49 protein-coding genes and 2 pseudogenes (2 of these 51 running past the window's edge) are annotated in these 56,927 nt (G+C 70.0%); 23 read left to right on the plus strand and 28 right to left on the minus strand.

Translation table 11 applies throughout. The features are described from left to right. From ACIA47_RS03430 to ACIA47_RS03440, 3 genes are all read right to left on the minus strand, one after another. Positions 1 to 1,926, minus strand: partial view of an alpha/beta hydrolase-fold protein gene (locus ACIA47_RS03430; protein ID WP_396705087.1) — the 5' portion only. The gene continues 258 nt to the left of window position 1, outside the view; the window shows 1,926 of its 2,184 coding nt (coding positions 1–1,926); the start codon lies at positions 1,924 to 1,926; the stop codon falls past the left edge of the window. Positions 1,927 to 2,096: 170 nt separating this feature from the next. Continuing rightward, positions 2,097 to 3,119 (minus strand): LacI family DNA-binding transcriptional regulator, encoded by a 1,023-nt coding sequence (locus ACIA47_RS03435; RefSeq protein ID WP_396705089.1) that lies wholly within the window; start codon positions 3,117 to 3,119, stop codon positions 2,097 to 2,099. Between the two features lie 289 nt (positions 3,120 to 3,408). Beyond that, positions 3,409 to 5,793, minus strand: a complete 2,385-nt coding sequence (locus ACIA47_RS03440; RefSeq protein ID WP_396705091.1) for a glycoside hydrolase family 3 N-terminal domain-containing protein — start codon at positions 5,791 to 5,793, stop codon at positions 3,409 to 3,411. Between the two features lie 382 nt (positions 5,794 to 6,175). Between ACIA47_RS03440 and ACIA47_RS03445 the strand changes: the two genes are divergently transcribed. Next, on the plus strand, positions 6,176 to 7,699 hold the full coding sequence (locus ACIA47_RS03445; RefSeq protein ID WP_396705093.1) for an alpha-N-arabinofuranosidase: 1,524 nt from the start codon (positions 6,176 to 6,178) through the stop codon (positions 7,697 to 7,699). Positions 7,700 to 7,808: 109 nt separating this feature from the next. On the opposite strand, the gene ACIA47_RS03450 is transcribed toward ACIA47_RS03445, so the two are convergent. The 8 genes from ACIA47_RS03450 to ACIA47_RS03485 form a co-directional block, all read right to left on the minus strand. Beyond that, entirely contained in the window at positions 7,809 to 8,606 is a 798-nt protein-coding gene (locus ACIA47_RS03450) for an alpha/beta hydrolase-fold protein (RefSeq protein WP_396705095.1), read from the minus strand. A gap of 395 nt (positions 8,607 to 9,001) precedes the next feature. Continuing rightward, positions 9,002 to 10,204: an RNA-guided endonuclease InsQ/TnpB family protein gene (locus ACIA47_RS03455; protein ID WP_396705097.1), complete on the minus strand. Its 1,203-nt coding sequence runs from the start codon at positions 10,202 to 10,204 to the stop codon at positions 9,002 to 9,004. Positions 10,205 to 10,715: 511 nt separating this feature from the next. Beyond that, the gene (locus tag ACIA47_RS03460) at positions 10,716 to 12,233 is read right to left on the minus strand and encodes an aldehyde dehydrogenase family protein (RefSeq protein WP_396705099.1); all 1,518 of its coding nucleotides are present in this window, start codon (positions 12,231 to 12,233) and stop codon (positions 10,716 to 10,718) included. Continuing rightward, positions 12,230 to 13,438 (minus strand): fumarylacetoacetate hydrolase family protein, encoded by a 1,209-nt coding sequence (locus ACIA47_RS03465; RefSeq protein ID WP_396705101.1) that lies wholly within the window; start codon positions 13,436 to 13,438, stop codon positions 12,230 to 12,232. Before ACIA47_RS03465 ends, ACIA47_RS03460 begins: the two co-directional genes overlap by 4 nt. Then, positions 13,435 to 14,616, minus strand: a complete 1,182-nt coding sequence (locus ACIA47_RS03470; protein ID WP_396705103.1) for a mandelate racemase/muconate lactonizing enzyme family protein — start codon at positions 14,614 to 14,616, stop codon at positions 13,435 to 13,437. The genes ACIA47_RS03465 and ACIA47_RS03470 overlap by 4 nt, the downstream gene beginning before the upstream one ends. 8 nt (positions 14,617 to 14,624) lie before the next feature. Further along, positions 14,625 to 15,455, minus strand: a complete 831-nt coding sequence (locus tag ACIA47_RS03475; protein WP_091399805.1) for a carbohydrate ABC transporter permease — start codon at positions 15,453 to 15,455, stop codon at positions 14,625 to 14,627. Then, a complete protein-coding gene (locus tag ACIA47_RS03480; RefSeq protein ID WP_396705105.1) occupies positions 15,452 to 16,405 on the minus strand; it encodes a carbohydrate ABC transporter permease in 954 nt (317 codons plus the stop codon). Before ACIA47_RS03480 ends, ACIA47_RS03475 begins: the two co-directional genes overlap by 4 nt. Before the next feature lie 76 nt (positions 16,406 to 16,481). After that, positions 16,482 to 17,729 (minus strand): sugar ABC transporter substrate-binding protein, encoded by a 1,248-nt coding sequence (locus ACIA47_RS03485; RefSeq protein ID WP_203123418.1) that lies wholly within the window; start codon positions 17,727 to 17,729, stop codon positions 16,482 to 16,484. 111 nt (positions 17,730 to 17,840) lie between these two features. Here ACIA47_RS03485 and ACIA47_RS03490 point away from each other — a divergent pair, with 111 nt between their 5' ends. Then, a complete protein-coding gene (locus tag ACIA47_RS03490; RefSeq protein WP_396705108.1) occupies positions 17,841 to 18,683 on the plus strand; it encodes an IclR family transcriptional regulator in 843 nt (280 codons plus the stop codon). A gap of 19 nt (positions 18,684 to 18,702) precedes the next feature. Here the strand turns inward: ACIA47_RS03490 and ACIA47_RS03495 are convergent, their stop codons facing one another. The 3 genes from ACIA47_RS03495 to ACIA47_RS03505 form a co-directional block, all read right to left on the minus strand. After that, the gene (locus ACIA47_RS03495; RefSeq protein ID WP_203123422.1) at positions 18,703 to 19,017 is read right to left on the minus strand and encodes a chorismate mutase; all 315 of its coding nucleotides are present in this window, start codon (positions 19,015 to 19,017) and stop codon (positions 18,703 to 18,705) included. Between the two features lie 116 nt (positions 19,018 to 19,133). Further along, positions 19,134 to 19,724 carry a TetR/AcrR family transcriptional regulator gene (locus ACIA47_RS03500; protein ID WP_396705110.1) on the minus strand — a complete coding sequence of 197 codons (591 nt, stop codon included), beginning with the start codon at positions 19,722 to 19,724 and terminating at the stop codon, positions 19,134 to 19,136. Then, entirely contained in the window at positions 19,717 to 20,553 is an 837-nt protein-coding gene (locus ACIA47_RS03505) for an alpha/beta fold hydrolase (protein ID WP_396705112.1), read from the minus strand. The genes ACIA47_RS03500 and ACIA47_RS03505 overlap by 8 nt, the downstream gene beginning before the upstream one ends. 145 nt (positions 20,554 to 20,698) lie before the next feature. Here ACIA47_RS03505 and ACIA47_RS03510 point away from each other — a divergent pair, with 145 nt between their 5' ends. Beyond that, a complete protein-coding gene (locus ACIA47_RS03510; RefSeq protein WP_203123428.1) occupies positions 20,699 to 21,301 on the plus strand; it encodes a class I SAM-dependent methyltransferase in 603 nt (200 codons plus the stop codon). Between the two features lie 94 nt (positions 21,302 to 21,395). Here ACIA47_RS03510 and wrbA read toward each other — a convergent pair whose 3' ends face one another. Continuing rightward, positions 21,396 to 22,004: an NAD(P)H:quinone oxidoreductase gene (wrbA, locus tag ACIA47_RS03515; protein WP_396705115.1), complete on the minus strand. Its 609-nt coding sequence runs from the start codon at positions 22,002 to 22,004 to the stop codon at positions 21,396 to 21,398. A gap of 283 nt (positions 22,005 to 22,287) precedes the next feature. Between wrbA and ACIA47_RS03520 the strand changes: the two are divergent. Further along, a pseudogene (locus ACIA47_RS03520) lies at positions 22,288 to 22,482 on the plus strand (winged helix-turn-helix domain-containing protein); the annotation flags it as partial. Between the two features lie 211 nt (positions 22,483 to 22,693). Further along, positions 22,694 to 22,996 (plus strand): alpha/beta hydrolase, encoded by a 303-nt coding sequence (locus ACIA47_RS03525; RefSeq protein ID WP_396705117.1) that lies wholly within the window; start codon positions 22,694 to 22,696, stop codon positions 22,994 to 22,996. A gap of 116 nt (positions 22,997 to 23,112) precedes the next feature. Here the strand turns inward: ACIA47_RS03525 and ACIA47_RS03530 are convergent, their stop codons facing one another. Then, complete coding sequence (locus tag ACIA47_RS03530) at positions 23,113 to 23,505, minus strand: YybH family protein (RefSeq protein WP_396705119.1); 393 nt, start codon at positions 23,503 to 23,505, stop codon at positions 23,113 to 23,115. A 346-nt stretch (positions 23,506 to 23,851) separates the two neighbouring features. Between ACIA47_RS03530 and ACIA47_RS03535 the strand changes: the two genes are divergently transcribed. Next, positions 23,852 to 25,615, plus strand: a complete 1,764-nt coding sequence (locus ACIA47_RS03535) for an alpha/beta hydrolase-fold protein (RefSeq protein ID WP_396705121.1) — start codon at positions 23,852 to 23,854, stop codon at positions 25,613 to 25,615. A 66-nt stretch (positions 25,616 to 25,681) separates the two neighbouring features. On the opposite strand, the gene ACIA47_RS03540 is transcribed toward ACIA47_RS03535, so the two are convergent. Beyond that, positions 25,682 to 26,395 (minus strand): alpha/beta fold hydrolase, encoded by a 714-nt coding sequence (locus ACIA47_RS03540; protein ID WP_396705123.1) that lies wholly within the window; start codon positions 26,393 to 26,395, stop codon positions 25,682 to 25,684. A 111-nt stretch (positions 26,396 to 26,506) separates the two neighbouring features. Between ACIA47_RS03540 and ACIA47_RS03545 the strand changes: the two genes are divergently transcribed. The 4 genes from ACIA47_RS03545 (at position 26,507) to ACIA47_RS03560 (ending at position 29,760) form a co-directional block, all read left to right on the plus strand. Then, on the plus strand, positions 26,507 to 27,172 hold the full coding sequence (locus ACIA47_RS03545; protein ID WP_396705126.1) for a DNA alkylation repair protein: 666 nt from the start codon (positions 26,507 to 26,509) through the stop codon (positions 27,170 to 27,172). 75 nt (positions 27,173 to 27,247) lie between these two features. Next, positions 27,248 to 28,486, plus strand: coding sequence for an MFS transporter (locus ACIA47_RS03550; RefSeq protein ID WP_396705128.1), 1,239 nt, complete (start codon positions 27,248 to 27,250; stop codon positions 28,484 to 28,486). A gap of 226 nt (positions 28,487 to 28,712) precedes the next feature. Further along, positions 28,713 to 29,462: a hypothetical protein gene (locus tag ACIA47_RS03555; RefSeq protein WP_396705130.1), complete on the plus strand. Its 750-nt coding sequence runs from the start codon at positions 28,713 to 28,715 to the stop codon at positions 29,460 to 29,462. 13 nt (positions 29,463 to 29,475) lie between these two features. Continuing rightward, the gene (locus tag ACIA47_RS03560) at positions 29,476 to 29,760 is read left to right on the plus strand and encodes a hypothetical protein (protein ID WP_396705132.1); all 285 of its coding nucleotides are present in this window, start codon (positions 29,476 to 29,478) and stop codon (positions 29,758 to 29,760) included. A 163-nt stretch (positions 29,761 to 29,923) separates the two neighbouring features. Here the strand turns inward: ACIA47_RS03560 and murQ are convergent, their stop codons facing one another. Next, positions 29,924 to 30,817, minus strand: coding sequence for an N-acetylmuramic acid 6-phosphate etherase (gene murQ, locus ACIA47_RS03565; RefSeq protein WP_396705134.1), 894 nt, complete (start codon positions 30,815 to 30,817; stop codon positions 29,924 to 29,926). A gap of 255 nt (positions 30,818 to 31,072) precedes the next feature. Between murQ and ACIA47_RS03570 the strand changes: the two genes are divergently transcribed. From ACIA47_RS03570 to ACIA47_RS03580, 3 genes are read left to right on the plus strand one after another with little or no spacing between them, the layout of a single operon-like run. Beyond that, positions 31,073 to 32,638: a sodium:solute symporter gene (locus ACIA47_RS03570; RefSeq protein ID WP_396705136.1), complete on the plus strand. Its 1,566-nt coding sequence runs from the start codon at positions 31,073 to 31,075 to the stop codon at positions 32,636 to 32,638. Between the two features lie 11 nt (positions 32,639 to 32,649). After that, entirely contained in the window at positions 32,650 to 33,822 is a 1,173-nt protein-coding gene (locus tag ACIA47_RS03575) for an anhydro-N-acetylmuramic acid kinase (RefSeq protein ID WP_396705138.1), read from the plus strand. A 25-nt stretch (positions 33,823 to 33,847) separates the two neighbouring features. Continuing rightward, a complete protein-coding gene (locus tag ACIA47_RS03580) occupies positions 33,848 to 36,715 on the plus strand; it encodes an FAD-binding and (Fe-S)-binding domain-containing protein (RefSeq protein ID WP_396705140.1) in 2,868 nt (955 codons plus the stop codon). 136 nt (positions 36,716 to 36,851) lie between these two features. Here ACIA47_RS03580 and ACIA47_RS03585 read toward each other — a convergent pair whose 3' ends face one another. The 4 genes and pseudogenes from ACIA47_RS03585 to ACIA47_RS03600 all read right to left on the minus strand — a co-directional run. Then, positions 36,852 to 38,078 carry an RNA-guided endonuclease InsQ/TnpB family protein gene (locus tag ACIA47_RS03585; protein WP_396705141.1) on the minus strand — a complete coding sequence of 409 codons (1,227 nt, stop codon included), beginning with the start codon at positions 38,076 to 38,078 and terminating at the stop codon, positions 36,852 to 36,854. A 138-nt stretch (positions 38,079 to 38,216) separates the two neighbouring features. Further along, on the minus strand, positions 38,217 to 40,244 hold the full coding sequence (locus ACIA47_RS03590; protein ID WP_396705143.1) for a hypothetical protein: 2,028 nt from the start codon (positions 40,242 to 40,244) through the stop codon (positions 38,217 to 38,219). A 67-nt stretch (positions 40,245 to 40,311) separates the two neighbouring features. Beyond that, positions 40,312 to 40,896: a hypothetical protein gene (locus ACIA47_RS03595; RefSeq protein ID WP_396705145.1), complete on the minus strand. Its 585-nt coding sequence runs from the start codon at positions 40,894 to 40,896 to the stop codon at positions 40,312 to 40,314. 79 nt (positions 40,897 to 40,975) lie between these two features. Beyond that, a pseudogene (locus tag ACIA47_RS03600) lies at positions 40,976 to 41,485 on the minus strand (MFS transporter); the annotation flags it as partial. Between ACIA47_RS03600 and ACIA47_RS03605 the strand changes: the two are divergent. Beyond that, positions 41,462 to 41,857, plus strand: coding sequence for a CGNR zinc finger domain-containing protein (locus tag ACIA47_RS03605; protein ID WP_396705352.1), 396 nt, complete (start codon positions 41,462 to 41,464; stop codon positions 41,855 to 41,857). The pseudogene ACIA47_RS03600 and the gene ACIA47_RS03605 overlap by 24 nt on opposite strands. Positions 41,858 to 41,944: 87 nt before the next feature. Here the strand turns inward: ACIA47_RS03605 and ACIA47_RS03610 are convergent, their stop codons facing one another. From ACIA47_RS03610 to ACIA47_RS03620, 3 genes are all read right to left on the minus strand, one after another. Next, positions 41,945 to 42,091, minus strand: coding sequence for a hypothetical protein (locus ACIA47_RS03610; RefSeq protein ID WP_167393644.1), 147 nt, complete (start codon positions 42,089 to 42,091; stop codon positions 41,945 to 41,947). Positions 42,092 to 42,223: 132 nt separating this feature from the next. After that, entirely contained in the window at positions 42,224 to 42,865 is a 642-nt protein-coding gene (locus tag ACIA47_RS03615; RefSeq protein ID WP_396705147.1) for a GNAT family N-acetyltransferase, read from the minus strand. Positions 42,866 to 43,007: 142 nt separating this feature from the next. Continuing rightward, positions 43,008 to 44,237: a cellulose-binding domain-containing protein gene (locus ACIA47_RS03620; protein WP_396705149.1), complete on the minus strand. Its 1,230-nt coding sequence runs from the start codon at positions 44,235 to 44,237 to the stop codon at positions 43,008 to 43,010. A 346-nt stretch (positions 44,238 to 44,583) separates the two neighbouring features. Here ACIA47_RS03620 and ACIA47_RS03625 point away from each other — a divergent pair, with 346 nt between their 5' ends. From ACIA47_RS03625 to ACIA47_RS03645, 5 genes are all read left to right on the plus strand, one after another. After that, a complete protein-coding gene (locus ACIA47_RS03625) occupies positions 44,584 to 44,949 on the plus strand; it encodes a YciI family protein (protein WP_396705151.1) in 366 nt (121 codons plus the stop codon). Next, complete coding sequence (locus ACIA47_RS03630) at positions 44,949 to 46,163, plus strand: RNA polymerase sigma factor (protein ID WP_396705152.1); 1,215 nt, start codon at positions 44,949 to 44,951, stop codon at positions 46,161 to 46,163. Before ACIA47_RS03625 ends, ACIA47_RS03630 begins: the two co-directional genes overlap by 1 nt. Before the next feature lie 181 nt (positions 46,164 to 46,344). Continuing rightward, on the plus strand, positions 46,345 to 47,331 hold the full coding sequence (locus ACIA47_RS03635; RefSeq protein ID WP_396705154.1) for a BtrH N-terminal domain-containing protein: 987 nt from the start codon (positions 46,345 to 46,347) through the stop codon (positions 47,329 to 47,331). A 73-nt stretch (positions 47,332 to 47,404) separates the two neighbouring features. Continuing rightward, positions 47,405 to 47,758: a VOC family protein gene (locus ACIA47_RS03640; RefSeq protein WP_203119828.1), complete on the plus strand. Its 354-nt coding sequence runs from the start codon at positions 47,405 to 47,407 to the stop codon at positions 47,756 to 47,758. A 329-nt stretch (positions 47,759 to 48,087) separates the two neighbouring features. Continuing rightward, a complete protein-coding gene (locus ACIA47_RS03645; protein ID WP_396705156.1) occupies positions 48,088 to 50,214 on the plus strand; it encodes a ThuA domain-containing protein in 2,127 nt (708 codons plus the stop codon). Between the two features lie 271 nt (positions 50,215 to 50,485). On the opposite strand, the gene ACIA47_RS03650 is transcribed toward ACIA47_RS03645, so the two are convergent. Continuing rightward, positions 50,486 to 52,786: a M14 family zinc carboxypeptidase gene (locus ACIA47_RS03650; RefSeq protein ID WP_396705158.1), complete on the minus strand. Its 2,301-nt coding sequence runs from the start codon at positions 52,784 to 52,786 to the stop codon at positions 50,486 to 50,488. A 412-nt stretch (positions 52,787 to 53,198) separates the two neighbouring features. Between ACIA47_RS03650 and ACIA47_RS03655 the strand changes: the two genes are divergently transcribed. The 3 genes from ACIA47_RS03655 (at position 53,199) to ACIA47_RS03665 (ending at position 54,799) form a co-directional block, all read left to right on the plus strand. Further along, positions 53,199 to 53,390, plus strand: a complete 192-nt coding sequence (locus ACIA47_RS03655) for a hypothetical protein (protein WP_396705160.1) — start codon at positions 53,199 to 53,201, stop codon at positions 53,388 to 53,390. A gap of 103 nt (positions 53,391 to 53,493) precedes the next feature. Further along, positions 53,494 to 53,805 carry a hypothetical protein gene (locus ACIA47_RS03660; RefSeq protein WP_396705162.1) on the plus strand — a complete coding sequence of 104 codons (312 nt, stop codon included), beginning with the start codon at positions 53,494 to 53,496 and terminating at the stop codon, positions 53,803 to 53,805. Positions 53,806 to 53,851: 46 nt separating this feature from the next. Beyond that, positions 53,852 to 54,799, plus strand: a complete 948-nt coding sequence (locus ACIA47_RS03665; protein WP_396705164.1) for a hypothetical protein — start codon at positions 53,852 to 53,854, stop codon at positions 54,797 to 54,799. 50 nt (positions 54,800 to 54,849) lie between these two features. Here ACIA47_RS03665 and ACIA47_RS03670 read toward each other — a convergent pair whose 3' ends face one another. Further along, positions 54,850 to 56,205 carry a glycoside hydrolase family 6 protein gene (locus tag ACIA47_RS03670; RefSeq protein WP_396705166.1) on the minus strand — a complete coding sequence of 452 codons (1,356 nt, stop codon included), beginning with the start codon at positions 56,203 to 56,205 and terminating at the stop codon, positions 54,850 to 54,852. Positions 56,206 to 56,378: 173 nt separating this feature from the next. Between ACIA47_RS03670 and ACIA47_RS03675 the strand changes: the two genes are divergently transcribed. Then, positions 56,379 to 56,528: a hypothetical protein gene (locus ACIA47_RS03675; RefSeq protein WP_396705168.1), complete on the plus strand. Its 150-nt coding sequence runs from the start codon at positions 56,379 to 56,381 to the stop codon at positions 56,526 to 56,528. Here the strand turns inward: ACIA47_RS03675 and ACIA47_RS03680 are convergent. Further along, positions 56,506 to 56,927, minus strand: the final stretch of a protein-coding gene (locus ACIA47_RS03680; RefSeq protein ID WP_396705170.1) for a cyclase family protein. 514 nt of this gene lie beyond the right edge of the window; only the last 422 of its 936 coding nucleotides appear in the window; the start codon falls outside the window, past its right edge; it ends in the stop codon at positions 56,506 to 56,508. The genes ACIA47_RS03675 and ACIA47_RS03680 overlap by 23 nt on opposite strands.

Below are 56,927 nucleotides of genomic sequence, written 5' to 3' on the forward strand. Positions count from 1 at the left end.
GGCGAACTCGCCCGGGTAGGTCCGCAGCACCCCGAACGCCTGCCCGCCGCCCATCGACAGGCCCGCGAGGGCCTGCTGCGACGGATCGCTGGAGATGTTGTAGCGGGCACGGGCCGTCGGGACGATGTTCTCCCGCAACTCGCTGTTGAAGTTCGACGAGTTGCCGTTGCCCATCACGACAACCATCGGCGTGAGGTCGCCGTCGAGGAACTGATTGTCGAGGATCTGCTTGGCACGGCCCATCTCGACCCAGTCCGTGTAGTTCTGGCCACCGCCGTGCTGGAGGTAGAGGACGGGGTACGGCTGCGCCCGGTTCGGGTCGTACCCGGGTGGGGTCCAGACCAGCGCGGTCCGGTCCTGGCCGGCCACCGTGCTGGTGTAGGTCATGCTCTCGACCTTCCCGCCCCGATCGGCGGGTACGTCCGAGAGCAGTCGGGCACCCGGCCCGGGGATGAAGAAGGTGCTCCACATCGGTTCGGTGGTGACAGTCGTCGGGTTGGAGGTGTCCTTGACCGCGACCCGGTCCACGATCAGCCGGTAGTAGTAGAACCAGGGCTTCAGCGGGCCCACGGTTGCCCGCCACCGGTCGCCGTCGCGGGTCAGTGGCAGTCGCAACCAGCTGCCGCCCGGCGCAACGTTCGCCCAGACCGTGACGTGCTGAGCGTCAGTGAAGTCAGTGGTGGTCTCGAAGGTGACGAACCCGTCCTCGGTGACGAAGGGCGTCGGGGTGGTGCCGGCCGGCGGCGGGGTGAACTCCCGCTTGAGCGGCTGGTGACCGGGGCTCGGCCCGTGGTCGGCCACGTGCCGGAACAACCGCGGCACGAAGTCGACGAGGTTCTCCTGCCAGGTGGTCCAGGTAGCGCCGCCGTCGGGGTTGACCCCGTCGAACTCGAACCGGACGTCGGCGCGGGCCAACGCCTTCGTCAGCCGGTAGGTGGTGTTGTACGCGGGATCGGTGACGTTGCCCGTGTACAGGCGGAGCAGCTTGACGCCGCGGTTGATCGCCTTGGCGTCCTTCCGGTCGAGCTCCGGAGCCGACGTGCCCGAGAACCAACCGACGTAACCAAACTGACCCGGCTTGGTGAGCGCTGCCTGCAACGCCTGCGTGCCGCCGTCGGACACACCCGCGATCGCCTGGTGCGCCGGATCGCGAAGGACCCGGAAGTTGTCGGTGACAGCCTTCCGGAGGTCCTTCAACTCCTTGTCGTCCGAGGCGTTGGCATTGTTGATCACCACCACCATCGGGCTCATGGCTCCCGCGGCCGAGAGGTTGTCGAGGATCTGCTTGGATCGGCCGAGGTCGAGCCAGTCGGTGGCGGCGACACCGTCACCCGACTGCAGGAAGAGCGCCGGGTATCCCTTCGGGCCCTTGGCCGCGTAACCCGGTGGCGTCCAGACCAGGGCGGAGCGCTGTGCGTTCCTGGTCCGATAGGTCAGCGTCTCGATCTTTCCGCCGGTGCCGGCTGGCGCGTCGAGCAGCCACCGTGCCGAATCACCCGCGACGAGGAAGGTGCTCAGGAGCGGGTTGGACGCGACACTGGTGCTGTTCGTCGGGTCCTTGATGGTTTTGGTGTCGTCGGCTGTGACCTGGTAGTTGTACAGCCCGGGCTCCAACGCGCCGAGAACACCCGACCACACGTCACCCCGACGGGTCAGACCGAACTCCGCCCAGCTGGCCGACGGACCGAAGTTTCCCTCGACGACGACCTGCGAGACGGTGCCCAGGTTCTCCTGGACGTACGCCGCCGGGACGGCGAACGTGGCGTAGCGGTCCGCGGAGACGTTCAGCCACGGCGTGTCCGCCGCGGCTGGTTGCGGCGCGATGAGCACCGCCGCGGTGGCGATGACCCCGGCGGTGAACGCCGCCGAGAGCCGCCGACGTACGCCCAGACGGCGTAAGCGCCCGTGATAATGTTCGGTAGTCACACTCCACTCCTTTCATGTGCCGGCAGCGGATGCGACCCGACTGACCGGCTCAACTCAACTGTGGATCTGGCCGTGTGTGCTGCGGGCGCCTCCTTCAGGCTGCTGCCACGGGCACACCAACCTGATCGCTCTGTCGGGAGCGACCAGGCTCGTGCACCAATGGGCTGATGTCATGGTCGTGGCGCGCTCTTCGGTGGTGCGGTGGAGTCGCGCACGACGAGGCTGGTCGGAAGCACTATCTGGCCCGGCTCGTCCCACTCGCCGGTCACCAGTGACTTCAGCATCCGCGCGGCTTCGTACCCGAGCTGATACATCGACTGGTCCACAGTGGTCAGACCTGGCTGGGTCAACGCCGACTCGGGAATGTTGTCGAACCCCACGACGGACAGGTCCCCCGGCACCGAGAACCCCAGCTCCCTGGCGACCTCCAGAACCTTGAAGGCCATCCCGTCGCTCGCCGCGAAGATCGCCGATGGCGGGTCCGGTCGTTGCAGCAGGACGCGCGCCAGCGGAGTCGCCGACTCGGGGTTGAAATCTCCTCGGCCGATCAGTGTCGGGTCGACCGGAACCCCGGCGGTGGTCAGCGCGGCCCGGTATCCCTCCTCCCGCGCCCAGGCCGAGGCCAGGCTGTCGCGGCCGGCGATGAACCCGATGCGCCGATGGCCCAGGCCGAGCAGGTGCTCGACCGCCGTGGTGGCGCCCGCGAGGTTGTCGGAAATCACCGAGGGCCCCGTCGAGCCCCGCACCGGGTCGATGGCCACGACCGGCGTCCGACTCCGGACCTCGCCCCAGGGCGTGACGACGATGCACCCGTCGGTGAGGGTGCCCGACAGGCGGGTCAGGTGCCGCTGCTCCCAACCCTCCGAATACGACCCGTAGAGGTCACTGTTGGCGTAGATGATCAGATCGAAGCCCGAGCGGCTCAGCGCCTTCATCACGCCCTTGAGCACTTCCGCCGTGTACGACTGGAAGCTGTGCGCCACCAGGCCCAGAACGTTGGTGCGGCTGCGCCGAAGGCTGGTGGCCACCAGGCTCGACTCGTAGCCGAGCTGCTCGATGGCGGAGCGCACCTGAGCGACCGTGCGAGCGCTGACGCCGTAATGCCCGTTGACGACGCGCGAGACCGTGGCGGTGGAAACGCCAGCAGCTCGGGCGACATCACTCATTGTTACCGGCGCATTGACTTCAATCATGCCGCTCTCTCTGGACTGCAATCGTTATCGGTTACGTTTCCAGGATGTTGCCAACGTAACTGAGAACGATTACGAACACAAGACCTCTTCGTCCTTACCCGACCATCGCGAAAAACGTCCTAACTGGACGCCACCGAGGGCGGGATTGACGCTCGGATGCCGTTGCGGATAACGCAATCGGCATCCTCCGCCGGGGGTCGAAGTGGGGCCCGGTTTACGCGCCGGTGCCACCCGTTGACAACAGGACGGCACGCTCCGTCAAGAACCATTCCCGGACCCGGGTGAACGATCACAGTTGCCGAACTTCGACGGTCCCGGTAAAGACCTTCGACGTCGGCCGGTCCGGGTCCGTACTGATGACAAAGGTGCCGGCATGGGTATGGTCGACAGCCGAGAAGCCGACGTACACCTCGATCTGCCCTACCTCCACCGCGTACGCCATGCTCCGGTCGTAGAAACCGAGCTGGCCGGTGGGGAGCGCGAACCGTACCGCCACCCGCTGGCCGGCGGCGGCCTCGACGCGGGCGAAGGCCTTCAGCTCCAGCACCGGCCGGGTGATCGTGGCCTGTGGGTCGCGGACGTAGAGCTGCACTACCTGCTCCCCCGCCCGGTGTCCGGCGTTGGTGACAGTGACCTCGACACCGACGCTGTCCCCGGCGCGGACCTCGGCGCGGACCTCGGCGCACTCCACCGTGGCGTCCTCGATCACGAACGAGGTGTACCCGAGGCCGTGGCCGAAGGCGTATCGCGGGGCGACCGGCGAGTCCACGTAGTCGCCGTGCCAGTGTGACCGCCCGCCGGACACCTTGTGGCCGTAGAAGACGGGGATCTGGCCCACGCCGCGGGGGTACGAGATCGGCAACCTTCCGCTCGGGTTCACCGCACCGAGGAGCACCTCGGCGATCGCCTGCGCCCCGGTCTCCCCCGGCAACCAGGCCATCAGCACGGCGGCGCACTCCTCGTGCAGGAAGTCACTACCGACGGGTCGGCCGGCGACGAGCACCGCCACGACGGGCGTGCCGGTGGCGACGACGGCACGCAGCAGCTCTTCCTGCACGCCCGGCAGGTCCAGACTGGACCGATCCCGCGACTCCCCCGTGGTGGCTTCGCGCGTCACTCCCGAACGGTCCCCCAGGACCAGCACCGCGACGTCGGCCGCCGCGGCGACCGCGACCGCCTCGGCGAACCCCTCGGTCGACGGATCGAGCACGTCGCAGCCCGGAGCGAAGCGCAGCCGGTCGCCCAGCCGCGCCGCGAGTTCGTCACGCACCGTCGGCACACCGTCGGTGCTCTCGTCGATCTCCAGATCATCCGGGATCGTCATCATCTCGCCGAGCAGGCCACGCCGCTCACGCGCCGCGGCCAACGCCTCGATGTGGGCCGCGAACGAGTAGTCACCGAGCAGGTGTCGGGCGTCGTCGGCGTTCGGGCCGATAAGCGCGACAGTTCCGGCTTCCCCGAGCAGCGGCAGGACGCCGTCGTTCTTGAGCAGGACGAGGCTGCGGCGGGCGATCTCCAGCGCCACGTCCCGGTGCCGCTCGGCGTTGGCCGTCGCAGCGGCCGCGTCCTCGTCGACGTACGGGTTCTCGAAGAGCCCGAGTTCGACCTTGTGCCGAAGGATCCGTGCGACAGCCTCGTCGAGCTGGGCTTCGCTGACCTCGCCGGCGTCCAGAGCGCGGGTGAGGGCATCCGCGTACGCGTCCGTCGCCGGAAGCTCGACGTCCACGCCCGCGCCGAGGCCCACCGTCGCGGCCTGCTGCTTGTCCTGTGCGAAGTGGTGGTACGAGTGGAGGTCGTTGACGGCGAAGTAGTCGGAGACCACGCTGCCCGTGAAGCCCCACTGCCCACGCAGGACGTCGGCGAGGAGCTCCTGGTTGGCATGGCACGGGACGCCGTCGAGCTCGTGGTAGCCGGCCATCACCGATTGGAGCCCGCCGTCGCGGACCGCCGCCTCGAACGGGTACAGGTACACCTCGCGCAGCAGACGCGGCGGCAGGTGGGCCGGCGCCCAGTTCAGCCCACCCTCGGACGCCCCGTAGCCGACGAAGTGCTTGGCGGTGGCGAGGACGCCGTCGGTCAGGTCGGCGCCCTGCAGGCCCCGGACGAACGCCACCCCCATCCGGGACACCAGGTACGGGTCCTCGCCGTAGGTTTCCTCCGTCCGGCCCCACCGTGGGTCGCGCACCACGTCCAGCACCGGCGAGAGCCCCTGGTGGCTTCCCATGGCGCGCATCTGTGCGCGAACGGTGTCCGCCAGCTGCCGGTTGAGCTCCGGAGCCCAGGTGCTCGCGACGCCGATCGCCTGCGGGAAGATGGTCGCCTCGCGGGCCATGACCCCCGAGCAGACCTCCTCGTGCACTATGGCCGGGATCCCCAGCCGGGTCTCGCTGACCAGGAAGCGCTGGATCGCGTTGGCGGCCCGCGCCACCTGCGCCGCCTTCAGGCTGGTCGCCCCCGCGACGCGGGTCACGTGCCCCAGGCCGTGTCGAAGGATCGGCCGGGCCCGCTCCGCCGCGAACCGTCCGCCCTCCAGCAGGGTGAACGCCCACGTGCTGCCGAGTTGCGCGAGCTTCTCCTCGCGGGTCATCCGGGCCAGCAGATCCGACACCCGTTCGTCGACGGGCGCTGTCGGATCCGCGTAGGTCGCCTCGATCTCCGGCTCAACAGTTGTCACCCGGTCACCCCAATCACCGCGACAAGCTGGTCTTTCGGCCCCGTCGGTCACCACGCCGCCGGCGCCTGGACGCGCGCTGCGGACGACGCCCGGGAAGCGGTGGCGGCGAGGCGGGCGGAAGCGGACACCCGGTCAGCTGGGGCGACACGGCCTTGGGGCCGCGCCAGCCGGACATTGATCCAGGTGCCGTGTTCCCTTACGTAAACGTAATCGGTAACGTTTACATAGATCGAGAACGTAATCGAAGACGATCACGTTGTCCAGAGCTCACACCGCCTCCACCACCCCTCGGTCCCGGCGCTCGGGCAGAGACCTTCGCGTCGGACCTGCACGAAGGGAGCCAGCCCTGAACACCCACCTCGACAGCGCGCCGGAGAACGGCGTGAACACGGCCCGCCTGACCCTGGACCCCCGCCGACGCGTCGCACCGGTGCCACGTCGACTCTTCGGCTCGTTCGTCGAGCACCTGGGTCGCTGCGTCTACACCGGAATCTACGAGCCGGGGCACCCGACGGCCGACGCCGACGGCTTCCGGGGCGACGTCCTCGCGCTGGTGCGCGAGTTGGGCGTCACCACGGTCCGCTATCCCGGCGGCAACTTCGTCTCCTCCTACCGCTGGGAGGACGGCGTCGGCCCGGTCGACAAACGACCGGCGAGGCTCGACCTCGCCTGGCACAGCCTGGAGACCAACGCGTTCGGGCTGGACGAGTTCATGCGGTGGGTCGGCAAGGCCGGTGTGGATCCGATCATGGCGGTCAACCTCGGCACCCGTGGCACCGCCGAGGCCGTCGACCTGCTCGAGTACGCCAATCACCGCGGTGGGAGCCAACTCGCCGACCAGCGCCGCGACAACGGCGCCGTCGATCCCTACGGGATCAGGCTGTGGTGCCTGGGCAACGAGATGGACGGCCCGTGGCAGGTGGGTCAGCGCAGCGCGACCGAGTACGGGCGACTCGCGGCGCAGACCGCGAAGGCCATGCGCCGCTTCGATCCCGATCTCGAACTCGTCGCCTGCGGCTCCTCACACCTCGGTATGCCGACCTTCGGCAGCTGGGAGCGTGACGTGCTGACCGAGGCGTACGACGACGTGGACCTGATCTCGCTGCACGCGTACTACCAGCCGGTCGACGACGACCTGGCCAGCTTCCTCGCCTCGGCCGAGGACATGGACAGGTACATCGACGCCGTCACCGCCATCGCCGACTCGGTCGGAGCGATCCGTCGGTCGACCAAGAAGATCATGATCGCGTTCGACGAGTGGAACGTCTGGTACCAGTCCGCCGCCCCGTCCACGCCCCCGAGCGGCGAGGACTGGCCGGTCGCGCCGCCCCTGCTGGAGGACCACTACAGCGTGGCCGACGCGGTCGTCGTCGGCGGCCTGCTCATCAGCCTGCTGCGGCACAGCGACCGGGTGAGCGCGGCGTGCCAGGCCCAACTGGTCAACGTCATCGCACCGATCATGACCGAGACGGGCGGCTCGGCCTGGCGGCAGACCATCTTCCACCCCTTCGCCCGCACCGCCCGGCACGCTCAGGGCACCGTGCTGGACGTGCTGCGCGAGGGCAGCACGACGACCACCGACCGCTACGGTGAGATCGACGCTGTCGACGCGGTCTCCACCTGGGACGACACCACCGGGGAGATGACCGTCTTCCTCGTCAACCGCGCCCTCGAAACCCCGGCCGAGGTGACCATCGACGTCGCCGGCGCGCAGGTCAGCGACATCATCGAGTGCGTCACCGTCGGCGGCACCGACCTGCACGCCAAGAACACGGCCGACGGACCGGACCACGCCGCGCCGCGCCCCAACGGCACGGCACGCGGCGCCGACGCCAGCGTCCAGCTCACTCTTCCGCCGGCGTCCTGGACCATGCTGCGCCTGCGCGCCACCGACACGACCCCGTGATCGGCTGACGAACGGTCCCGGACGTGCCCCGGCCGCGCCCACCCTGGCTCTACCAGGGGCACGCGGCCGGGGCTTCCCCACCACAGGGAGTACGGGGTTCGGCCTGGGACTACCGGGCGTCGACCGGATCGCTCCGGGAGTCGTTGAAGAGCTTGTCGCCCTGGTAGCGGGCGACCACCGGCGCGTTCAGCTCACCATGGACGGTCTTCTTCAGCCGGGCGACGCCGTGGTGCACCGGAACCGACCCGAGGTGCGTGTCACCCGCGTAGAAGTCGACAGTGCCGGAGGGCGCCGACGTGCTGGTGCTGACCGTGCCGACAGTCGCGGTGGCGGCGACCTTCGTGTGGTGCGACAGGCCCGCCGATGACGTGGTGACGTCGAGATCAGTGGTGGTGGCCCGGAACGTCAGGGTGCGCAGGTAGTGGTTCAGCAGCGGACGCCACACCTGCCAGGTGTGCACGCCCGGCACGTTGTACTCGTCCAGCCCGACGCCGGCGGCCCGCAGGGCGGCGGCGTTGCGCTGCGAGTTCTCGGCGATGTTGCCCAGGCGGTCCTGCAGCCCGGTGCCGATCATGATGCCGCCGGCCACCGCCTTCATGCTGTCGACCTGGGCCTGGGTGGCTGCCGGGCCGCCCGCGCTCCAGGCCGCGTGGTAACCGAACAGGTCGGTGTGGTTGTACATGATGGTGTACGCCCGGCTGCCGCCGGCGGAGAAGCCGGCGAACGCGCGGTCCTGCGCCCGGGTCGAGACGCGGTAGTTCTGCTCGACGAACGGGAAGATGTTGTTCCGCAGTTCGTTGACGTAGCCCTCGTTGCCACCGGGGAGGCCGTTGAAGTCGGTGGACACGATCACCATGGGCTGCGCCGCACGTTCCTTGATCGCGTTCTCCAGGATGAGGTGCGCCACGCCCTGCATCGTCCAGGCGGTCGAGTGGTCGCCGCTGCCGTGGCTCAGGCGTGGCCCGGTCGGGGTCGTAGCCGTGCGGGAGGTAGACGACGATGTCGTGGACTCCCGCCGGGTTGGTCGACAACGGCGAAATGTACCGCCGGGACTCCAGCCGGCCGACCTTGGCGACCGGCGCCTGGTAACCGGTGTCGTACGTCGGGAACTTCCGACTGGCCGGGACGTAGATCGTGCTGCCCACCGCGCCGGGTGCTCCTGGGTACTGCGGCTGGATCTGCCACCTGTTGGCCGGGTCGTCGTGCAGGGCACAGCCGGTGGCGAGCTCGTTGGCGCGGCGGCGCAGTCGTGGGTGAACGCTTGACGCCCTCCCTGCCCTGAAGGGCGGAGATTCCGGTCTGCTACGCCCCCGAAGGGGCAAGCTCCCGGCGGGTTACCGCTTCCCTGCGCGGTGCCGGCACGGGTGCCGGTCTTACCTGCGCTCCACGGTCGTTGAGGTCCGCCCGTCCGGCGGCCCTGATGTTCTTGGCGGCGTTCACGTCTCGGTCGTGCAGGCTGCCGCATGGGCAGCCCCACGTCCGGACGTTGAGCGCCAACTTGTCGTTAATCCGGCCGCAGTCCGAGCACATGCGGGTCGACGGAAAGAACCGATCTACCCGGGCGAAGGTGCGCCCGCGCCGGGCGGCCTTGTACTCCAGCATGGCCGCGAACTGCGACCACCCAGCGTCGTGCACCGACTTCGCCAACCGTGTCCGAGCGAGACCGGTCACGCACAGGTCCTCGACGAACACCGCTTGGTTGTCGCGGATGATCTGCGTCGAAAGCTTGTGCTGCCAGTCCCGCCGGGTGTCGGCCACCTTCGCGTGCGCGCGGGCGACCTTCCGGACGGCCTTCTTGCGGTTGTTGCTACCCCGCTGCTTGCGGGACAAGCCCTGCTGCAACCGGCGCAGCTTGCGGGCTGCACGGCGCGGGAACTTCGGCGCGGTCACCTTCGTCCCGTCGGACATCACGGCGAAGTGCGTCAACCCCAGGTCGATGCCGACCTCCGAGTCCAGCTCGGGCAACGACTGGTCGGCGGTCTGCACCACGAACGAGGCGAAGTGCCGACCGGCGGCGTCTCGGAGCACCGTCACCGACGTCGGCGCAGCCGGCAGCTCCCGCGACCAACGGACTTCCAGGTCGCCGATCTTCGGCAGCCGCAGTCGACCGTTGTCGAGGACCTTGAACCGGGCGTTGGCGGTGAACCGGACGGCCTGCCGGCTGTCCTTACGGGACCGGAACCGGGGAGCGGCGACCTTGCGACCCTTACGCTTACCCGACAACGAGGCGAAAAAGTTGCGGTACGCGGTGTTCAGGTCCGCGAGGGCCTGCTGCAACACCACCGACGACACATCGCCCAGCCACGCCCGCTCCGGCGTCAACTTCGCCACGGTAACCCGCTTGGACAGCTCGGCGTCTGTCGGATACGGCAGGCCAGCCTCGTGTGCTTCCTGTCGCACGCGCAGCCCGTCGTTGAACACCACCCGCGCGCACCCGAACGCCTTCGCCAGCGCCTCACGCTGGGCGCCATCCGGGTAGAGCCGGTAGTTGTACCGAAGCTGCACGGGGTCGAATCTAACACTGGTCTATGGCCGACCTCGGAGACGTCCGCACTGGTAGACGGTCCGGCCCAGGGGCGCGGGGGGTGCGGCCGAGGCGGGCGGGGCGGTGACGGCGGCGAGCAGCGCGAGCATCAGCCGGCGGGCCGATGCCGGCCTCAGGGGACGGGGAAGTGCGACGGGCATGTTCCTGCTCCCTCTTCGGCGTGTGGTTCGACCGCACCGAGCGGCGGACCGACCATTCGATGGCGAGGTGGAGGGGATACCAGTAACGAGCGATGCAGCATGCGAGCGCTAACATCGTTCCCTGTCGAAACAGAACCATGAATTGCATTGACGGTCAAGATGGGGTCTGAAAATCTGGGGCAGAGAAATTGCGTCAAAAACAATTCGGGCACGCTTCAGCGGCGCCAGAGCGACTGGCGCACGAATTCACTGTCGAGTCGATATCGTCAAGGAATTCGCGCGCCAGTCGCAGGTGCCCCGAAACGCGCCCGGGAGAGACCGGCAGACGCGGTTATTCGACCGCTGGCTGCAACCTCCCGTCGACTCGCCGGGAGATGGCGGTGTACTCGTCGCGCAACTCCTCGGGGAGGACCCAGGCCGGGGCGTCCTGCCACGCCAGCGGGCGGAGGAACCGTCGGATCGATGTGGCGCCCACCGACGTGTGCACGGCGTTGGTCGACGGCCACGGTCCACCGTGGTGCTGGGCCCACGACACCCGGACACCGGTGGGGTAGCCGTCGAAGACGATGCGACCCGCGCGGGCGGCGAGCACGTCGACCAGTCGGCGTACGACGTCGGCATCGTCGCCCGGTCCGCGGTGAAGCGAGCCGGTCAGCGACGGCGGGACGGTGGCCAGCGCGGCGTCGAGGTCGGCGGCGTCGTCGTAGCGGACCACGATCAGGAGCGGGCCGAAGCACTCGTCGGCGATCTCGGCGGTCAGGCCGGCGAGGCCGACCTCCAGCAGGGTCGGGGCCACTGTGAAGCCCGGGCCGGGTTCGACAGTGGGCCGCGCCGACACCCGGGCGCCGGCCCGCTCGAACTCGGTGGACCGGTCCTCGTACGCGTCCCGGATGCGCTCGTTGAGCAGGACCGTGCCGCCCGACGCGTCGACTCTCGCCCGCAGCGCATCGACCAGGCCGTCGCCACCCGGATCCGACGGAACGAACGCCAGGCCGGGCTTGGTGCACAACTGACCGCCCGAGTTCGTGAAGGAGCCGAACAGTCCCTCGGCGATCTGGTCTGCTCGGGCGGCGGCCGCGTCGGGCAGGACCACGATCGGGTTCACGCTGCTCAGTTCGGCGTACAGGGGAATGGGGTCGGGTCGTTCGTCGATGGCCGCCTGGATGGCGCGGGCGGCGTTGACCGAGCCGGTCAGGGCGGCCGCCCGGATCGCCGGGTGGCGCACCAGCGCGCGACCGGCCTGCTCCCCGTACACGGTCGCGACGACACCCTCGGGCCCGCCGAGGTCGCGGACGGCCGCCTCGATCGCGGCGGCGGAGGCGTGCGAGGTCAGCGGGTGGGACGGGTGGGCCTTCAGGATCGTCGGACACCCGGCGGCGAGCGCGGCGGCCGTGTCACCGCCGGCGACCGAGAAGGCGAACGGGAAGTTGCTGGCCCCGAAGACCGCGACCGGTCCGAGGGGGACGAGCATCCGCCGCAGGTCCGGGCCGCGGCCGAGCGGTGTGTCGGCGGCGTGGTCGATGGTGGCCTCGACGTACGCTCCGTCGCGCAGCACATCGCCGAACATTCGGAACTGGAGCGCCGCCCGGGTGAGTTCGCCGTCGAGTCGCGCGTGGCTCAGCCCGGTCTCCGCCTCGGCGGCAGCGACCAGATCCACCCGACGGGACTCCAGCGACGCGGCGATCGCGTCCAGCAACTCCGCGCGGCCGAGCCTCCCGCGCGCGGCCAGCCACTGCGCCGCCGGGGACGTCTGGCCGGCGATCACCTCCAGCCGAGACTCGTCGGTCTCGGTGAGCTCCGTCGCGCGACGCTGACCGTCGCGCGGATCGACAGTGATGACCACGTTCACAGCAGTCCTCTCCTTACCAGATTGCCCATGAGATCGCGGACGCCGAAGTGCCAGGGCTCGCACTCCTCCGCGTGCCGCACCCGGTTGACCAGGGTGCCGAGCGCCGGGCAGCTGATCCGTACCACGTCGTCGACCTTGTGGGTGAAGCCCTCGCCGGGGCGGTCCCGGTCCTGGATGGGCGCGAACATGGTGCCGAGCATCAGGGCGGCGCCGTCGGGATAGTGGTGGTGCGGCCCGATCAGCTGCCGGACCAGCTCCTCGGGATCACGCGACATCTGCGTCATCTCCGAGACCGCCTCCAGGTGGAAGCCGTCCTCGCCGCGAACCTCCAGGCGCACCTCGAGTTCACGTACCCGATCCATGCCGAACCGGTCGTCGAAGAGCCGGATCAGGGGGCCGAGGGCGCAGGAGGCGTTGTTGTCCTTCGCCAGGGGAAGCAGGAGCGCCGAGCGGCCCTCGATGTCGCGCAGGTTCACGTCGTTGCCGAGGGTGGCGCCGACAATTCGGCCACTCGACTGGACGATGAGCGTGACCTCGGGTTCCGGGTTGTTCCAGGTCGACGCGGCGAGCACGCCGACCGGAACGGCGGTGCCGACGGCGGAGAGGATCTGCCCCTTGGTGAAGATCTCGGCGTCCGGGCCGATGCCCACCTCCAGGTACTGGCTCCACATGCCCTCGGCGACCAGCAGACTCTTGAGCCGATCCGCCTCCGGCGAGCCCGCCTCCAGGCTGTGCAGGTCGACACCGACGTCGGCGAGCATGCGGTGCCGGATGTCCGCCGCCAGTGCCAGGTCTCCCCGCGCCCGTTCCTCGATCACCCGCTCGATCATGGAGATCGGGAAGGTCACGCCCGCGGCCTTGAGCGCCTGGAGGTCGACCGGGGCGAGCAACCAGGGCCGGCCACGGTCCCGGGTCGCGGCCCCCGTGTTGGCCAGCATCTCCCCGAAGTCGCCCACCCTCGGCCCGTCGAGCCCGGCCACCGTCGCGGCGGGATCGGGCAGCTCGCAGATGTCGCGGACGGTTGGGAACCGGTGGCTGATGTCGATGACCTCGCCGTCGCGGACTGTCACCGGTGAGGGGCCGTCGCCGGACGGGTCCCAGATCCGGCCGATGAGGACGCTGTCGGCATCGTCCGGCAACGTTTCGGCGGCGGTACCGACCCAGTCCTCGGCCGCGGCCGACCCCCGGGGCCGTGGCAGCGTCATGAGTCGCTCTCCAGGTTGAAGAAGGACCGCTCGTCGCGGGGACGGATGTCGAAGACGGCGTCCTGGAACATCCGCAGCGGGTGCGGTGTGAACGGATGCTGCTCGATCGCGGTGAGATCCAGCTCGATGCCCAGGCCGATCCCGGTCGGGATGAGGATGTCGCCGTCGTCGGTCAGCACCAACCGCTCGTTGGTGATCTCGGGACGCCAGGGCACGTCGGTCGCCATGATCTCCAGGTACCGGAAGTTGGGCAACGTCGCCCCGAGTTGCAGCGTCGCGGCGGTGCTGAGTGGACCACTCGGGTTGTGCGGTGCGAAGCCCACGTAGCTGGTCGCGGCGAGCGTGGAGATGAAGGCCAGCTCGGCGATCCCGCCGGCGTGCGTCACGTCGGGCTGGACGAAGTCGACCGCCTGGCGGGCCAGCGCCGGCGCGAAGCCCTGTCTCCCGTACCACCGCTCCCCCGCGGCGATCGGCACCGGCGACGCGCGACGGATGTCGACGAGCGCATCGAGGTTGTCCGGTGGGCAGGGCTCCTCGAACCACACCGGGTCGAACTGGGCGATCTCGTTGGCGACCTTGATGGCGTGGCGGACGTCGAAGCGGCCGTGCCCCTCGACGAACAGCTCCACCTCGCGGCCCACCGCCTGACGGACGGCGTCGATCTGGGCCAGCACCCGGTCCAACTGCGCGGTGGTGATGGTCAGGTCGTAGTTCTCGAACGGGTCCCACTTGAGGCCCCGGAAGCCCGACTCCACAGTCCGGCGCGCGGCGGCCGCGTAGTCCTCAGGCGTGACGGCACCGGAGAACCAACCATTCGCGTACGCGCGGACCCGGTCGCGGGTCGCGCCGCCGAGAAGCCGGGAGACCGGTACGCCGAGCTCGCGCGCCGAGATGTCCCACAGGGCCATCTCCAGCGAGCTCAACGCCGTCATGATCACCGGCCCGCCGCGCCAGTACCAGTCCCGCGCGGTCTCGTAGAGGATCTTCGAGATGCTGGTGGGGTCCAGGCCCACCACCGCCTCGGCCAGTTCGGCGATGGCACCCTGGACGGCACGTTCCTTGCCCTCCAGGGTGGCCTCACCGAGCCCGATGATCCCCTCGTCGGTGTGGACCCGCACGATGACGAGGTTCGTACGGTAGAAGTCGACGACCAGTGTGTCGACAGAGACGATCTTCATTTTTCGGCTCAACCCTTCACCGCACCGGCGGTCATGCCGGACACCACGTACTTCTGCACCAACAGGTAGAAGGCGACGGCGGGCAGCGTGAACAGGAAGGCGACAGCCATCACCGTCTGGATCGGTGTACCCAGTTCGCCGATGAAGTTCGCGATGCCGACGGAGGCGGGCTGCAGATCGGGGTTGAAGATGAACGTCACCGCGAACACGTACTCGTTCCAGGCGTGGAAGAAGGCGATGACCGCGGTGGCCGCGATCGACGGCGCGATGAGCGGCACGTTGATGCGGGTCAGGGTGGTGAAGGGCCGGGCGCCGTCGGCGCGCGCGGCCTCCTCCAGCTCCTTCGGGATGCCGTCGATGGCGCCCTTGAGGATCAGCGCGACGATCGGCAGGACGAAGGCGGAGTTCACCAGGACGAGGCCGGTCAGCGAGTCGAGCAGTTCGAAGCGGCGGAACAGCGCGAACAGCGGGACGACCATGAGCGCCTCGGGAAGCATCTGCGTGAACAGCAGCACGACGGTCAGCACGGCCTTGCCCCAGAACGAGAACCGGGACAGCGCGTAGCCGAGCGGGATGCCCAGGCCGACGGAGAGCACCATCGTGCCGACGGCGATGATCAGGCTGTTCAGCAGCCACCCGGCCGCCTTACCCTCGGCCAGCGCATCCACGAAGACCCCGAACTGGCCGAGGTCGGGCGTGAGGCGGGGCTGATCGGCGAAGAGGTCGCTGTTGCTGGACAGCGCCGTGACGAACATCCAGTACAGCGGGAACACCGCGACGCCCAGCACGACGAGCACGGCGACGATCCGTGCGGTGACACCGAATCGGAAGCGCCTCATCGGACGTCCCCCTTCTCCACGGCACGGGCGACCAGGCGGCTGCCGATGATGACGATGAGCGAGACGACGACGCCGACCATTCCGATGGCCGCCGCCGATCCGAGTTCCTTCGAGTCGAACGCCTGCGAGTAGAGGTCGATGACGAGCGTCTCGGTGGCGCCGACCGGTCCGCCCTTGGTCATCAGCCAGATCAGCTCGAACCGCCGCAGCGACCAGATCGTCATCAGCAGGGCCAGCAGGCCCACTGTCGGCTTGATGACCTGCCAGGTGACCGCGCGAAAGGTGGCCCATCGTCCGGCGCCGTCCACTGTCGCGGCCTCGTTGAGGTCCTGCGGAACGGATTGCAGGGCGGAGAGCAGCACCACGGAGGTGAACGGGAACAGCTGCCAGATGGTCGTGGCGAGCACCGCCGGGAGGGCGTAGCGCGAGCTGTCCAGGATGGCGCCACCCGGGACGCCGAGCCCGACCGCGTCGAGGAACCGGTTCACGATGCCGTACTGCGCGTTGAGCATCCAGGTGGCGATGAGGGCGACCGCGATGCCCGGAGCGGCCCAGGGGACGGTCACCAGCGCCCGTGCCAGGCCCCGGCCGCGGAATTTCTTGTTGAGCAGGAGCGCGACGGCGAGTCCGGCGCCGATCGCGACGACCACACAGGTGATCACGTAGACGAAGGTGATCAGCAGGGTGCGGTGGAATTCGGGGTCGCCGAAGATCCGGTTGAAGTTGTCGAGCCCGACCCACTCGCTGCGGGTGGGGTTGAGCAGCCTCGTCCTGGTGAAGCTGAGGTACACCTCCTGCACGAGGGGTACGGCCTGGAAGACGAGGATGAACAGGGCGGCGGGTGCCAGGAAGAGGTACGGCGTCCACTTGCTACCCAGCGGGCTGGGCCGACGCCGGGGTCGGCCCGGGGTTGTTGTCTTCGGTGCTCCGGTCTGCTCGACCACAGTCATCGGGTTCGATCCTTCTGGGGGAAGGACGCTGCCGACGCACGGATCGTTGCGCCGGCAGCGTCGCCGTGTCGAGCGGTCAGCGGACCAGTTCGCTCGCCTGCTGCTGGGCGCGATCCAGTGCCGACTTGAGGTCGGCCTTGCCCTGCAGTGCCGCGACCACGTTCTGCACGACCACCTTGCGGATGTCCGGCGTCTTGGCCTCGAACCCCAGCACGATCTGCGGCAGGCTGGTCTCGGTGAGTCCGTCGAAGACGGTGAGGAACGGGGTCGCCTTGAGCGCCTCCGCGCTGCGCTGCGTGGTGGTGGCCACGCTGCTCGCACCGAGAATCTCCTGCAGCTTGACCTGGTTCTGCGGCTCCAGCGCCCACTTGATGAAGGTGCCGGCCTCGTCCTTGCCCTCGCTCGCCTCGTTGATCACGATCGGTGCGAGGATCGCGCCCTGCTTGCGGACGGGGAACGGGATGGGCGCGACGTTGAAGTTCAGCTTGGCGTTCTGGCCGCGGGTGGCGGTCACGTAGCCGCCGTTGTTGAGCTCCATCCCGACCTTGCCCTCGGCGAACATCCGCCGGAAGGTGGCCGCGTCCGCTCCGCGCGGGATCACGTTCGCGTCGTACAGGTCCTTGAACGCCTGGAGGCCCTTGAGGTTCTCCGGTGAGTTGATCGTCAGGTTCTTGCCGTCGGACCACGCACCGCCGAAGCCGTAGACGTAGTTGAAGATGTCCTGCCAGACACCGGCCTCCTCGGCCTCCGTCTGACGGAACGCCAGGCCGAAGACGTCGCCCTTGGTCAGCGACTTCGCGGTGGAGCTGAACTGCTCGTAGGTGGTCGGCGGCGTCGGGATCAGATCCGCGTTGTAGAACATCGCGTAGTTCGACGCCTCGAAGATGACGCCGTGCCGGACACCGTCGTGGACCATGAACTGGTCCGGCTGCTTGAGCAGGTCGTACTTGCTGGCGTCGATCACCTTGTCCAGCGGCGCGACGAGGCCGGCGTCAGAGGCCGCCTCGAACTCGGGCATGTCGAAGCGGATCAGGTCGGGGCCCTTGCCGCTGCCCATCTGCGTGAGCACGGTCTGGCCGAAGGTCGGGTACGGCACCGCTGCGGCGGACACCTGGACCTTGGTCTGGCTCTGGTTGAACTCGTCGAGCCACTTCGTCAACAGGGGCCCGCGACCCGGGTCGCCGAAGGTCGAGGCGGCGAAGGTCAGTTTGGTGACGCCGTCGCCAGAATCGCCGTCCGAGCTGCAACCGGTCAGGAGGGTGGCGACCAGGCCGAGGGCACATGCCGCCCTGGCGATGCCGAAATGAGCGCGCTTATTACCCATCGTTACTCCACTGTTACGTGTTGGCATCGAACCGATTAAATTGCAACGATCGTAGCGCCATGTGCAACGGTGTCAAGTGTCGATTGCGCATCGCGTCATCTATATTGCATAATGTGCAACGACAGCGACGGCGCTGCCCGTCGCGCGAGGGGAGACACAGCCTTGGCGCAATCAATCCGCCGCGCGATCGACCTCATCCGTCGATCCGCGGAGCACCCGCTGTCCCTTACGGAGGCTGCGGACGTGCTCGGCGTTCACAAGTCCACAGCCCTGCGCATCCTGCAGACACTGGAGTCCGCGCGCTTCGTCCGCCGCACCGGCGCGGGCACCTACGTGCTCGGCAGCGGCCTGATCGAGCTGTCTGAGCTCGCGCTCGGCTCGATGGACCTCCGCCAGCCCGCGGCCGCGCACCTGCGTGCGCTGCAACGCGCGACCGGCCACACCGTACACCTGGCCCAACTGACCGGCGACGAGATCATCTATATCGACAAGGTGGACAGCCCGGCGTTCGACGCCGTCAAGCTGCCCTCGCGGGTGGGACGCGCGGTGTCCATCTACGCGAGCGCTGTGGGCAAGACGATCCTGGCCTACCTGCCCCGGCAGGAACGCGACCGTCTTCTATCCCACGTCGTCTTCGAGAAATTCACCGACACCACCTTCACCGACCACGACGCCCTGGAAGCCGAACTTGCCCGCATCCACGACTGCGGCTGGGCAGTGGACAACGGCGAGCACGACGCGTACGTGATGTGCGTGGCCGCGCCGATCAGGGATTCGCGGGGGCAGGTCATCGCCGCCGCCTCGATCACGGCGATCGAGGTCATCGCAAGCCTCGACCAGCTCAGGAGCAACCTTCCGCTGCTCCTGGAGACCGCCAACAAGATCTCGTACGAGCTCGGCTACGCGCCGCCCGCCTTGGCGAGCCCGGACGGTGAGAGCCGCTCCGCCACCTGAGCGTGCACGTCCCGGGCGATCACCGCGTTCTCGGCGCCGACCCGCCGGTGATGCGGTGGTGCTCGTCGGTCTCCATGTCGATGAATGCCTGGATCATGCCCCGGTAGATCCGCTCGATCAGATCGGGGTCCGCGCCGGCCTCGCTGGCCAACGTGCGGACCCGGGCCACCACCTGCGCCACCCGGTCCGGCGCACGGACCGCCTGACCGTCGCTCTTGAGCGGGGCGGCCTGCCGGACCAGCGCCTCCCGCCGGGCGAGCAGGCCGACCAGCTCCCGATCCAGTGCGTCGATCCCAGCGCGGATCTCGGTCAACGTCGCCGCAGTCTCTGCCACGCCGAAGATCGTCCCACGAACTCGAAGCATTGCGAGCCCTGCCGGCCCCAACCACTCCCTGCCAGGGGTAGGCACCGCACGGCGAGGCAGCCGGTACGGGTCGAGGCGACCCGGTGTCAGCGGGCGAGGTCGCTGCCGCTGGCGGCGCCGGCGCGAAGGCCCTGATCGATGAAGTTGATCAGCCAGGTGAAGCTGTCGTCGACGGACGCGTCGATCTGGAACCCACCGGCCACCTCCAAGGTGGCGAAGCCGTGCAGGACGCTGCGCAGCGTCCGCATGGCGTGGATCTCCTGGCCGGGGTCCAGCCCGTACCCGCTCAGCATGGCCGCCCAGGAGGCGAGCACCCGATCGCTGGCCGGGATGAACGGGTCGTCGGGGCCGGTCGGGCTGGTGGCGTTGGCGGCCGCGTACCGGCCGGGGTGTTCCCGCACGTACGTCCGCATCGCCTGAGCGCCCGCGGCGAGGGCATCGCTGCCGGACCGGCCCTGGATGGCGTCGCGGATGGCATCGCCGGCCTCGGTCATGGCCAGGACGGCGATCCGGTGCGCCAGCTCGGCCTGGCTGGTGACGTGCTTGTAGAGCGAGGGGGTCTTGACCCCGAGCCGTTCGGCGAGCAGACCCATGCTGAGGTTGTCGAAGCCGACCTCGTCGACCAGCGCGGCCGCGGCTTCGGTGACCGATGCCGGGGTGAGCCGGGCCTTAGGCATTGGTCAGCGTCCGGGCGAGGAAGGGCAGGGCCAGGGCGAGGACCTCGTCGGGCGTCTGAACGTGCGGGTAGTGGCCGGCGCCCTCGATGACAGCCAGCTCACCGAGCCCTCGCGGCAGGTCGGCGAGGATGCGCTCGCCCTCGGCCCGCGGGTCGGCCCAGTCGGGGTCGGCGCTGCCCTGGATCACCAGGACCGGGCAGGTGACGTTGGGCAGTTGCCGACCGGCGTCGCCAGGGCTGGTCTTGGCCATGGCCTGGAGGACCTTCATCCGGCCGGGCTCACTCATCTTGGCCTCGATGCGCGCCAGCTCGCCGTGCCAGTCGGCGGGCTTGGTGGGGATCGCCACGTCCAGGTACTTCTTCCAGTTCGCCAGGCTGCCCCGGATGAGTACCTGCGCCAGTTGGCGGTAGCCGGCCCGGAAGCGCTTCACCCGCACCAACCCGCCGAGGTCGAAGGACTGTGCGCGGGTGAACGGCGCCAGCTCGATGATGCCGGTGATCAGGGCGGGCGCGGTGGCGGCCGCAATGGTCGCGGCACCGCCGCTGATCGAATGGCCGATGAGCACGGCCGGACCGCCGAGGTGGCGCACGACGGCGACGAGATCACCCGCGATGTCGGTGCGGCTGTAGCCGCCCCAGCCGAGGCTGGAGTCGCCGCAGCCACGGATGTCGACGTTGGCGACCCGGTATCCGGCCGCGGCCAGGGCCGGAGCGACGAACCGGTACGAGTGCCGGTTGTCGCCCATGCCGTGCGCCAGGACGACCAGTGGGCCCTGCCCGGTGACCTCGTAGGCGATGGTGTTGCCGGCAATGCCCAGGTATTCGGTCATGACACCCTCCAAGAGGCTAACGTGGTTAGCTAAAGGCTAACCGCATTAGCCGCAGGGGGCAAACGCCGGTCGCCGCTACTTCCCTCCGCCGAGGCCGAGCTGGGGATAGAGGGCGTCGGGGGCGGCGTTTCCGTATAGTGCCGCGATGGAAACGGACACGGTACGGCAGGCTTACGCGTCCGTCGCGGAGCTCTACATCGAGCTGTTCGGCACGAGCCAGCAGGTGGACACCGACGACCTCGCCCTCATCAGACGACACCTGGGCAGCCGGCCCGGCCGGGTGCTCGATCTGGGGTGCGGGCCCGGCCACCTCACCGGCTACCTTCGTGAGCTGGGCGTCGACGCGATGGGGATCGACCTGGTCCCCGAGTTCATAGCGCATGCGCGGGCGTCCCACCCGGACGTCGAGTTTCACCTCGGTTCGATGGAACGCCTCGACGTCGCCGAGGACTCCATCGACGGCATCCTGGCCTGGTACTCGCTGATTCATCTTCCGCCGCCGGAGTTCGACGGCATGCTCAAGGAGTTCCGGCGGGTGCTGGTCCCGGCCGGGCGGTTGGTCCTGGGCGTCTTCGACGCCGAGGAGGTCGGCGCCTTCGACCACAAGGTCCTGACCGCCTACCGCTGGCCGGTCGACGAGGTCTCCGAACGACTCGGCCGGGCCGGTTTCCGGGAGGTGGAACGTCTCCGGCGGCCCGGCACCGACGAGCATCGGCCGCTTGCCGCCATCGCGGCGATCGCGGTGTGAGGACGCCGAGGGCCGGCCTCCCATAGCGGGAGACCGGCCCTCGCCTAACTGAGCACCCGCGCCGACGCGGGCGTCCGTTACGGCGCCAGCGCGATCAGGCGCTGAGCTTTCCGGCGATCTTGACGACCCGCTCGGCCATGTGGTCGAGGGCAGCGAACTGGGCGTCGCCCAGCGGGGCGTCGTTGCTGCCGCCGGTGACGTGCGAGACGCCGTACGGGTTGCCGTCGGCGAACTTCAGCGGGTCGGTGTAGCCCGGGGCGACGACCAGACCGCCGAAGTGGTGAATGGTGTTGTAGAGCGCGAGAAGGGTCGACTCCTGGCCGCCGTGCGCGGTCATGGAGGCGGTGAAGCCGGCGTACACCTTGTCGGCGAGCTGGCCCTGCGCCCACTGCGGGCCGAGGGTGTCGAGGAACTGCTTGAGCTGGCTGGCGACGTTGCCGTAGCGGGTGGGCGTCCCGAACAGCACCGCGTCCGCCCAGACGACGTCGTCGGCGGTCGCCTTCGCCTCGTTCTTGGTGGCGTCGAAGTGCTGGCTCCAGGCGGCGTTGGAGGCGATGGCCTCGGCCGGGGCGAGCTCCGGAACCTGACGCAGCCGCACCTCGGCGCCCGCCTTCTCGCCGGCCTCGGCGAGGCGCTTGGCCATGGCGTGGAGGGTACCGGTGGACGAGTAGTAGATGACGGAGAGCTTGGTCATCGGAGGCATCCTTCCCAAAGTAGTTGCCGCTGATAAATTTGCGGCCGCAACAATCCCGACTGTAGCAGCCACCTCGCGACACCCCAACGTCCTGACCATGCCCACCTCCGTGACGGAGCACACCAGGGGACGTGCACGGGCCGCGGCCGTCCAGCCGATGAGGCGGGACGGTTCGGGCCCCTACGATGAGGCGATGGACCCCGCGGGGGCGCCACCGGCGGCGCGGTACCAACCGCTCGGACCGGTCGAGGTGTGGTCGGCCCACGGGGAACGGCTGGCCCTCGGCACGCCGATGCAGGTGCGCCTCCTGGCCGTGCTGATGTCGCAGCCGGGCACCGGGTGGTCCATCGACCAACTCGTCGACGAGCTGTGGCAGGGACGCCTACCGAAGACGGCAGCCGGCAACGTGAAGACCCATGTCTGGGCGTTACGTCGGGCGTTACGGTCCCCGGGCTCCCCCGACCTCGCCATCCTCGCCGGGCCCACCGGCTACCGCCTCGCCCTGAACGGGTTGACTGTGGACAGCGTGACCTTCGACGACCTGGCCCAGCGCGGGTATTCCGCGCGACAAGGACCTGACCGAGTACGCGCTACCGGCGTTCTGCCAGGACTGGTCGCTGCCGGTCGACGGGTTCGCCGAGTGGAACCGGAATCTCGAACTGTCCCGCGCCGCGGCACCGCACCTGCGGGTCTCACCGTTGACCGTCCGCTTCGGCGCGATCTGCCTGGGCTGGACGGCGACCAACCCACAACATCAGCTACGGGTACGGACGAGCGCGCCGCTGCTGGTGCTCAACGGGCGGTACGACCCGGCCACCCCGTACGACGGGGCGCAGCGGGTGGTGCGCCAGCTCGGCAGCCGGGGCCACCTCGTCACCTACGAGGGGTCGTGCCACGCCAGCTACCCACGGACCGAGTGCACCCGTCGTCAGGTGGAGCGGTACCTCATCACCAGAACCACGCCGCCGGTCGGCGCGAACCGTCCGGCCGCCCCGGTCTGACGGGCGAGGTCGTCACTGTGACGCCCCAGCTCTCGGTAGGTAGCGCAACCGGTCCGACGTCGTGTCGGTCAGGTCTCCTACCCCGGCGGCTGGGGCGTCGCCGCAACCACTCGCGGTCAGGAGCCGTCGGGCGGATCGGCGGGTTGCTGTCCCGGCCAGAACGGCCACTCCTCGAATGAGCGGCACCGTCCGTCCTCGGCGAACCGCATGACCCACAGGTCGCGGTACTCCTGGTCGACCGGGTCGCCGTAGCGGACCTCCTGGCGCGACACGGCGGTGTCGCCCTCGACCGCGACGATCTCGGTGGTCAGCTGGAACACCTCGTCGGGGCCCTTGCGCTGCTTCTCCCACATCCGGGCGATGGCCGGCAGGCCGACGACAGGCGTCCAGTACGGCCCCTGCTGGTAGCTCGCGTCCTCGGTGAAGAGCGTGACCAGCGCATCCGTTCCCGGGGTCCGCCAGAGCCTCTCGTAGGTCGCCAGCCACTCCTCGACGTGCTTCCTGTCCATGGCCATCACCTTGCCATCCGGGTGGCGCCCAGCTGGGAAAACCCGCAGGCCGGGGGTAGTGCACCCATCGGGGCGCTCGCCAGCATCGGCCCCGGACACCCTTGACATCGAAAGGTGTAGCCAGCCACACTCCCGATGCTAATTCGATTTAGCTGCCATCGGAGCCCTCAACTCCCACCACCGGACCGAACCGCGACGAGCGACCACCACAAAGGAGTCTTCGCGCATGAGGGAAACGACCGGAAGACGCAGGCTCCGGCTTGCGGTCTCGATTCTCGCGTTCACGGCACTCGGTGCGGGGGCCGTCGTCCCCGCGCCGGCTGCGGCCGCCGGCAGGCCCTCGCCCGTGCCGGGCGCGACGGTCAAGGCGGACCGCACCTCACCGACCGGCTACACCGTCACGTTCGTCTACCGCAATCCCCACGCCACCCAGGTCCGTCTCGCCGGGGACCTGACCCTGCTCGACGTCGACACCGGCACCACGCGTTACCAGCCGGAAGAGTGGCAGCCGGGGCGCTACCACGCGGGCGGCACCGAGTTCCTCCGGGACATGACCAGGGACCCGAAGGGAAACTGGTCGGTCTCGGTCCCGCTGCACGCCGGAGGTCTCAGCTACTGGTACCGGGTCTGGGACCCGACCCAGGGCTGGGAGAACAAGCGCATCTGGGATCCGGCCTCGACGAACCCTCGGCCGCCGGGCGAGTCCTCGTTCCGGGTCAGGAACAACGACGTTCTCGACGCCGTGTACGTGCCGTACGCCAAGAAGCAGCACGACCCGGTGCTGAAGGAGCGTGCGGACTACGAGTTGCCGGTGGCCGACCGCGCGAAGCGGGGAACCGTCCGGTACGTCCCGTACACCACGATCCTGGGCGACAGTGGCCACTACCTCGGCGTCTACCTGCCGGCCAACTACGACGCCAACCGCGCGGAGCCGTACAAGGTCGCGTATCTCGCCCACGGCATCTTCGGCGACGAGACCGACTTCATGGTCCCCGCGAACGTCCCGAACATCCTGGACAACATGACGGCCAGGGGCGAGATCGAGCCGACGGTGGTCGTCACCATGGGCAACCACTTCACGGGCACCGGCCTCGGCTTCGCGTCCTACAACCAGACCAACGCGGCCAACAACCTGGTCCAGACGATCCTGCCCCTCATCGAGCGCAGCTACAACGTCTCGACCGAGCGCACCGGACGTGCCTACGCCGGGTTCTCGTACGGCGGAATGACCGGCGGCGTCGTCATCAAGAACTACCCGACCACCTTCGCGTTCTACGGACACTTCTCCGGCAACCCGTCGCTCACCATTCAGGACTACGACACCATCGCGAACGCGGTCGGGGACGACGACCTCTCCGTCTTCCTCGGCAACGGCGTCTTCGAGGGCAACCTCAACGCCCAGAACGCCATCGCGGAGAACTTCCGAGCCCGGGGATACGCCGCCGCGACCACCCAGGTCCCCGGTGCGCACGACGGGATGACGGCGGGCCAGCTGTTCACGATCTTCGCCCGGGACCACCTGTGGTCGGGGGTCGACTCCGTGTCGGTGACGCCCGCGACGGTGAACCTGACGACGGGCTGGAACTGGGCCAGGCAGTTCACCGCCCAGGTGACGACCAACGAGGGTGTGAGCCCGGCGGTGACGTGGTCGGTTCAGGGTGCGACCTCCACCGGCACCACCATCTCCGCGGAGGGTCTGCTCTCGGTCGCCGCCGCGGAGACCGCGTCGTCGCTCACCGTCGTGGCGACGTCGGTGGTCGATCCGACCAAGTCACGCTCGGCCCAGGTCACCCTGACGCCTCCGGGCCCGGCGCGAGTCGCGGTGAAGGCGAAGGCCACGCCCGCCTCGGTCGTCCGCGGTGGCACGTTCACGCTGACCGTCGACGTGCGGGCACAGCATCCGCACCGGGAGGCTCCGAAGGTGACAGGCGAGGTCGCCGTCACCTTCGGCGGAACCACCCGGGCGGTTCCGCTCCGCGGTGGCGCGGCCGTCGTCGAGCTGCCGACCGACGGGCTGCACTCCGGGTCGTATCCGTTGCACGTCGCCTACTCCGGTGACCCGGTCCACGCCCCCGCCGCAGCGGTCCACCAGCAGCTGCGGGTTCGCTGACCAGCCAGCAGGGGTGGGCCGGCGGCCTCTCGTCGTCGGCCCACCGTCAGCTGTCCGTCCGGACCGTCAGCTCACGCCCCGAACCGCCTCGATGATCGTCTCGGCCACCTCGCTCGGCCGGGCCACCGCCATCGCGTGCGAACCGCCGACGACCTCGCGCTGCCCCCGGGGGTTGGCCCGCTCGGCCATGAAGCGGTGCACGTCGGCGGGAATGTTCTTGTCAGCGTCCCCGAACACGAACCAGCTGGGCAGCGATCGCCAGGCGGGATCGCCGGTGAGCTTGCCGCCCAGGCCCTCTTCGGTGATCGGCCGTTGGGTCCGGGCCATCAGCGCTGCCACGTCGTCCGACGAGTCCGCGCAGAACTGCGCGTGGTACTGGTCCTGGCCGATGGCCACCTCGTTGCCGCCGGTCGACACGGGGTACTGCACCAGCGTGTCGGCGAGCGTGCTGCCGGGGAACTTCGCGGACAACGTCATCGCGGACTCACCGGTGTCCGGCGCGAAGGCGTTGACGTACACGAGGGCCCGCACGGAGGTGTCGCCGGCGGCGGCCTGCGTGATCACCATGCCGCCGTACGAGTGGCCGACGAGGACGACAGGACCGCCGATCCCGCGGACGACATCCCGCACGTACGCGGCGTCACCCGCCACGCTGCGCAGCGGGTTCGCGACGGCCACCGAGTCGTACCCGGCGCCCAGCCGCTCGAGCACACCGTTCCAGCTCGCCGACTCGGCGAACGCGCCGTGCACGAGCACGATGGTGGGCTGTGGATCAGGCATGATAGGTGCCCCCTCACTCCGTGAAGCTGTTCACCGCCGGTCGCACTGGTACGCCTGGATACCCGTTACGCGAGTGTGAAACGTCCGGTCCCGACGTGGTAGGAGGCTGCGATGGCTACGACGACGCTGGCCGAGGTGATGGCCGAACTGGCCGAGTTGGAGGACCCGAAGGCACGTGCGGTGAACGCCAGACACGGTGACGATCACGGTGTGCACCTCGGCGCGCTTCGGGCGCTGGCGAAGCGGCTGAAGACGCAGCACGATCTCGCGCGCCAGCTCTGGGCGACGGGCGGGGCCTCGGCGCGGCTGCTGGCAATCCTGATCTGCCGTCCCAGGGCGTTCGAGCGGGACGAGTTGGACGTCATGTTGCGCGAGGCGCGCACCCCGAAGGTGCACGACTGGCTCGTGAACTACGTGGTGAAGAAGAGCCCGTACGCCGAAGAGCTGCGGCTGGCCTGGTTCGCCGACCCGGATCCCGTGGTCGCGAGTGCCGGCTGGGCGCTGACCACCGAGCGCGTGACGAAGAAGCCCGAGAGTCTCGACCTCCCGGGGCTGCTCGATGCGATCGAGACCGAGATGAAGGACGCGCCGGATCGCCTGCAGTGGGCGATGAACCACTGCCTGGCGCAGATCGGCATCGAGCGCGCCGAGCACCGCGCCCGGGCGATCGACATCGGCGAACGGCTCGAGGTGCTCAAGGACTACCCCACCTCCCCCGGCTGTACGTCTCCGTTCGCGCCCACCTGGATCAGCGAGATGGTGCGCCGATCGCGATAGGCAGCGAATTACCGGTCGATCCCGCATCGGCGGGGTCGACGTCGTCTCCCGCGCGCCCCTATAGTGAGTTCCATTATGGGACTTACTGCATTCTGGCGGTGGTGGGTCGCCGGCACGACCAGCCAACTCGGCTCGGCGGTCGGCACGCTGGCCCTACCGCTGACCGCGTTGACAGTGCTCCACGCGTCGGCCTTCGAGATGGGTCTGATCACGGCGGCGAGCTATCTGGCGTACCTTCTGATCAGTCTGCCGGCGGGCGTGATCGTGCAGCGCCTGCCGCTGCGCGGCATGCAGGTCGCCCTGGATCTGGTCCGGGCCCTCGCCATCGCGTCGGTCCCGCTGGCCTGGTGGTTCGACATGCTGACGGTGGCCCAGCTGATCGCTGTCGCCCTGGTGGTGAGCTTCGCCAACGTGCTGTTCGACGTGGCGAACCAGACCTTCCTGCCGGAGATCGTGCCGGCCGCGCAGTTGCAGGCCCGCAACAGCCTCACCTCCGGCACGCACGCCGCCACCGCGCTGGGTGGGCCATCCCTGGGCGGTCTCGCGGTGCAGTTGCTGGGCGCGGTGCCGACGCTGTTCGTGGACGCCGTCAGCTACCTGCTCTCCGCCACGTTGCTGCGCACCCTGCCGGCCCGGCGGGTGCAGCGACCGGCCGAGCGGCCGCCGATGACCACGATGATCCGCGAGGGCTGGCACTTCGTGCTCCGGCACCCGATCATCGGCCCGGCCATGTGGGACGCCACCGCGACGAACTTCGTCAACGGCGCCATGCTCGCCCTGTTCCCGTTCTACCTGGTGCGTGAGCTGCACGCATCGCCGCTCATGGTCGGGCTGTTGATCGCCGCCGACGGCCTCGGCGCGCTCATCGGCGCGGCGTTGACTACCCGGTTCACCGATCGGTTCGGCACCGCACGCGGCCTGATCATCGCGGCCTTCGTCGGTGTGGCCGGCGCGCTCATCATCCCGCTGGGCACCGGCACCGCCGCGTTCCTGGCCTTCGCCGTCGGAAACCTCATCTTCGCGAGTTCCACTGTGGTGCTCAGCGTGACCACCCGCACCTACCGGATGCTCGCCAGCCCACCGGAACTGCTGTCCCGGGTGATCGCCACGGTCAAGTTCGTCTCCCGGGGTGCCATCCCGGTCGGCGGCCTGCTCGCCGGCATCCTGGCCGGGCCACTCGGCGCCCGTGCCACCCTGCTGATCTTCGGGGCGCTCACCGTGCTGTCCCCGATCATCTACCTGTCGACGCCGATCCGCGGGCTGCGTGACCTGCCACTCGACCCCACGCCGACACCCACCGAAGCTCGGGTGTGACCCGGCCGGGTGCGCTCCGGTCTGTCCACATCGCTCGGTCAGGATATCGATGGGAGGTGTAGCCCTCGATCTGCCGGGGCAAGAACCCGCATATGGAGGGAACGGCAGGGTGCGAGGGGCGACTGCTCGGCCGGCGGCACCGGGCCGGTGAGTCGGACCGGGCAGGCCTGGCGACCGCGCTGCCGGCGGCCTCCGTCTGATGCGGCTGAGGCACAGCCTCCCCCCGGTGGCGCTCGGCGCGGTGGCGCTCGGCGCGACTCTGGGTGCCAACCCCGCCCACGCCGACACTCCGTCGCCGTCGCGGCTCCCGCTGGGCCAGGTCGCCACCTCGCCGGAGGCCCCCAAGGTTTCGGTGGCCGACGTGGTCGAGGTGCAGCTGACCGTTCCCCTGCCGCTGCCGACCGCTGTCGTCCCCCTGACCCTGCCCGTTCCCCTACCGTCGACGGAGCCGCTGCCCCTGCCGTCGGCCGTTCCGCTGCCGACGCCGTCGGCCAAGCTCTCCACCGCCCGGCCAAGTCGGCTGGGCGGCCCCCCGTCGTCGTCGCACGCAACAGGGGCATCATCCGCCTCGGCGTCTCCGGTAGCACGGGTGGCCTCGCTGCCATCGCCGGCACCGTCGCCGCGCGCACCGGCGACGGTGACCCGGAGCGGCGCTCGCGGCTCGTCCGATGGCCGGGCGTCGGAGCAGGCGCGGGCGACGATGACCGCCGTCACCGGACAGCGGCCCAACCCGCCCGCCCGTCCCGCACCGGGGCCACCGGCGTTCGTGCTGGCGCTCGCGTCCGCACCGACCGGCGTCGGCGCCGGCGGCGCTGATCCACACACGTCAACAGCCGCAGCTTCGCCGCCCACCTCGCCGCTGCGGCCAGGGTTCACCGTCACCGCCGTCGACAGGCGCGCTACCAGCCGTCCCGTCGAGCGGGGTCCTCCCCCGCCCCAACAACTCCTGATCACCCACTCGCGTCCACGACGTTGATCAGGAGAGGTTCATGGAAATCGCCGTAATCTGGATCCCCGCCCACATCGAGCCGTCGGAGCCCGCCGTCGCGAAGTGTCTCAACCACCTTCGCCGACACTCCTACCGATTTGCAGGAATCATGCGGGCCCCGTGGGAGACCGTCGAGCAGACGATGATCGACGGAGAGGTGGATGTCGTCGTCATCGCCGACTTCGCCCACCTCCCGCCCGATCGGTCCCCCCGGATCGAGCTGGCCAGCTCGCCCGACGGCGTCGCGGACGAGGACCGAACGGTTCCAGACACACAGCACGACTGACACCACGAAGCGCCCCGTCCACACCGGACGGGGCGCTTCGTCGATCTGGCTTTCTGATCCGGACACCGTGCGTTCAGAATGTCGGGCGGTGGCATCGTGCCGCCACCACCGCGACGCGCTACCGCACACCCTCGCCCCGACGCGGTCAAGACGCCACCAGGGGTCAGGCCGCGACGGCCGCCCGGACGTCGTCGTCGGCGGCGCGCAGCCGGGCCGCGGCCTCCTCGGCGGTGCAGTTCGCCAGCAGCAGCACGATGGCCGTCTTGGCGTGCCCGTGCGCCGCCGCGAGCGCCCCCGCCGCAGTGTCGAGGTCGGTGTCGGCGGCCTCGGCGACGATCCGCCGCGCCCGGTCGACGAGCTTCTCGTTTGTGGCGTTCATGTCCACCATCAGATTGCCGTAGACCTTGCCGAGCCTGGCCATCGTGGCGGTGGAGAGCATGTTGCAGACCAGCTTCTCGGCGGTGCCGGCCTTGAGCCGGGTGGAGCCGGTGAGCACCTCGGGGCCGGTGGGCACCTCGATGGCGACGTCGGCGTGCCGGCTGGTCACCGCGTCGGTGTTACAGGCCACCGAGACGGTCGCCGCGCCGAGCGCGCGGGCGTGATCCAACCCACCGACCACGTACGGCGTACGGCCGCTGGCGGCGAGACCGACCACAGTGTCGCGGGCGGTCAGGCCGACGGCGTCGAGGTCGGCGACGGCGCGGGTCGGGTCGTCCTCCGCGCCCTCGACGGCGACGCCGAAGGCTCGTGCCCCGCCGGCGAGCAGACCGATGACCCGCTCGGGCGTCGTACCGAAGGTGGGTGGGATCTCGACGGCGTCGAGCATGCCGATCCGGCCGCTGGTGCCCGCGCCGAGGTAGATCAGCCGTCCGCCCTGACGGAGCGACGCCACGATGACGTCGACGGCGGCGGCGATGTCCGGCACGGCCCGGCGGACGGCGTCGGCGACCGTCTGGTCCTCGTCGTTCATCGCGAGAAGCAACTCGGTGGAAGACATCCGGTCGAGGTCGCCGGTCTTGTCGTTGCGGGTCTCGGTGCCGAGGGTGCTGAGGTCCACGGGGTGCTCGTTCCTCTCGCTGGTGTGCAGTCGCCGGCCAGCGGGGAGAGGTGCTCGGGTCGCCCGGTGGCGGCTCGCCGTCGAGCGCGTCCTCGCGACCCGCCGCCGCGGCCAGGCCGAGGGCGCAGCTGCGAACAATCCCCGTATCAGCAGGCTGAAACCACAGCGTAACCAGCCCGGACGGGCGGTGGCAAAAAGTTTCGCGTTAGGGTGGGTCAGCGTCATTTATTGACAACCGCTGGTTGGGAGCGAGCCGTGCGTCAACTCGACCTCGTCGTGATCGTGCTGTACCTCGTGGTGATCGCCTACGTCGGACTACGCCTGTCCGGTAAACAGAAGTCCGCCAAGGACTACTTCGTGGGCGAGGGTCGACTGCCCTGGTGGACGGTCTCGTTCTCGGTGGTCGCCACAGAGACCAGCGTCCTGACCGTGATCAGTGTTCCCGGCGGCGCCTACAGCGGTCAGGGCTTCGGCAACGTCGAGCTGGCCCTGGGCTACGTCATCGGTCGGGTCGTCGTGGCCGCGGTGCTCATCCCGCTCTACAAGCGGGGTGGGTTCGTCAGCGCCTACCAGTACCTCGGTGAGCGGTTCGGCCTGAAGCTCCAGGGCCTGGCGTCGGTGACGTTCGTCTTCACCCGGCTGCTCGCCGAGGGCGTACGGCTGTTCGCCTCGGCCATCCCCATCAAGCTTCTTCTCGACGAGTTCGGGCTGAATGTCGGTTATCAGGCCATCATCATCGTGCTGACGCTCATCACGGTGATCTACACCTACCTCGGTGGCATCAAGGCGGTCATCTGGACCGATGCCATCCAAATGGGGCTGTACCTGGGCGGGGCGATCCTGGCCATCGCGGTGCTCAGCCACGCCGTCGGCTTCAACGGCTACTCGCAGGCGCTGGACGCCGGCAAGTTCCAGCTCTTCGACACCAACTTCACCCTCGCGCACGTGCTCACCAGCCCGTTCGCCCTGCCGACCGCGATCATCGGTGGCGCGATCTTCGCGATGGCCAGCCACGGGTCGGACCAGTTGATCGTCCAGCGCATCCTGTCCACCCGCACGCTGCGCGAGGGGCAGAAGGCGATGATCTCCTCGGGCATCTTCGTGGTGATCCAGTTTGCGGCGTTCTCGCTGGTCGGGGCGCTGCTGTGGTCGTACAACGAGGGTCAGACCTTCAAGGAACTCGGCCTGGCGAGCAGCGACAACCTCTACCCGAGCTTCATCCTGCACGCCCTGCCGGTGGGCATCTCGGGTCTGCTGGTGGCCGGCATCCTCGGCGCCGCGATGGGTTCGCTGTCCTCGGCGTTGAACTCGATGTCGAACTCCACAGTCGCCGACTTCATCCACAGCTTCTTCCGCAAGGTTCCGTCCGACGACGCGATGCTCCGGCTCGCCCGGGTGATGACCCTGGTCTGGGCGGTGCTGATGGCGGTGTTCGCCTGCGCGTTCAGCTCCAGCACCGGAAACGTCTACCTGACCGGTCTGACCATCGCCGGCTACACCTACGGGGCGCTGCTCGGGGCCTTCCTGCTCGGCCGCCTCGTCAAGCGGGCCAACCAGGTCGACGCGGTGATCGCCTTCCTCGTCACCGTGGCGGTGATGACCTACATCGTCCGCTACGTCAAGATCGATGTGACGACGGCGGGGGCCACCACCGCCACCGCTATCGCCGCCCAGTGGCTGGTCCCGATCGGCGTCCTGATCACCCTGGTCGTCGGCGCGGTGTCGAGCCGGTTCCACCCGGCCCCGGAGACTCCGTACGACCATGGACGTAGCGACGAGGTCGACGACGACGCAGCGGCGGCGCCCGCCGGCCGGGCGTGAAGGAGGACGTGATGCGCGTGATCGGCCTGATGTCCGGAACCTCCTACGACGGCATCGAAGCCGCCGCGGCCGAGTTCGAGCTGAGCGGCGACACAGTGCGGATGCGAACGCTGGGCCGGCTCAGCCACCCGTACTCCGACGAGTTGCGCACCCGGATCGCCGCGGCCCTGCCGCCCGCGGCGACCACCACCGAGGCGATCTGCGTGCTGGACACCGGCATCGGCCAGGCCTTCGCCGAGGCCGGCGTGCGGGCCCTCGCCCAGCTGTGCGACGGCCAGGCCGACCTGGTGGTCTCGCACGGGCAGACCATGCACCACTGGGTCGAGGCTGGCACGGTTCGGGGCACTCTCCAGCTGGGTCAGCCAGCCTGGATCGCGGAGGCCACCGGCCTCCCGGTCGTGGCCGACCTGCGCAACCGCGACGTGGCCGCCGGCGGTCAGGGCGCTCCCCTGGTCGCCCTCTTCGACGCGCTGCTGCTGGGTGGCCTGCCCGGCGTCCCGGCCGCCCTGAACCTGGGTGGCATCGCCAACATCACCGTCGTCGCGCCGGACGCGGACCCGCTCGCCTTCGACACCGGGCCGGCCAACGCACTCCTCGACGCCGCCGCGCGCCACTTCAGCGGAGGCACCGAGGAGTACGACCGGGACGGGCGCGGCGCCGCCGCCGGGCAGGTGAACCCGGACCTGCTGCGCCGGCTGCTCGACGAGCCGTACTACCGGCTGCCCAGCCCGAAGAGCACCGGGAAGGAGCTGTTCCACAGGCCCTACCTGCTCGCCGCCCTCGCCGACGCGCCCACGCCGGACCCGCAGGACGTGTTGGCCACGCTCACCCGACTGACGGCGGTCACGGTGGCCAACGCCTGCCGCGACCACGGCGTCACCCGGCTCGTCGTCTCCGGCGGCGGCGCACACAATCCGACGCTGATGCGCATGATCGTCGACGAGCTGCCCGGCGTCGAGCTGTCCTCCAGCGACGACCTGGGCATCGCGTCGGACGCCAAGGAGGCGCTGGCCTTCGCGCTGCTGGGCTACCTGACCGTGCACGGACTGCCGGGCACCCTGCGGTCGGGCACCGGCGCACGGCACGCCTCCGTGCTCGGCAGCATCACCCCCGGCCGGCAGCCGCTGCGGCTGCCGGCGCCGGTCGAGACCGCCCCCGACCGGTTGCTGATCGTCGCCGACTGACCACCATTCCCGGGAGGATCCGCCCATGAGCACCGTCGTTCCCGCGCCGAGCGCCGCTGGCGTCCGCGCCCGCGAGGTCGCCGACCTGCTGCGCTCGCGCCTCGACGATCCGACCCGGGCCAGCGCCGAACTGCCCCGAAGACTGGCGGCGGCACACGACGCCTCGCCGTACCTGTTCGAGCCGCAGGCAGTGGTCCGCGCGGCCTCGGCGGCCGAGGTGGGCGCGTTGATGGCCGGCGCCCGGGAGGCCGGCGTGCCGCTGACCCTGCGCGGCGGCGGCACCAGCCTCGCCGGGCAGGCCGGCGGCGCGGGGGTGCTGGTCGACGTCCGCACCGACTGGCGGCACGCCGAGGTCCTCGACGACGGCCGCCGCATCCGGCTCCAGCCGGGCCTGACGATCCGGCAGGCCAACGCCCGGCTGGCCCGCTACCGACGCCGACTCGGCCCGGACCCGGCCAGCGAGGCCGCCTGCACGGTCGGTGGCATGGTGGCCAACAATTCCAGCGGGATGACCTGCGGCACCACCGACAACGCGTACCGCACCATGGAGTCGCTGCGCTTCGTGCTCCCGTCCGGCACCGTCGTCGACTCCGGCGCCCGCGACGCCGACGACCGGCTGCGGGCCGACGAGCCCGAGCTGCACGCCGGGCTGCTGCGCCTGCGCGACCGGGTGCGATCGACGCCGGGTTCGCGCGCCACCATCGAGCGGCTGTTCGCGATGAAGAACACCATGGGGTACGGGCTGAACTCGCTGCTCGACCACAGCACCCCGGTCGAGATGCTCGCCCACCTGATGATCGGCAGCGAGGGCACGCTCGGCTTCGTGGCCGAGGCGGTCTTCCGTACCGTCGAGATCCACGACCACGCTGCCACCGGCCTGCTGATCCTGCCCGGTCTCACCGACGCCACCGACGCGCTGCCGGCCCTGCTCGCCGCCGGCGCCCGTACCGCCGAGCTGCTCGACGCGGCCGCGCTGCGGGTCAGCCAGCGCGACCCGGGTGCCAGCCCGACCCTGCGCGGGCTGACGGTCACCGGCCACGCCGCGCTGCTGGTGGAGTTCGCCGAGGACAGCGCGGAGCAGTTGGCCGCGACGCTGGCCGACGCCCGACCCGTGCTCGACCGGCTGCCGGCCGTCACCGGCACCGAGCTGACCCGCGACCCGCGCGAACGGGCCAGCCTCTGGCACCTGCGCAAGGGCCTCTACACCGCCGTCGCCGGGGCCCGCCCGCCCGGCACCACGGCCCTGCTGGAGGACGTCGCGGTGCCGATGCCGCGCCTGACCGGCACCTGCGACGGACTGATCCGCCTGTTCGACAGGCACGGCTACCCGGACGCGGTGATCTTCGGACACGCCCGCGACGGCAACCTGCACTTCATGCTGACCCAGTCCTTCGACACCCCGGCCGAGATCGACCGCTACGCCCGGTTCACGGACGACATGGTCGACCTCGTGCTTGCCGAGGGGGGAACGCTCAAGGCGGAGCACGGCACGGGCCGGGCCATGGCGCCCTTCGTCCGCCGGCAGTACGGCGACGAGCTGTACGACGTGATGCGCGAACTCAAGCGGTTGTGCGACCCGAGCGGACTGCTCAACCCCGGTGTGCTGCTCAACGACGACCCGACAGTGCACCTGCGGCAGCTCAAGGCCGTCCCGACTGTCGACCCCGAGCTGGACGCCTGCGTCGAGTGTGGCTACTGCGAGCCGGTCTGCCCCACCGCCGACGTCACCACCACGCCCCGGCAGCGCATCGTGCTGCAACGGCAGATCGCCCTCGCCACCGCCGCCGGCGACGAGGAGCGCCGCCGGGAGCTGACCGCCGACTACGAGTACGCCGCGGTGGACAGCTGCGCCGCGGACAGCCTCTGCGTCACCGCCTGCCCGGTCGGTATCGACACCGGGGCGGCGATGAAACGGCTGCGCGCCGAGCGGCACAGCCCTCGCGCCCAGCGCACCGCCCGCACCGCCGCGCGGCACTGGAAGGCCGCCGTGACAGGCGTCCGGGTGGGGCTGACCGCCGCACACGCCGTGCCGACGCCGGTGACCCGCGCCGCCACCGGGGTGATCCGTGGGCTCGGCGCCACCGAACTCGTGCCGATGTGGAGCGACGACATGCCGCGCGCCGGCGCGCCCCGCCCCACCCCGCACAGCGCGCCGGACGCCCGGGCGGTGTTCTTCGCGGCCTGCGTCGGCAGCCTCTTCGCACCCGAGGACGGCTCGTCCGGCGGAACGGCTGCGGCGTTCCTGCGCCTCTGCGAACTGGCGGGGATGCCGCTCGTCGTACCGACCGGCACGGCGGGCCTGTGCTGCGGAACCCCGTGGCAGTCCAAGGGTTACCCCGCCGGTCACCGTGAGATGGCCGAGCGGACGCTGGCCGCGCTCTGGGCGGCCAGCGACGAGGGTCGCCTGCCCGTCGTGTGCGACGCGTCATCGTGCACGCACGGGCTGACGCAGCTGACCGCCGCGCTGGCCGAGGAGGACCAGGCACGGTACGGCGCACTGCGCTTCGTCGACAGCGTGACCTTCACCGCCGAGCACCTCCTGCCGGCGCTGCCGCAGCCCCGGCGACTGGGCTCGCTGGCGCTGCACCCCACCTGCTCCACAGTGCACCTGGGCGGCATCGACGACCTGCGCGCGGTGGCCGGGGCGGTCGCCGACACCGTCACCGTGCCGGACAGTTGGGGGTGCTGCGCCTTCGCCGGTGACCGGGGGCTGCTGCACCCCGAGGTCACGGCCGGCGCCACCGCGGCGCAGGCCGCCGAGATCAATCAGCGCGACCACGACGCGTACGCCTCCTGCAACCGCACCTGCGAGATGGGCATGAGCCGGGCCACCGGCCAGCCGTACCGGCATGTGCTCGAGGTGCTCGTCGAGGCGATCGAGCCGCCGGCGTAGCCGGTGCCGTAGCCACGAGCGCGCCGCCCGCCGCGATCTGCGGCGGGCGGCGCGGTTGGTGTGTGAGTTCAGGAAAGCGCGATGTCGCGGTAGTATTGACGTCCTCTCCGCCCTGAGAGGCGGAGATTCCGGTCTGCTACATCCTCGAAGGGATTAGCTCCCGGTGGGTTACCGCTTCGCTGCGCGGTGCCGGCACGGATGCCGGTCTTATCTGCGCTCGACGGTCGTTGAGGTCCGCCCGTCCGGCGGCCCTGATGTTCCTGGCGGCGTTCACGTCCCGGTCGTGGTGACTGCCACACGGGCAGACCCACGTACGAACATTGAGCGTCATCTTGTCGGTGACGCGGCCGCAGTCCGAGCACATCCGGGTGGATGGGAAGAACCGGTCCACCCGGGCGAAGGTGCGCCCGTAGCGGGCAGCCTTGTACTCCAGCATGGCCGTGAACTGCGTCCACCCGGCGTCGTGTACCGACTTTGCCAGCCGCGTGCGGCCGAGCCCGGTCACGCACAGGTCCTCGACGTACACCGCTTGGTTGTCGCGGATGATCGCCGTGGACAGCTTGTGCTGCCAGTCTCGCCGGGTGTCGGCCACCCGCGCATGGGCGCGGGCGATCTTCACCACCGTCTTCTTACGCCGGTTGCTGCCCTTGGTCTTGCGGGACAGGTCCTGCTGCAACCGCTTCAGTTTGCGTGCCGCGCGACGCAGGAACTTCGGCGCGGTGACCTTCGTGCCGTCGGACATGACCGCGAAGTGCGTCAGGCCCAGGTCGATACCCACCTCGGAGTCCGTCTCCGGCAGCGGTGCGTCGGTGGTCTGCACGACAAACGACGCGAAGTACCGACCCGCCCCGTCCCGGATCACCGTCACCGACGTCGGCATGGCGGGCAGCGTCCGCGACCAGCGCACCTGCACGTCGCCGATCTTCGGCAGCCGGAGCCGTCCGTTGTCCAGCACCTTGAACCGGGCGTTGGCCGTGAACCGGATGGCCTGCCGGTTGTCCTTGCGGGACCGAAACCGAGGCGCAGCCACCGTACGGCCCTTACGCTTGCCGGAAATTGAGGTGAAGAAGTTGCGGTACGCGGTGTTCAGGTCCGCGAGGGCCTGCTGCAACACCACCGACGACACCTCACCCAGCCACGCACGCTCCGGGATGAGTTTGGCCGCCGTGACCTGTCGGGACAGTTCCGCGTCCGTCACATACGGCAGACCAGCCTCCCGCGCCTGCTGACGTGCGCGCAGGCCATCGTTGAACACCACCCGCGCGCACCCGAACGCCCGCGCCAACGCTTCCTGCTGGCCCGAGGTCGGGTAGACGCGGAAGTTGAACCGAAGCAGCACCACCACAGTCTGCCATCGGTTCATGGCCGATCCGGGAGACATTCCGGGGCACGCTCGGGCCTTGGCGGCCCTCCGCGCGGGCTTTCACCACCGCCTGAAGGGCGGCGCACTAGCCTGCATCTCGGTAGCGCGCGCCGACCCGCCGGGATGGCGGCCCGGGCGTCACGGGCAGGGTGTTCGCGCGCAGACGTCGACGACCTTGCCGGTGAGCAGGAAGACCGCCTTCTGTTTCTGGGCCCCGGCCTGGGCGCGGGGGAACTCGTGCGGATCGTCGCCGAACTCCGGCCCGGCCGGGGCGAGGTTGGTCGGCGGTGGCGCGTGGGCCGCGCCGCTGTTCCAGATCACGATCGCCGAGCCGGTGTACGGGTAGCGGCGGATCGCCGTGATGCCCCAGTACGGCCGCACGTCGAGTGACCAGCCGTCGGCGAGCGCGGGGGTGTGCAGGCGCGCGCCGATGGTGCGTGCCTGCACCTCCGCCGCGGCCGGCGAGACCTGTTGGTCGCCGAAGGCCACGTGCATCAGCACCTGGTGCGCCGGGGTGCGCGGTAGTGGCCGGTCGGTCATGTGCTGGGCGTACCCGTTGGCCTCGGACCGGTCCCACAACATCTGCAGCAGCGCGAGGATCAGCTGTTGGTCGACAGTGTCCGGGTAGTAGCCGTCCAGCACGGTCTGGAACGGTGCGAAGTCCACACTGCGTTGCAGCAGCGTGGAGTAGTTCATCGCCGGTACGCCGAGCACCGACCGGGTCCAGTCCTGGGCGATGGCGGTGAGGGCACCTCCGTTGATGCCGCCCTGGCTGTTGCCGTCGTAGTGCAGCCCACCGACGCGATCGATCAGCGGCCGGGCGGTGGCGTCCCGGAACGCCGGGTGGGCGGCGAACCCAGCCGGGTGGATCATCGCGCGACCCAGGAAGAGGAAGTTCAGGAAGCTCTGCTGCAACCGGTCCGCCACCGCGGGGAAGACGCTGAGGTCGGTGAAGGCGCCAGCCACATAGGGGACGTCGGCGGCGGCCATGCCGATCCAACTGGTCGCGCAGAAGGTGAAGTTGTGGGTGTTCGACATCGTCTTGACGTTGCCGGCGTTGATCTCGGTTGGTCGACCGAGCAGTCCGTGGCCGTAGAGCGAGAGGTGCGCCGGCCTCGCGGCCGACGCACTGCGCGGGATGTTGCAGACAAAGTCCGCCGCCACCGTCGCGCCGGACGGCGTGGGCAGAGCGTTCGGCGTGGGCGGCGTACCGGCGCCGCCGGCCGGGCCGTAGTGCAGTCGGGAGCCGGGCCCGCCGTCGCCGGTCAGATAGGACGGTACGCCGATGGTGCCGGTCACCTGCCGAGCGATCAGCGGATCCTGCGCCGGTGCATAATCGGTCACCTGGGTGACGGTGACCGACGGCGCGGCCCGGCCGAGGTCGGCGAACGCGTCGTCCCGGACCGCCAGCATCCGGCCGGTCAGCCCCTGCCGGCTGGCCACAGTGAAGTCCCAGGCCAGGTAGAGGCTGTGCCGACTGACGCCGGTCCGGGTCAGCTCGCTGAGGATCCGCTTCAGCTGCGGCACCCGAGGGTCCCGCTGCTTGAGGCCGGCACCGGTCACGTACGCGGTGAACGCCTTCGGCGCCGGGATCAACGCCCGGTTGCCGTCCCGCAGGCCGCGCAGCCCGACGACGTAGCGGGTGCCCTCGGTCAGCGCCACCGCCGGCCGGATGATCAGCAACTGCCGGTCGGGCTGACCGGCGGCGTGCGCGTCCAGCTCGGCCCAGTACGGCGTGCGCTCACCGGTCCGGGTGTTCAGCAGCACGATCGGCGCGTCCGGCGCCAGCGAACGACCGATGTCGGTGACCGGCGCGATCCCGGTCGCCGGCGCGTCGAGGCCGGGTACCCGCACCAGGATCGGCGAGCCGGGACTGAACCCGTCCTGCCGGTTCCACTCCGTCGGGTCGATCGGGGTCCCCTGCACGTTGGCGGGCATCGCGGCGGCGGCGAACCGTACCCGCTTGCCGGTGGGGCTGCTCCGGTCCGGCACCGTGAAGTAGTCGTTCGGGAACGGCAGCAAACAGGCGGTCGGGTCGATCGGGTCGCAGGACGGCTGCCCGATCGGCGCGGTTGGCGGTGCCGCAGGGGCCGCCGTGCCGAGCAGGACGGCGCCCGCGGTCACCAGCACGGACACGGCGAGACGGAGCCCTCTGGAGGTGGTCACCCGCATCTCCTTCGACGCTGGACGGCGGATCGATGGGTGGTGTTCTTCCTACGCTTGTGAAAGAAACTCAGCAAGCGTGGATGTGTCCGTCCGCACCCGCTCGTGGGCGGCGCTGCGACAGCAGGCTGCCCACGATCCCCGCGACGATCGGGAAGGTGGCGACCAGCAGCAGTTGGGCGCTCGCCGACAGGGGGGCGGCGAGGCCCAGGAGCCCGGCGCCGATCGCCGAGGCCGCCACCTTCAACCCGGCGCCGATGGTGAAGACCTGGGTACGGATCGCCCCGGCCAGCTGATTCCGGGTCAGGAACAGCGCGGCCGCGTACGGTCCGGTGCAGAGCCCGGACAGCGCGAACAGCGCTGCGGCCAGTGCCAGGGAGTGCACAGCGGCGGCCAGCGCGAGCGGTACGCCGACCGCAGCCATGGCCCAGACCGTCACCCGGGGCGCGCGGGACGCCGGCAGCGGCCGCCATGCCCAGAGCAGCGATCCCACGAACGCGCCACCGGCGGTCACGCTGAGGAGCAGCCCAGCTCGGGTGGGTTCGTGCGCAGCGGCAGCGAGGGTGGTGGCGACGACGGCCAGACCACCAAGGCCAAGCTGGCCGAAGCTGGTGGCGAGTGTGATCGTCCGCAGGGCCGGGATCCGCGCGGGCACCGTGGAACAGGCCGGCCGATCGTGTCTGCTCCACCGTGGCGGAGGCGACCAGGCGGAGGGATGCGACACCGAGGGCGCCGAGCCCGGCTGCCACTGTGAGCGCAAAGATGCCGGCGCTCGGACTGGCGGCCGCCGCCACCAGCCCCACCGTCGCCGGCCCGAGCATGCCGGCAACGCTGTAGGTCAACGAGTCCAGCGCGAAGGCGCGAGCCTCCCGCCCGGGGCCGGCCAGTGCGGCCAGTCGGCTGGTCAGCCCGCCGGTCAGCGCAGGCCCGCAGCACCCCGCCATCGCGAGGACGAGGCAGGTCTGCCACAACGGCGCGTGACCGAGCAGGGCGACCGAGGCCGCGAGGGCAGCGGCGAAGACGGCGATCGCGCTGGCGAGCACGGCTGCCGGCCGTCGCGACCGGTCAACCAGCGCACCGGTCAGGGGCGCAGCCACGACGTGTGGGAGGAGCAGGGTGGCGACCAGCGTTCCGCCGACGGCGGCGCTGTCGGTCCGGTCCAGGGCGAGGATCACCAGCGCGACACGTGCGCCTTCGTCGCCGGTACGCGACCGCCAGCTGTGGACGACGCCGGGCTGAGCCACGTCAAGGCGCTCCGAGGGGCGATGTTCCGCCTGGTTCAAGCCCTGATCAACGGCACCGAGGCGATCACGGCGGACCGTGAGCTGGTCAATGCGGCCGCGGCGGAGCCGCTACCCGCGCTGCGCCTTGAGGCCGACGGAGTGCACCGCGACGGCGACCTGGGCGCCGTCCTGGCTGTCCTGGCCCGCGACTGCCTGGAGTTGCACGCCAGCGACGACCGTCCGGCCCTCCGCTGGTGCGCCGACGAGCACTGCACCCGAGCGTTTGTCGACCGGTCGCGCGGCGCGCGGCGGCGCTGGTGCGGCATGCGCGGCTGTGGAGACCGCGCAAAGGCGGCCGCGTACCGCCAGCGACGGCGCACCCCGGCCCCCTGAGGACACCAGACTCACGGTCGTGGCCGACAGCCCCATCGTGCTCAGGCTGCCGGCCACCGACCCCGCCAACGATGACTCACGGAAAGGTCACGCGGTGATCACCGGCCAGGCGTAGGCGAGCAGGGCGCAGGCGGCACCCAGAAGCGCGAGCGAGACACCCCTCGTGGGCAGCGGCAGGGCAGCGAGAACGATGAGGATGACGGCGACGATGTAGAGGAATGCCTGGGCAGACATGGTGCTCTCCTCGATCAGGAAATGACTGGCGAGTGAATCTCCCCGCCGAGATGCCCACGGACGTGATCACGGAAACGTCATGCTGGCCGCGGGCCGGTCCACAGTGGCGCAGGCGGTCGTCCGGTGCGGTGACTACGTCTGGAGAAGAAGCGCCTCAGCGCCCACCGGCCGGAACCCCGCCGCCTGAAAGGCGCGCACACTTCGCGCGTTCCCAGCGGCCTGCTGGGACCAGACCGGCTGGCCGTCGGGCACCAGATGTCGGGCGGCCGTCGCCAGCGCCCGTCCCAGGCCCCGGTGGCGACGCTCGTCGTCGACCTCTATCGCCGCCTCCCAACGGCCGGCCACCCCGCGGCCCAGAACGACCACCCCACCATCAGCGGCCCAGACGCGGACGTCGTCACGGCGACGACGGGCCCTGGCCTCGCGGGGATGATCGCCGTCCGCAAGCTCGGTCAGCCGCAGTGGCGGCGGCCCGGTAAGGCAACTCGCGACGGTCAGCAGATCGATCGTGTCCATGGACCGCCGGGTGCGGTCGAGCAGCGCACCCAGAAAACGCGGATTCATCGTGGCCGCCAGAGCATCGCAGTCGAGAGTCGCCAGTGTACGACTCACCCACTCGGGGTCCTCGTCGGTGAACACCACCGAGTGTCCGGTGAAGGCGATAACTCCGGCGTCACGCCGGCTCGGCTGCGACACCACTGTCGTCCTGCCGTCGGGTGGCGGGAAGTGCCCGTGCGCCACCGCGTCCAGGATGTGGGCCAACGTGCGGTCCATGATCGTTCTCCTCGGTCCCGGACGCGGTGTCTCGGCTCGGCCGCCCAAACGGGTCGATGATATGCGGCAGGGGTGTGACCAGTTGCGGGTCACACCCCTGCCGGGTTCAGCGACGTGACGGTGCTCGTCGGATTCCGACGGGTCAGCAGCCGATCCGGCTGGACCCCACCGCGACGTCGTCGTACCAGAGGGTGTCGGCCCCGCCGCCGTAGCTCTCCCAGCCCAGCTTCAGGTCGGTGAGCTGCGGCCGCCAGGTGCGGTTGTACCACTGGCCGTCGATGTCGTGCGTCGGTGCGCCATCCGCGGTCAGCCCGGGAATGGCGGTGCCGTCCACCCAGGTACGCAGCTGGCCGGCGGCGCCGTCCACCATGAACTCCACACAGGTCCACCGGTTGGTGGGTAACGGCAGGCTCTGCGCTACCCCGGCCGGGCTCTGCTCGGGCAGGGTCGCGTCGTCGGAGGCACGGTTCCACTGCAGGGCGCCGTTCTGGCCACCCAACCGCAGGTCCTTGTTGCCGTCGGCGGCGTCGGCCATCGCCATCATCGTGGTGTGCTCGGTGGGTTGGGCGGTGGTGTGCCGGACCCAGACCCGGCCGTATCGGACATTGCCCACGCTGCTGAGGTTCTTCGTGGACCTGATGAAGACGTGGTTGCAGTACCCGGCGGCGCCGTTGATCCGAACCGACCGGCTGCCGCTGTGCGTGGTCGCGGTGTCGATGGTGGCGGTACCAGCGCCGGAACAGTCCGGGCTCACCACGGCCCAGTCACCGGACGGCGTCGAACCGGTCTGGCCCTCAAAGCCGTCGCAGAGCACCGCACCGGCACACCCGGTCGGCGGCTCGGTGGTGGGCGGCGGGGTGGTCGGCGGAGGCGTGGTGGGTGGCGGGGTGGTGGGTGGCGGCGTCGTCGGCGGAGGCGTGGTCGGCGGAGGCGTGGTCGGCGGAGGCGTGGCGCCGTTGCACGGTACGCCGTTCAAGCTGAACCCGGTCGGCGCGCCACCGCTGGAGCCGTACGCGCCCTGCAACCCGAACTCGGTGGAGCCGCCGGCCGGGATACTGCCGTTGTACGACGCGTTGCGGGCGGTCACCGTCGAGCCGGACTGGCTGACCGTGGCGTTCCAGCCGTTGGTGACCCGCTCGTCCCCGGCGTACGTCCAGGTGACGGTCCAACTGGAGACGGCCGCGTCCCCCGGGGAGACCTTGACGGTGGCGGTGAATCCGCCGGGCCACTGGTTGGGCGTGTAGTCGACCCGGCAGCCCTGGGCGGCTGCGGCCGGGCCGCTGAGCAGGGCCGCTCCGGTGGTGGTCGCGGCGGCGGCCAGCGCGGCGACGACCAGCAGGGTCGCGGCGGAGCGGGCACGGAAAATCGTCATGAGGGTCCTTCTGCCATCGAGCTGAGCGGAGGCGGCACGGCGGCGCGTCCCGGACGGACGCGGCGCGACAACGTGCCCTGGATGTGGCGCGGCGGTGCGCCACAGCGACCGGTCGTGCGTACGACCGAAAAGCCCGGCTCGGGGTGGACCTGTCAGCCGCCGACAGCCCGGTCCCCCGGACCCCGGCGGCGCCCACCCTCAATCTATTGACGAACGCCTATTGAATCAAGCGTCGGTGACGCTCCTCAGCCGCGTCGATCATGCAGTTTCAGTTGTCGACTTAGATGGGATGCCCCTTATGTCGGGACAGCAAGTGCAAGACCGCGGGCAGGGACAAGGAAAATGCATGCGGGGCACCGATGAGACGAACGCGGCCATGATGGCCAACCTCGACGAGATGATGGCCGCCACCCGCCAGTTCATCGAGGACATGATGAAGGCCGACGTCCTCGTCACGGCCGAAGGACTGGACGATCTGCGCCAGGGCGTCGTGGTCGACTTCGGCGGCGAGGCACCGGTGGTCACCGACGGTCCATACGGCGAGACCAGGGAGTTGTTCGGCGGCTATTTCCTGCTCGATGTCGCCACAAAACAGGAGGCGGTCGAATGGGCCACGCGGGTCCCCGCGGTCCGCGGGTCCAAGATCGAGGTCCGGCGGGTGGCCGAGGCCGACGAGGTCCCGCAGGGCGGCGAAAGCAACGGCCAGGTCTGATGGGTACGGCCGACGTCGAGGCCGTCTGGCGGATCGAGTCGGCGCGGATCGTGGCCGCGCTGACCCGGTTCACGGGTGATTTCGGGCTGGCCGAGGACGCCGCCCAGGAAGCGGTGGCCGAGGCGCTGGTGTCCTGGCCGCGTGCCTCTCCGGCCAATCCGGCCGGCTGGCTGATGGCCACGGCCCGGCGGCGGGCGATCGACGCGATCCGCCGCCGGGTCGCCCTCCAGGAGCGATACGCCCTGTTGGCGGCCGATCCCGCACTCGATCAGGAGATCGACCCCGACCGGATCGACGACGATGTGCTGGCGCTGATGTTCGTCAGCTGCCACCCGGTGCTCTCCCGCGAGGCGCGGGTGGCGCTGACCCTGCGGGTGGTCGGCGGCCTGTCCAGCGAGGAGATCGCCCGCGCGTTCCTGGTGCCGGTGCCGACCGTGCAGGCCCGCATCACCCGGGGCAAGAAGGCGATCGCGGCGGCCGGGGTGCCGTTCGAACTGCCGCCGGCCGGCGAGCGCCGGGAGCGGCTGGGCGGTGTGCTCAGCGTCCTCTACGTGATCTTCACGGAGGGGTCGACGGCCACGTCGGGCGACCGGCTGCTCCGCCCCGACGTGGCGTACGAGGCGATCCGGCTGGCCCGCACACTTGCCGCGCTCCAGCCGGACGAGCCGGAGGTACACGGCCTGCTCGCCCTGTGCGAGCTGACGGCCGCGCGCTTCCCGGCCCGGACCGACCCGGACGGCACCCCGATCCTCCTTGAGGACCAGGACCGCAGGCTGTGGGACCTCCCGACGATCCGCCGTGGGCTGGCCGCGCTGGCCAGGGCATCGCAGCGCGGCCTCGGACCCTACGGTCTACAGGCCGCGATCGCGGCCACGCACGCGTCGACACCCTCGGTCGAGAAGACCGACTGGGCCCGGATCGTCCGGCTCTACGAGACTCTCAGCCGGATCGCGCCCTCGCCGGTGGTCGAACTCAGCCGGGCCGTCGCCATCGCCATGGCCTCAGGTCCGACGCCGGCCCTGGCCATCGTGGACGAGCTGATCGCCTCCAACCGGCTCCCCGGGTCACACCTCGTCCCGACCGTACGCGGCGAGCTGCTCACCCGCCTCGGCCGGCTTCCGGAGGCGCGCGCCGAGTTGGAACTGGCCGCTCGGCTCTGCGCCAATCGGCGCGAACGCGCGGTGCTGGTCGGCAGGGCGGCCGCGCTGAGCTGACTGCTCCAGCTCCGCCGACCGAACCCCGAAGGCCGCTCGTTCATAGATCTCTCGGGCCCGTACGATCCGATCGTCGGTGCTCATCGTCGCCCCGCTGGCATCGCCGCTACCGTCCCCGGCCCGGCAGTTCATTCGGCAGACCGCCTGGCCGGCCCGGCCGAACACCAGACCAGGAAGCCGGATGATCATCGAGAAGCTGGAGTTCCCCGCCGGTCAGCACTGTGAGACCACGACGCTCGGTGCCCTGCTGCGCCACGAGGGCCTCGACCTGTCCGAGCCCATGCTGTTCGGCCTCGGCGAAGGGCTGGGATTCGTCTACTGGGACGCCAAGAGCATGGCCTTTCCGTTCCTCGGCGGCCGTACCAAGCCGACCACGATCACCCGGACCGTCGCCGACCGGCTGAGCCTTACGTTGCAGGTCCAGGAGACTGCCTCACCTGGTAGGGCTTGGCAGAACGTCGCCGGCTCCCTCGCCGCCGGACGCCCGGTCGGCCTGCAACTGGACTCGTACCACCTGGACTACTTCACCACGAAGGTCCACTTCGGCGGCCACTTCGTCGCCATGTACGGCTACGACGACACCCACGCCTACCTGATCGACACGGCCCAGCAGGGCGGTGCCGTGACCACCACGCTCACGAGCCTGGCGCGGGCCCGCAACGAACGCGGGCCGATGACCGCCCGCCACCTCTCCTACACCGTCGCGAGCCCGAGCGGCCCGCCGGATCTGGACGCCGCCATTCGGGCCAGCATCCGCGGCAACGCCGACGCCTTCCTCAACCCGCCCATCGCCAACCTGGGCCACCGCGGCATCGCCAAGGCGGCCCGGCAGGTGACCCGATGGCTCGACCGCTCCAGCGACCCGTCGCGTGACCTCCCGCTGGCCGCGACGCTGATGGAACACGGCGGGACCGGCGGCGGGCTGTTCCGTGCCATGTACCGCGACTTTCTCGCCGAATGCGCCACCATCGTCGACGACGCCGATCTCCGCCTCGGTCACCAGATGTACGGCGAGATCGCCCCGCTCTGGACCCAGGTCTCCCACCACATCGCGGCAGCCGGACAGACGGGTGACCAGGACCAACTCACCCTCGCCTCGGCGATCCTCAGCGAGCTCGCCGACCGGGAACGCCAGGCGATGCAGATCCTGTCCGGCATCGGCAGGTGAGGCGGCGCGGGCCGTTGTCCTGCCGATATTCGGGATAATCAGGAGGGCCCAATCGCCTGAGCTGGAGGTCCCCATGCGCGTCATCCGCATCCTGCCCAACCTTCCGGTGGCTGACGTCGGCGCCGCTAAGGGCTTCTACACGGACTTTCTCGGTCTGAGCACCGAGGCATTCAACCTGGGTTGGGTGGCCCGCTACACCTCGCCCGACCCCGACGTGGCCGTGCAGTTGGTCTCCGGCGACGCGACCGCACCCGAGGACTCGGTCATCAGCGTGCAGGTGGATGACGTGGACGGCGCCTATGCCGAGGCACAGCGGCTCGGTTACGAGATCGTGCACCCGCTGACCACCGAGCCGTGGGGTGTGCGCAGGTTCTTCGTCCGCGCTCCGGACGGCAACGTCATCAACGTGGCGGCTCACCGCGCCTGAGGTGATCTCGACAATCCCGAGGGATTGACCCTCACAGACGTCCGATGTTAACTGCACATCAACGGTGTGGATCGATGCTTATCCGGTTGCCGTCAACCCGGCACGGTGGCACCGCTCCGCGTCGTCTCGACATCGCCCTCGTTTCGGCGGACGTGGGCACACCGGGGCACTCCCCGGGGTGCGAGGCCTGCATCCGCGACGATCCAGAGGAGATCGTGTCGATGAAGTTGACGCCGCCGCTACGAATCGCGCTCGCTGCCCTGCTCGCCGGGGCTGTCGACGCCGTCGGGCCGGCCGGGCCGGCGACCGCGGCCACAAGGAGCCCCGCAATGAGTAGACGCGCCATCCGCACGCTCGCCGCCGCCGTCACCGGACTCACCCTCGCCGCCGGTGCGGCGACGGTCACCTCGGCCCCGGCCGGGGCCGCACCGTTGGGCAAGGTCCTGGTCTTCTCCAAGACCGCCGGCTTCCGGCACTCCTCCATCCCGAACGGCATCGCCGCCATCCAGCAGCTCGGCGCGGCGAACGGCTTCACCGTCACCGCCACCGAGGACGCGGCGACCTTCACCACGGCGAACCTCGCCCAGTACCAGGCGGTGGTCTTCCTCAGCACCACCGGCGACGTGCTCAACGCCGGCCAGCAGGGCGCGTTCGAGGCGTACCTGGCCGCTGGCGGCGGCTTCGTCGGAGTGCACGCCGCCGCCGACACCGAGTACGACTGGCAGTGGTACGGCGGGCTGGTCGGCGGGTACTTCGCCTCGCACCCGGCCACCCAGCAGGCGACAGTGCGGGTCGAGGACCGGGCCAACGCCTCGACCGCGCACCTGCCGTCGGCCTGGACCCGCACCGACGAGTGGTACAACTACCGGACCAACCCTCGCTCGGCGGTCAAGGTGCTGGCCAGCCTCGACGAGTCGTCGTACACGGGTGGGTCGATGGGTGGTGACCACCCGATCACCTGGTGCCACAGCTATGGCGGCGGACGCTCCTGGTACACCGGCCTCGGCCACACCGAGCAGAGCTACGCCGACCCGAACTTCACCCGCATGCTGCTGGGCGGCATCCAGGTGGCAGCCGGGGCGGTGGCGGCCGACTGCCGGCCGGAGCCCGGCTACACCCCGCTGTTCGACGGCACCCAGGCCAGCCTCGGGCAGTGGCGGCAGGCGGGGCCGGGCGGGTTCACCCTGGCCGACGGCACCCTCACATCGAACGGTGGCATGGGGTTGCTCTGGTACCCGGTGCGCACCTTCGCCAACTACTCGCTGAAGGTCGACTGGATGATGCCGGGCGACGACAACGGCGGGGTCTTCATCGGCTTCCCCGATCCGCAGGACGACCCGTGGGCCCCGGTCGCCGCCGGTCACGAGATCCAGATCGACGCCACCGACGGTGACCCGACGCGCACCACCGGGAGCGTCTACAGCTTCCAGGCACCCAATCAGGCCGCCCGCGCGGCGGCGCTGAACCCACCCGGCTCCTGGAACACCTACGAGATCGGCGTGCACGGCCAGCGGGTCGAGATCTGGCTCAACGGCGTAAAGATCAACGACTACGTCAGCAGCCGGGCCATCACCAACGGCTACATCGGGTTGCAGAACGACGGCGCCGGGATGGACATCAACTACCGCAACGTGCGGATCAGGACCGACGGTCCGAGTGAGCCACCCGCCACCGACCTGGCCCAGGGCCGGCCGGTGACGGCGTCCAGCGTCGAGCCGGGCAGCGCGCACGCGGCGGGCAACGCCGTGGACGGCAACACGACCACCCGCTGGGGCAGCGCGTACGCCGACCCGCAGTGGATCACCGTCGACCTGGGTGCCACGTACGCGATCAACCGGGTGCGGTTGGCCTGGGAGACGGCCCACGCGCGGGCGTACCAGGTCCAGGTGTCGCTGGACAACGTCACCTGGTCGCCGGTGCACACCACGACCGCCGGAGACGGCGGCGTCGACGACCTCACGGTCACCGGCACCGGCCGCTACCTGCGGGTGTACGGCACCCAACGCGCCACCCAGTGGGGCTACTCGTTGTGGGACCTCAACGTCTACGGCACCGCGGCCAGCGGCACTCTGCTCTCCCGGGGCCGGCCGGTCACCACGTCCAGCGTGGAGCCGGGCAGCACACACGCGGCGGGCAACGCCGTGGACGGCAACACCGCCACCCGCTGGGGCAGTGCGTACGCCGACCCGCAGTGGATCGCGGTGGACCTCGGCGCGTCCCGCACCCTCGACCGGGTCCGGCTGACCTGGGAGGCGGCTTACGCGCGGGCGTACCAGATCCAGGTCTCCCCGGACAACGTCACCTGGTCGCCGGTGCACACCACGACCACGGGCGACGGCGGCGTGGACGACATCGCCGTCTCGGCGACCGGTCGCTACCTGCGCGTCCAGGGCACCCAGCGGGCCCTGCCCGCGTACGGCTACTCGCTGTGGGAGCTGGAGGTGCACGGCCGCTGACCGTGGGCCGGACCACGGTCTAGCGCAGTTCCACGATCCTGTCGCGGGTGTTGGCTGGAGCTTCGGGGTGCCCGCGCTCGACGTCGCCCCGGACGTCAGCAACGGTCTTCCCGGCCAACTCCCGCCGCCAGGCCAGGTCGGCGCCGCACATGGCCTGGGCGAACGCGCAAGACTGTGCCGGCCGACGAGGTTGACCGACGCGACTTCGTCGAGAAGTTGCCCCGTCGGCGCGGACGGTCCGCACCGACGGGGCAACGATTGTCGTGGGGCGCTACCTCTTGGCGATCCTGATCGTCGCGGTGCGGTAGTTGTCGCGCTTGTCGTTCTTCGTCGGGTCGTAGTTCTTCTCGATGTTGCCGGCGCTGTCGACCGAGAACCAACGGAACGTCGTCGTCTCGGTCACGTGGAACACCTGCCCCGGCTCCCGGAACTCGGTCGCCGCGTAGCGGGGCGACTCGAGCGTGGGCCGGCTGCCGTCGGTCGTGTAGTAGATGGTGGCCGGCTCGCTCGTCTCGAAGTGCACGTCGACGGGCCCGGAGTAGCGCCCCGCACCGGGGACCAATCGGGACGTCGGGTTCTTGTTGTCTCTGCCCCAGTCCGCCGCGACCCGGAACATCTCCATGATCCCGTTGGCGTACTCCATCGTCTCGGCGTGACCACTGACAAGCTCAGGGTTTCCGTCCCACTCCGGCTGGAACGAACCGCCCTGCCAGTCGCCGGTGGCCGGGTTGTAGACGGAGCCCCCGACCTCCCAGCCGAACGCGTAGATCCCGTAGGTGTGGTACAGGTCCTCACGTACGTTGCCCGCCGAGGAGTAGAGGACGTCGGACGATCCGCCGACGTTCTCCGGCGTGACGACGGTTTCCCGGTGCGCCTTGACCTGCGACAGGATCCGGGCGGCGGACTGCCAGTAGAACGCCTCGTCACCCAGTGGCGGACGCGGCGTGGTGATCCGGCCGTCCGCGATGTAGGCGCCGGGCTGCCAGAAGAGCTGGCCACCGTTGGAGTGCACCGACATCATGAACTTGATGTTCTTGTACTTCTCGACCAGCCAGATGATGTTCTTCGACTCGGGCTCGGACAGCTCCCCCGGCCCCTGGTAGGTGCCACTGACGCAGTTGGTCGACCCTCCCGCGTAGCCGTCGTGGCCCGACCCGACCCGGTAGTTCCGGTTCAGGTCGACGCCCCAGGAGTTCCGCTGCGCCGGATCGGCGCTCGCGTCCGGGCAGTGGTTCGTCATGTTCTTACGCTGCGAGGCGAAGTTGTAGAAGCTGTAGTTCGCCCCGTCGGGGTTGTTGGACAGGATGAAGAAGACGTCGGTGTTCTCGACGATCTTCTTCGTCTCCCGGTCGGACCGGTAGTTGTGCACCAGACGTTCGGCCGACTCCAGGCTGGTCGTCGCCGGCACCCACTCGCGGGCGTGGTCCTGCGCCTGGATGAGGACACCAGGCTTCTTACCGTCACGGTGCTTGCCGATCCGCAGGACCGGGATCGTCGCGGGGCCTCGCGGCACCTCGCCCTCCGGTGCTCCGACGCGCTTCTGGTCGAGGAAGTCGGTCAGCGCGACCGGGCCGGCCGTCGGAGCGACGATGCCGGTGCCCTCGTTGGTGCGGTACGGGTGCGCCCGATCGATGAGCCCCGCGGAGCGGGTCCGCAGCGCCTCGGCCACCTCGGCGGCCGTGCTCGTCGGCGCACCCGAGGAGCCCGTGGCGAGCAGGACACGAACCGCCTTGCCGGTGACCTCCACCGCCAGCGGGAGATCCGGGTCCGGCCGGTCCACGAAGTCCACTGTGATGTCGTTGCCGCCCTGGTGACCCCACGCCGCCGAGGTGACGACGACCGCCGCCTGCCCGGTACCACCGATCTGGGCCTGCGCCTTGCGTTGGTACCCGTTCGTCTGGTTCGGCAGGTAGACGATCTCGGCGATGTCCGGGTACTGGCGGGCGATTTCCTTCGCGCGACCGTAGAGCTGCTGTGGGTGCCGGTAGCCGTCCACGAAGTCCGACTTGTAGGACGGGTTCGCCGTCAGCGGCGGCGGGGCGTCCTCCAGCCAGTTGGAGACGACACCGGTCGCGACGCCACCGGTGGAACTGGTCAGCTTGATCTTGTTGGGGCGCACGTCGAGCTTGAACAGGTTCCGGTGGAACATGTACTGCCCGGAGTCGACGAACCGGCTCATCGTCCGGGCGAAGCCGAACGGCGTGCCCTTCCCCGAGTCGTTCTCCACCTGCATCTCGACGATCGGGTCCGCCTGCTGCCCCTCGGTGGTCCGCGCCTCGACGTAGAGGAAGCCCTGACCCTTTGTGGTGAACCAGTCGGCGCGGACCACGCGTACCGTCGCGTCGTGGTTCGCCGGCTGGGCCGCCCGGGCGCTGGCCGCGCCGATGCCAATGCCACCGTCGGCCTCGTTGCTCCACGCGAAGCCCGCGTCGTCGCCGAGCAACTCGACGCCCATCGCCGTGAGTTCGGTGACCTGCTCGGCGGTCACCACCGCTTCGCCCTCGATGCCGTTCGGCACGCGCCGGAGGCCGTGTTCGAGGTCGAAGCCGGCCGCGGCCACCTTGTCCAGCATGTCGGCACCGGTCAGCCTGATGTGTACGAGGCGTACCGACTCACGATCTTCAGGCTGGGATCGGCTGGCGGCGGCTGACGGCCCCGTGGGATCCGCGCCCGCAGGGCCGGTCGTCACGAGGATGCTACCCACCAGGGTGGACAGCGCGATTAGCGCGATGCGCCGTTGTGATCGCCGCATTCCCCCTCCTTCTGCCTACGACGGGTGATTGCCGGCGGACCGGTCCGGTGAGCGTATGTGCGTTCGCGGCTTCAGCGGCTGACGTCGATCGAATTTGAGCATTCCTTGAGGCGACCGTCGCCGGCCCCGCACCGCCCGCGTCCGCACCCCGGTCAGCCTGTCCCCCGGCGGAGGGAGCGCCTCCCCGTTTGTCGGGGAGGAGAATCGATCCGCAGCCGGCGATCGTAGGTCCATGGCCGTCGTTGCGAAACCGAACCGCGTCAGAGCGTGGGCGCTGGCGTGTGCCGTGTTCGGATGTACGGTCCGGTTTGCCGGCACCCGGGCGACCCTCGGTAGCTGGGCCGTAGCCGCGCTGCTCCTGGTGGTCGCGTTCCCGCTGCACCTGGTCTTCGAGATCCCCGCGGCGCTCGCGGGGCGGCCCTAAATCAGGCGTCGGTGGCCTCGTCTACGACGAGTCCGGGACACTCGGTCATCAGATCCGGTTCGGCGTCGTGGGCTGGGTCGACCGCCACGGGACAGGCCACGGCGTGTTCCGCTTCCGGCACGCGAAGCCCGACGGGAGCGTGGCCAGCGAGGGGCAGGCCGAGGTGACGTGCATCAGCGTGGTGGGCGACACCGCACTGGTGACCGCTGTCGTCCCGGCCGGCGGCAGCCCGATGGTCAACCACGTCTTCGCTATCAAGATCATTGAGGGTGGTCCGGGTCGAGCCGACCAGATCGAGACACTCCAGGCCGGCGGCGATCCGACGAGACCCGCCAAGCGCTACTGCATCGACACCGCGCCGTACAACCTTTCCCGCTACCCGGTCCGACCCGGCGGCTACGCGTTTGGCACGTGACGTTTCGCGCCTGCGGGAGCAGAACGTCCGGTCCTATTCTTGCGTGGTGTCGTACGCCGATCTCACTTATGCGCAGTGGAACGACCTCTCCGATGGTGCTGCCCACCGGCTCGCTGAGGAGATCGCCGACCGGCACGGTCTGACCGTGCCGGTCGGCCTTCAGGACACGGTGTACGCGGGGCGGTCGCACCGGGTGGCGCTGTTCGAGCGGGACGGGATGCGGTTCGCGCTGGTGCCCGGCGGCCGACCGACGCTCGGTCACGACGCGGCCCGTTTCCAGCCCACCTCGGATCAGCTGGCCAGCTACGCCGACAGCGCTGCGGAGTACGGCCTTCCACCGATGGCCGAGTACGTCGACGCGATGACCTCGTCGGTGCGCAGCGTCGAGGTGCCAGCGATGCTGGTCGCCGTGGAAGCGTTCGACCCGTGTGAGGTTCCGCTGGCGCCGGACGACCCCCGGGTGCTCAAACTCATCGCGTCGGCAGGGGATCAGCTCGACGGGGTGAGCACGTTCCGGTCTGCCGGCGGGCTGAGCGTCGAGTTCGACCAGACCGGGCGGGTGACGAGGGCCCGAGCGAGCACTGACGTGTCCCATGACGAGGCGATGGCCCAGCTCGCGAGCGCCGGCCTACGGACGACGACCGCGGATGAGTGGGAGTGGGCGTGTGGAGCGGGGGCGACGACTCTGTTCCGCTGGGGTGATGACTGCCCCAACGACGGCTACCCGTTCGACTACAAGACCGGAATACACAGCGAGACCAACCTGTGGGGGTTGGCGATCGGGCAAGATCCGTACAAGCACGAGGCGACCACCGAGCGCGCCATCGTGTGCGGCGGCGACGGCGGCAGCACCACCTGCGGCGGCAGCGGCTTCTTCCTGGGGTGGCTCGCCCTCGCGACCGCCTACCGGGACGAGGATTTCGGGCAGTGGCTCGCCTCCGACGACGGGTACGCCGAAGAGATCCTGACCCGGCCCGTCCTGGAGCTGAGCTGAGCTGAGCAGCCTAACCGGGTCGGCGTCGCCGTGTCGGTGTGAAACGACGATCACAGGGGCGGCCAGGCGTTGGCCAGCAGTTGACGGAAGTGCGCCGGGAACCACTCTCCGAGCGGCGGGGCACCGGGCATCGCACCGGTGTCGTACGCGGATCCGCGAGGCGGCAGGTAGTTCGGGTCGCACAACGGCTCGTACGGTTGGCCGGCGTTCGGGCTGCCGCTGACGCCATCGGACTCGCCAGGCGGCTTGACCCAGACGTAGGCGTCGATGCCTGGCTCCGGCTCGGCGACCGGACGCGGCCCGAGGCCGGCACCCCTCTGGTTGCACCAGTTCCCGATCGCTGCCCGCCGGTCGATCCGGCTGCCGTCGACGTAACGGTTCAGATCGCCCGAGGGCGCCGGGCCAGTGGGTCGGCTCGGGCCGCCCCAGCCGTTGCGTGAGGTGTCGACGACCACACCCGCATTCGCGGAGAAGCCCGCCCCCGTCAAGAGACCCCGCAGGTGTCGCGCGTAGGGCACCTCGTCGATGAACGGGTTCCAGTCGACCCACTTGGACTGGTACACCGGTTGGCCATTGACGACATCGTCGGCGCGGAAGTACTCCTCGTGCAGGACGGAGTAGTTGGCGGTGTTGGCCACAAAGCCATGGACATCGGCCGCCGTGCTGCCGGCGGTGGTCGCGGCCTGCGACAGCAGCGCCGTCAGCGGACCGGAGTCCTCCGGCCAGCCGACTTCGGCGTGGTGACTGATGTCCAGGTACGAGTAGACATTGGGTACGCTGCCGAGCCGGGCCAGGGCGTACCCGATCCCGTGCTGGTAGGTGCCGCGCGCCAGCGCCTCCTCGCAGGCCAGGGTGGCCGCGTACCGGTTGCCGGTGTTGACGATGAGATCCGGCAGCGAGTTCGGCTCGACGAATACGACGATCCGCAGATCGGCGTAGTCGGGAGTAGCGAGGATCTCGACAATCGGATCGACGAACTCCGCCCGGTACCGGGCGAGGTCCCCGATTGACAGCTCACCCTGCGGGGCCTGCCGGCCGCAGTCGCGGGCCGGCAGGTTGTACAGGGTCAACTGGACGAGGTCGGCGTGCTGTGCCACGGCGGCGTCCAGGTGCTCGCGCAGGCCCATCCTCCCGTCGTCTCCCTCGATCCTGGCGATGCGGTCCAGCCACACCGCTGTCGGCTGTCCGGCGACCGCGTCGCCGCCGGGCTCCGCTGTGGCGTGATCGACCCACTCGGGATTGACGTAGACCTGGGCTCCGGCATAGGGGTTGGCCGCCCGGTGCGGCGGATCGGCGGCGTTGGCTGGACCGGCGGCGGCGAGCACCCCCAGGACGAGTACGGACACGGCGGCGGCGAGGACCGGCCGAACCCAAACGGGTACGTGTTCCCGGCGTGACATGGTCATGGTGGTAGCCCTCTCGGAACTTGAACGGCGCCGGCCTGCGGCTACCGGCCCGGCCTGGTTGCTCCGACCGCATGGCACCACGGCTGACAACCCTGCCAGCAATTCATAGACTTCGATCTGTCATCGCATTATGCCGCACCGGCGTCGGCCCCGGGGGCCGGTAGCGTGGTGCGGTGGCTACCACTGCGAAGCTGGCGCCGGGCGTGCAGTTCGACCCCGTCGACCTGGCCTGGTGCCCGGCCGGCGTGGTTCCCCTGATGGTGCTGCACCACCTGGTACGCACTGCCGCCGCCGCGACGGTCAGAACGTGGCGATCGGGTTGACCGGGCTGCCGGACGTGCCGGCGAAGCGGACCGGTGCGACCGCCAGCTGAAAGTCCCACTGGCCAAGCTCCGCGGCCGTCGTCGCGCACGCCTCCAGGTCGCAGTTGTCGAGCATCCACAGACCCATCGCGACGAGACTCACGGCGTGGACCGGCATCAACACGTCGTCGTACCCCGACGGCTGAACGTCCTGGGGCGTGTCAGCGCCGATCAGCGCCGCCCCCCGTTCGTGCAGCCACGGCAGGCAGGACGCGTGCCAGCCGGCCTGCGTGAAACCGCTGGCCGCCCCGTTCTCGTGCCGGAAACGGCCATAACCGGTCCGCAGGAGCACCGCGTCGCCGGGTCGCACCTGCACCCCCTGGCGACGCTCGGCCTCCACGAGATCGTCGGGATACACGC

Source organism: Micromonospora sp. NPDC051227 (assembly GCF_044455385.1).
Taxonomy (GTDB): domain Bacteria; phylum Actinomycetota; class Actinomycetes; order Mycobacteriales; family Micromonosporaceae; genus Micromonospora.

What these genes read in the sequence shown, in the direction of transcription:
- ACIA47_RS03575 (WP_396705138.1), top strand. Translation starts at nt 32,650, where the DNA reads ATGCGCGTGATCGGCCTGATGTCCGGAACCTCCTACGACGGCATCGAA.
- ACIA47_RS03670 (WP_396705166.1), bottom strand. Translation starts at nt 56,205, where the DNA reads ATGACCATGTCACGCCGGGAACACGTACCCGTTTGGGTTCGGCCGGTC.
- ACIA47_RS03465 (WP_396705101.1), bottom strand. Translation starts at nt 13,438, where the DNA reads ATGACGCTGCCACGGCCCCGGGGGTCGGCCGCGGCCGAGGACTGGGTC.
- ACIA47_RS03530 (WP_396705119.1), bottom strand. Translation starts at nt 23,505, where the DNA reads ATGGACAGGAAGCACGTCGAGGAGTGGCTGGCGACCTACGAGAGGCTC.
- ACIA47_RS03490 (WP_396705108.1), top strand. Translation starts at nt 17,841, where the DNA reads ATGTGCAACGACAGCGACGGCGCTGCCCGTCGCGCGAGGGGAGACACA.
- ACIA47_RS03545 (WP_396705126.1), top strand. Translation starts at nt 26,507, where the DNA reads ATGGCTACGACGACGCTGGCCGAGGTGATGGCCGAACTGGCCGAGTTG.
- ACIA47_RS03510 (WP_203123428.1), top strand. Translation starts at nt 20,699, where the DNA reads ATGGAAACGGACACGGTACGGCAGGCTTACGCGTCCGTCGCGGAGCTC.
- ACIA47_RS03550 (WP_396705128.1), top strand. Translation starts at nt 27,248, where the DNA reads ATGGGACTTACTGCATTCTGGCGGTGGTGGGTCGCCGGCACGACCAGC.
- ACIA47_RS03640 (WP_203119828.1), top strand. Translation starts at nt 47,405, where the DNA reads ATGCGCGTCATCCGCATCCTGCCCAACCTTCCGGTGGCTGACGTCGGC.
- ACIA47_RS03650 (WP_396705158.1), bottom strand. Translation starts at nt 52,786, where the DNA reads ATGCTGGACAAGGTGGCCGCGGCCGGCTTCGACCTCGAACACGGCCTC.
- ACIA47_RS03540 (WP_396705123.1), bottom strand. Translation starts at nt 26,395, where the DNA reads ATGCCTGATCCACAGCCCACCATCGTGCTCGTGCACGGCGCGTTCGCC.
- ACIA47_RS03475 (WP_091399805.1), bottom strand. Translation starts at nt 15,455, where the DNA reads ATGAGGCGCTTCCGATTCGGTGTCACCGCACGGATCGTCGCCGTGCTC.
- ACIA47_RS03485 (WP_203123418.1), bottom strand. Translation starts at nt 17,729, where the DNA reads ATGGGTAATAAGCGCGCTCATTTCGGCATCGCCAGGGCGGCATGTGCC.
- ACIA47_RS03610 (WP_167393644.1), bottom strand. Translation starts at nt 42,091, where the DNA reads ATGTCTGCCCAGGCATTCCTCTACATCGTCGCCGTCATCCTCATCGTT.
- ACIA47_RS03480 (WP_396705105.1), bottom strand. Translation starts at nt 16,405, where the DNA reads ATGACTGTGGTCGAGCAGACCGGAGCACCGAAGACAACAACCCCGGGC.
- ACIA47_RS03500 (WP_396705110.1), bottom strand. Translation starts at nt 19,724, where the DNA reads ATGCCTAAGGCCCGGCTCACCCCGGCATCGGTCACCGAAGCCGCGGCC.
- ACIA47_RS03435 (WP_396705089.1), bottom strand. Translation starts at nt 3,119, where the DNA reads ATGATTGAAGTCAATGCGCCGGTAACAATGAGTGATGTCGCCCGAGCT.
- wrbA (WP_396705115.1), bottom strand. Translation starts at nt 22,004, where the DNA reads ATGCCTCCGATGACCAAGCTCTCCGTCATCTACTACTCGTCCACCGGT.
- ACIA47_RS03615 (WP_396705147.1), bottom strand. Translation starts at nt 42,865, where the DNA reads ATGGACCGCACGTTGGCCCACATCCTGGACGCGGTGGCGCACGGGCAC.
- ACIA47_RS03645 (WP_396705156.1), top strand. Translation starts at nt 48,088, where the DNA reads ATGAGTAGACGCGCCATCCGCACGCTCGCCGCCGCCGTCACCGGACTC.
- ACIA47_RS03625 (WP_396705151.1), top strand. Translation starts at nt 44,584, where the DNA reads ATGCGGGGCACCGATGAGACGAACGCGGCCATGATGGCCAACCTCGAC.
- ACIA47_RS03585 (WP_396705141.1), bottom strand. Translation starts at nt 38,078, where the DNA reads ATGAACCGATGGCAGACTGTGGTGGTGCTGCTTCGGTTCAACTTCCGC.
- ACIA47_RS03655 (WP_396705160.1), top strand. Translation starts at nt 53,199, where the DNA reads ATGGCCGTCGTTGCGAAACCGAACCGCGTCAGAGCGTGGGCGCTGGCG.
- ACIA47_RS03635 (WP_396705154.1), top strand. Translation starts at nt 46,345, where the DNA reads ATGATCATCGAGAAGCTGGAGTTCCCCGCCGGTCAGCACTGTGAGACC.
- ACIA47_RS03630 (WP_396705152.1), top strand. Translation starts at nt 44,949, where the DNA reads ATGGGTACGGCCGACGTCGAGGCCGTCTGGCGGATCGAGTCGGCGCGG.
- ACIA47_RS03580 (WP_396705140.1), top strand. Translation starts at nt 33,848, where the DNA reads ATGAGCACCGTCGTTCCCGCGCCGAGCGCCGCTGGCGTCCGCGCCCGC.
- ACIA47_RS03620 (WP_396705149.1), bottom strand. Translation starts at nt 44,237, where the DNA reads ATGACGATTTTCCGTGCCCGCTCCGCCGCGACCCTGCTGGTCGTCGCC.
- ACIA47_RS03560 (WP_396705132.1), top strand. Translation starts at nt 29,476, where the DNA reads ATGGAAATCGCCGTAATCTGGATCCCCGCCCACATCGAGCCGTCGGAG.
- ACIA47_RS03505 (WP_396705112.1), bottom strand. Translation starts at nt 20,553, where the DNA reads ATGACCGAATACCTGGGCATTGCCGGCAACACCATCGCCTACGAGGTC.
- ACIA47_RS03470 (WP_396705103.1), bottom strand. Translation starts at nt 14,616, where the DNA reads ATGAAGATCGTCTCTGTCGACACACTGGTCGTCGACTTCTACCGTACG.